Source organism: Mycobacteroides immunogenum (genome assembly GCF_001605725.1).
GTDB lineage: Bacteria > Actinomycetota > Actinomycetes > Mycobacteriales > Mycobacteriaceae > Mycobacterium > Mycobacterium immunogenum.
Genome location: NZ_CP011530.1, coordinates 3,977,390 through 4,034,149, shown reverse-complemented (window position 1 = coordinate 4,034,149; position 56,760 = coordinate 3,977,390). Strand labels below are relative to the sequence as shown.

Genomic DNA, 56,760 nt, shown 5'->3' with positions numbered 1-56,760 from the left:
AAGGCAGCCCTGCTGGACGACGCCAAGAAAGCTTATAAGACAAGGGAAGCCGAGATCGACGGGTTGGCGGGCGAGGGCTCGATGCGTCAGCTGGAACGCAACATCTTGCTCAGTGTGATCGACCGCAAGTGGCGCGAGCACCTTTACGAGATGGACTACCTCAAGGAAGGCATCGGCCTGCGCGCCATGGCGCAGCGTGATCCGCTGGTCGAGTACCAGCGCGAGGGCTTCGACATGTTCACCGCGATGCTTGACGGCCTCAAGGAGGAGTCGGTCGGCTTCCTGTTCAACATCAACGTCGAGGTCCAGCAGCCGGAGGGCAGCGCAGTCGCCCCGCAGGCAGCGCCGGAGGGTCTAGCCGAGTTCGCTTCTGCCGCAGCGCAGGCCGCTCACGGAGAGTTGAAGGCCAAGGGACTTGACGAGTCGACCCCGGAACTGACCTACTCGGGTCCGGCCGAGGACGGATCGGCACAGTCCCGTCATGAGGGCGGCGCGTCCTCGGCATCGGGTGGTGGCACCCGGCGTGAGCGTCGCGAAGCGGCGCGCAACGCGGGCCGTACCCCCAAGCCGACCAAGTCCCGCCGCAAGCGCTAGGCGTCAGCCGAGCTGCAACGCGACCACAAGCCAGTCGCCGCGCACGGAGTGGATGCGTCCGGCGAACGCCTTGACGCGGCCGCCGCGCTCGAATGTCCCGAAGATCTCCGCGGTGTCGTCCGTGCAACGGCGCACCCGTATCTTGCTGAGCCGTGCCGCGGTGGTGGCGGGGGCGCGGGACGATCGCGCCATCACCGCACTGAGCGGTCCATCGGCGAGTAGTGGCCGCAGTTGCGCTATGGGCCGGCGCCGGTCCATGACTTCCAAGACTCGGCGCATTGCGGCGTCGGCGAACGCAACCGCCAGAGGAGACGGCGACTGTTCGCGCGGATGTGTTTGGCGTTCGATGCCCGTCGGCCGGGCCCGGGATTGGTGCAACCTCGCGGGCCGCGGTGTGTGACAGGCCGCAGGCAGGCTGGCCAGCACGGGCGCCGGTTCGTAGTCGGCAACCCGGGTGATGTAGCGATGAGACATGTTCCCCTCCAGTGAATGAGCCCCCTCATTTGCTCTGCTGGAGAGTCGCAGATCATTGCGGATCATGATCGCACAACAGATGTCCAGGACGCCAGGGTACGGTTGGCAGGACAATCGACACGGCGGTGCCGCTGGGTGCAAGTGGCGAGATTTTTAGGGGAAGGCGGCGCGGATTGTGGTGAGCAGATTGTCCGCGCTCGACGCATCGTTCTACTCCAGCGAGGACAGCTCGACGCCGATGCACGTCGGCTGGCTGGCGATCATTCGCCGGCCGCGCGGTGGCTTTACCTACGAGGAGTTGCTGGCCCTGGTGGAGAGCCGCCTACCGCAAGTTCCCCGCTACCGGCAGAAGGTCAAGGAGATCGGATTCGGCCTGGCCCGCCCGGTCTGGCTCGATGACGTCGACTTCGATATCACTTATCACATCCGGCGCTCGGCGCTGCCGTCGCCGGGCTCCGAAGGGCAACTGCAAGATCTGGTGGCCCGCTTGACATCTCGTCCACTGGATAGGTCGCGCCCGCTGTGGGAGATGTATCTGGTGGAGGGGCTGTCCAAGAATCGGCTGGCTATTTACACCAAGACTCATCAGGCGCTGGTAGACGGAAATTCCGCGCTCAGCCTGGGGCAGGTCATCTTCGACAGGACCGCGCGCACACCGGATTTCGGGGAAGACATCTGGGTGCCCGAGCATGAGCCGAGCACCAGCGAGCTCGTGGCCGGGGCCGTCGCGGAATGGCTGGCGCGTCCCGGCGCCCGCCTGGAAGCGGTGCGCAACACGGTGGCCGACGCCGCGTCGCTGACCGGCGAGATCGGTGAATTGGGTGAGCGCATGGTCAAGGTGGTGCGCACGGCGGCTCGCGGCGCCGCCCCACGAGGTCCGCTCAACCAACGGGTGTCACGCAGCCGCCGGTTCGGTGTGGTGAGCACGAAGCTGGCCGACTACCGCCGCGTGCGCGCCAAGTACGACTGCGATGTCAACGACGTGGTTCTGGCAACAATCGCTGGGGCACTGCGGAACTGGTTGATGAGTAGGGGGGAGCCGGTGACCACCGCTTCGACCATTCGGGCGATGGTGCCCATGTCGGTGTACCGGGACGGTGACCTGGATGTGGGCGGCGAGGGTGCCGCGACCACCGAGGTATCGCCGTTCTTGGTCGATCTTCCGGTAGGCGAGGGCAACACCGTGGTGCGGCTGTCCCAGATTGCTCATGCCACTGAATCACATTCCGCGGCATTCAGTTTGGTGGATGTGCCGAACATGGCGGCGCTCTCCGGTTTCGTGCCGCCTACCATGCACGCGTTGGCAGCCCGCGTCGCGAGCACACTGCCGAACCGCTTGTTCAACCTCCTGGTTACGAATGTGCCTGGGCCGCAGGCCCCGATGTATTTGGGTGGCGCACGGCTGGCGGAGATCTATCCCGTGCCTCCGCTCCTGCGTAATCAGGTGCTGTCGATTGGGCTGACTTCGTACAACGGAGCCGTGTACTACGGGATCAACGCCGACCGTGAGGCGATGCCCGATGCCGACATGCTCCCGGTGCTGATCACCGAGGCGCTCGATGAATTGTTGGAGGCCGCGCAGTAATGCCCATGCAGGTGTATATCCCGGTGACGCTGTCGATGCTGCGCGGTCTGGTGGCCGACGGAGAATTGTGGCCGGTGAACGGTACCGCGTTCGCCGTGACGCCGGCGCTGCGCGAGGCCTACTCCGCCGGCGATGAGGATGAGCTGTCCGAGGTGGCGATGCGCGAGGCCGCGCTGGCCTCGCTGCGGCTGCTGGCCAACGAGGACGGTGACGACGGGTTGCCCGCCCGGCGGGCAGTGCTGGTTGCCGACGCCGAGGAGGCGAAGCTGCGCCCCGATCTGGACGACGCGGTGGTGCGCCTGGCGGGTGCGGTGCCGATATCCGCGGTGGTGGCTGCACACATCGACCTGGCGCAGGCCGAGTCGGATGTAGTGCGGGCGGCCGAGGTGATCGACGCCGCGGACCTGGGGGACGAGGACGCCGAGCTGGTGGTCGGCGACGCACAAGACCATGATCTGGCCTGGTACGCGACGCAAGAACTGCCGTTCCTGCTCGATCTGCTGTAGGCGGGGACGTGGCCGATTGGCCTGTTCCTGACCAGTAACCTACGGTAGCGTAGGTTGCGCCACCGTGAGCGTCTCCTTCATCAATGGAAGGTCATCGGCTGTGAAACTGGCTTCTTGGCTCGACGCGTCCGCCTCGGGCGCACCCAAGTCACGTCATGCGGCGGTAAACATCTTGCGCGGCTTGGCTTCCCGCATCACCACGCCGCTACTGCCGGACGATTACCTGAGCCTGGCCAACCCGCTGTGGTCGGCACGTGAGCTGCGTGGCCGGGTGGTCAGCGTGCGCAAGGAAACGAGCGATTCCGCAACCCTGGAGATCAAGCCGGGCTGGGGCTTCCACTTCGACTACCACCCCGGTCAGTACGTCGGCATCGGCGTGCTCATCGATGGCCGGTGGCGCTGGCGTTCGTACTCACTGACCTCGGCGCCGGTGCATGCCGGCGGTTCGGGGCGCACCATCACCATCACCGTCAAGGCCATGCCCGAGGGATTTCTCTCGACGCACCTGGTCAACGGCCTGGAGCCGGGCACGATCGTGCGGCTGGCCGCTCCGCAGGGCAACTTCGTGCTCGACGATCCCGCGCCCCCCGCGATCCTGTTCCTCACCGCGGGCAGTGGCATCACCCCGATCATGTCGATGCTGCGCACCCTGGTGCGGCGGTCGGCGGCGGCAGGCCTGCCGCTGCCCGATGTGGTGCATCTGCACTCGGCGCCCACCGAGCGCGACGTCATGTTCGCCGCCGAGTTGGCGGAGTTCTCCGCGGCGCACCCGTCGTATCACTACCGCCTGCGCACCACGAAAACGCAAGGACGACTGGATCTCTCGTCGCTGGTATCTGAGGTTCCGGACTGGGCGCAACGCCAAACCTGGGCCTGTGGGCCAGAAGGCATGCTCGACGACGCGCAGCGGACGTGGGCCGACGCCGGTCTTTCCGAGCTGCTGCACCTGGAGCGATTCGCGGTCTCGCGCGCCGCGCCGCATGGGCAGGGTGGCCTGGTCACGTTCGCGCGCAGCGACAAGCAGCGTGCCGCGGACGCGGCGACCTCGCTGATGGAGGCGGGGGAGGAGGCCGGGGTGCAGATGCCCTTCGGCTGCCGGATGGGGATCTGTCAGACCTGCGTGGTGTCGCTGGTGGAGGGGCACGCCCGTGACCTGCGCACCGGGGCCGAGTACGAGCCGGGAACGCGCATCCAAACCTGTGTTTCCGCGGCATCGGGCGATTGCGTTCTCGACGTGTGAGGTTAACGGCCTAGTAACCTACGGTGCCGTAGGTTACGCTATCGTAGGCACGAACCGGCGAAGGGAGCTCACGGATGGCGATTTCGGATATCCAGGAATTCGCACACCTCACCGAGGCTGATGTCGAGGCACTCGGACATGAGTTGGATGCGATCCGCCGGGATGTCGAGGAATCGCTCGGCGCAGCCGACGCTCGCTATATCCGCCGCACCATCGCCGCGCAACGCACCCTCGAGCTCAGTGGTCGCGTCCTGCTGGCGGCGAGCAAGAAGCGGTCGGCGTGGTGGGCCGGAGCGCTGACGCTCGGGGTGGCCAAGATCGTCGAGAACATGGAGATCGGCCACAACGTCATGCACGGTCAGTGGGATTGGATGAACGATCCCGAGATCCACTCCTCCAGCTGGGAGTGGGACATGGTCGACCCAGCAGAGCACTGGAAGCAGACCCACAACTACATCCACCACAAGTACACAAACGTGCTGGGCATGGACGACGATGTGGGCTACGGGCTATTGCGCGTCACTCGCGACAAGAAGTGGAAGCCGTTTAACCTGGGCAACCTGGCCTACAACACGCTGCTGATGCTGCTTTTCGAATGGGGCGTTGGCACACAGCATTTGGAGCTGGGCAAGGTCGCACAGGGGCGGGCCGACAAGGAAGAATTCCGTGTCAAGCGCCAGGCGGCGTTGACCAAGATGGGTAAGCAGGTCGCCAAGGATTACGTGGCGTTCCCGGCGTTGAGCGCGCTCTCGCCCGCGGGCAGCTACCGCAAGACGGTCACTGCCAACCTGCTGGCCAATGTGATTCGCAACATCTGGTCCAACGCGGTCATCTTCTGCGGACACTTCCCGGATGGCGCCGAGAAGTTCACCAAACAAGACCTCGAGAATGAGACGCAAGGACAGTGGTACTTGCGGCAGATGTTGGGCAGCGCCAACTTCAACGCCGGCCCGGCGATGCGGTTCATGAGCGGCAACCTGTGCCACCAGATCGAGCACCACCTGTATCCGGACATCCCGAGCAACCGGCTGGCGGCCGTATCGGTGCGGGTGCGCGAGCTGTGCGACAAGTACGACCTGCCGTACACCTCGGGACCCTTCCTGGTGCAGTACGCGAAGACATGGCGGACCATCGCCAAGCTGTCCTTGCCGGACAAGTACCTGACGTACACCGCGGACAACGCGCCGGAGACGCGCAGCGTCAAGATGTTTGACGAGCTGGAGCCGCGTGAGCGGCGTGGGCTGAAGTCCGCGTTCGCCGCCGTCCGTGCGCGGCGCAAGGCCCGCCACAAGGTCTGAGTCATCTCGACGTAAAGGGTGCCCCCGCCGAAACCGGCGGGGGCACCCTTTACGTTCGGTGGCGGCTGGGAACTATCCCAGGCCGGATACGGAGATCCACATGGTGGCCCAGGCGGCGACACCGCAGGCGAAAACGGCTGCCACACTGGCGATTCTACGAACGTAGCTCGTCATCTGTTAACCCCTGACCCTCGTTGGCTGCCTCCGTCGCAGCCACTGATGAAGACGGTAATCGGGGTGTGCTGATATCGCGATTCGAGAAGGCCCCCGCAACCAAGAGTTAGGGCGTTGTTAACACAGAAAGCAACTGGCGAACGGCGGTTACCCGTTTGGCCGATGCGCCCGCCAGCTCGTCGAGGGCACATTCGGGGTCGGCGGGCGGTCCAAGATGCTGACAGCCGCGCGGGCAGTCCTCGATGGCTTCGGACAGGTCGCTGAACGCGGCCAGGACATCGGCGGGCTCGATATGGGCCAGGCCGAATGATCTGATGCCCGGGGTGTCGATGACCCAGCCCGCCGGGTGCAGCGGCAGCGCCACCGACTGGGTGGAGGTGTGCCGGCCCTTGCCGACGCCCGTCACCTCTCCCGTGGCGCGATCGGCCTCCGGCACAAGGCGATTCACCAACGTCGATTTGCCCACCCCGGAGTGCCCCAGCAGGGCGGTGAGACGTCCTGACAGCACTTCCATGATGGGTTCGAGCGGCTCATCGCGTCCCGCCCCGATGACTTGTATATCGAGATCTGCGAATTGCGCCGCGAATGAATCAGGATCTGCCAGATCGGTTTTGGTGAGCGCCAGGATGGGGGTGAGTCCACCGGCATAGGCGGCGATCAGCGCGCGCTCCACCAGGCCGGTGCGCGGCGGGGGATCGGCGACCGCCACCACGATGAGCAGTTGATCGGCGTTGGCCACGAAGACCCGCTCGAACGGATCGGTGTCATCGGCTGTGCGGCGCAACACAGTTCGGCGCTCTTCCAGCCGCACGATGCGCGCCAGGGTGTCGGGGCGGCCGGATAGATCGCCCACCAGGCTGACGGTATCGCCCACCACGATCGGGGTGCGGCCGAGCTCGCGTGCCCGCATCGCGGTCACCCGCTCGGCAGGGTCGTCGTTGAGTACACATCCCCAGCGGCCGCGGTCCACGGTGACCACCATCGCGGGCACCGCATCGGCATGATCGGGGCGGTTTTTGGTGCGAGGCCGCGAGCGTCGGCCCGGACGGATGCGGGCGTCGGACTCGTCGTACTCGCGTGGGCTCAAGAGGCGTGACCGCCCGGTTCCGATGAGCCAATGACGTGATGAGCCCCGGATTGGGCGAGCATGTCCGCCCACATGCCGGGGAAGTCCGGCAGCGTCTTGCTGGTGGTGGCGATGTCGTCGACGGAGACCCCAGGCACTTTCAGGCCGACAAGTGCTCCGGCCGTGGCCATCCGGTGATCCGCGTACGAGCCCCACACGCCTCCGTGTAGACCGGTCGCGACAATCCGTAGTCCGTCCTCGGTCTCCTCGCACTGCCCGCCGAGAGCATTGATCTCGTGGGCCAGTGCCTTGAGCCGATCGGTTTCGTGTCCACGTAGATGGGCGATCCCGCGCAGCGTCGAGACGCTGCCCGGCTCGGCCAGGGCGGCCAGCGCCGCGACGGTGGGGGTGAGTTCTCCGACCTCGCCGAGTTCCAGATCGACACCGCCATAACCGGTCTGACCTGTCACCTCCAGGTGCGTGCCGGTCAACGAGACGGCTTGTGCGAATTGGCGCACCACATCCTCGATCTGGCGAGCGGGCTGGGTGGATTGCTTCGGCCACCCGGTGATGCGCACGGTGCCGCCGGTAGCCAATGCCGGCGCGATGAAGGCCAGCGCATTGGACAGGTCCGGCTCAATCACCCAGTGATGGGCGGGAATTGGCTGCGGATCGATACGCCAGCGCCCGGGAGTGGAGTCGTCGACCGCGATACCTGCCTCACGCAGCATGGTCACCGTCATCACCACATGTGGACCGGAAGGCAGCACGTCCGCGGTGTTTATCGCCGTCAGGCCATGGGTGAACGCGGCACCGGAAAGCAGCAGCCCAGAGACGAACTGTGAGGACCCCGACGCGTCGACACCGACCTCGCCGCCGCGAACCTGGCTGGCGCCGGTGACCGTGAAGGGCAAATGCTGTCCGTCGATATCCACTCCGGTAGACCGCAGCGCGTCCAACAGGGGCGCGATGGGCCGGGCTCGTGCCTGCTCGTCGCCGTCAAAGACGGTGGGTGCGTGGCGAAGTGCCGCCACGGGCGGCAGAAATCGCAGCACCGTTCCGGCAAGTCCGCAGTCCACGGTGGACGGAGCGCCGTCACCGGCCCCGGGTGAGACCGTCAGATCGGTACCGTCACCGTCCAGGGCGTATCCCAGTGCGTGCAGTGCGCCGATCATGAGATCGGTATCGCGGCTGCGCAGTGCGCCGGAGACCGTCGACGTGCCGCCCTCACGCGCCGCCAGCCCCGCGAGCACCAACGCCCGATTGGTTTGGGATTTTGAGCCGGGCATGGTGATGGTCGCGCTGATGGAACCGTCGATCGTCGGTGCCTGCCAGAGTCCGCTCGTCACCGCCCCATTGTCCCGGACGGGCGGTCGCGGTGTCGGCCCCGGGTGGCACCATGGCGATATGTGCGGACGGTACGCGGTGACGATCGACCCGGCGCTGCTGGCCGCGCAGATCGACGCGGTGGACGAGGTGAGCGTGGTGAGTCCGGCGCCGCGGTCGCCTCAACAGCTCCCCACCATCCCGAACTACAACGTCGCACCCACGGATCCGGTGCTCACGGTGGTGGCGCGGCATCATGAGCCCGGCGACACCCCAACCCGCAGAATTCGGGCCATGCGCTGGGGACTGGTGCCCAACTGGGCCAAGGCGCGTGCGGATGGCCGTCCGGAGTCCAAGGGCGCACCGCTGATCAACGCCCGCGCGGAAACGCTCACTACCGCGGCGACGTTTCGCGCAGCGGCCCAGTCCAAGCGGTGTCTGGTGCCGATGGACGGCTGGTACGAGTGGCGCAAGCATGACGGCACCAAGACCGCGTTCTACATGCATGCGGACGATGGGGTGCGGTTGTTCGCGGCGGGTCTGTGGTCGGTGTGGAAACCCGCCGGTCAGCAAGGTCTGAACGCGGCCCCGCTGCTGAGCTGCACGATCGTCACCACCGACGCGGTCGGCCCGCTGCAAGACATCCACGATCGGATGCCGTTGCTGCTCGGCCCCGATTCGTGGGACCGCTGGTTAGACCCCGACCGCGATCTGGATCAAAGCCTGCTGCGCGCCCCGGACAGCACAGCAGGCATCGAAACACGTCACGTGTCCGCGTTGGTCAACAGCGTCGCGAACAATGGGCCAGAGCTGCTGGTGCCCGATGACGGATCTGCCGCTGTGGGGGAGCAGATCACCCTGCTGTGATGGGTGCCGTCACAGCCCGGGTGAGCCGGACCAGGTCTGCCGGAGCGAGCGCCATCTGTAGTCCGCGCTTGCCCGCACTGCACAAGATGCGATCCCAAGTCAGGGCCGACGCGTCGATGACGGTGGGCAGCTGCTTGCGCTGGCCGAGCGGAGAGATGCCACCGACTACATAACCCGAGCTGCGCTCGGCTGCCGCGGGATCGGCCATCGTCGCCTTGGCGCGGCCGAGTGCGGCGGCCGCGGCCTTGAGCGAAAGCGTCGCGGGTACCGGGATGACCGCGACGGCCAGTTCGGATCCGCGATCCAGCGAGATCAACAGTGTTTTGAAGATCTGGTGTGGAACCAGCCCGGAGCCCGTCAGCGCGCGGACTGCCTCATCGCCGAACGCGTGCTCGCCCGCGTGGTGCTCATACGGCAACAGTTCGTATTCGGCCCCGTCGGCAATCAGTGCGGCGACGGCTGGAGTTGCAGCTTTGGCGGCCTTGGAACCCACGACTGGGACAGTAGCGTGCCGGGTCCAGTGAATTTCCAGTTGACAGTCGGGATAGTTTGGGAAATACCCCGGCATGCGTCGGTGTTGAGATGTCTGTCCGCAACGAGCGGACTATGGTCCTCAACACGGAAGGGGTATTGCAGGTGACAATGGCGTGCCTCGAACGTCCGATGTCGGTGCCGATCCGTATGGTCGGTGTCGCTACCGAAAGGACCGCCGTGACAGAGATTGCAGATCCCGCCAATCAGCCGGTTCACGTCGAGAGCGAGGCCGAACGGGTCGCGCGGTTCGAACGCGATGCGCTGCCCCTGCTGGATCAGCTTTATGGTGCTGCCTTGCGGATGACGAGAAACCCCGCGGACGCCGAGGACCTGGTGCAGGAGACCATGGTGAAGGCATACGCCGGGTTCGGGACCTTCAAGGAAGGCACCAATCTCAAGGCATGGCTGTACCGGATTCTCACCAACACGTACATCAATATCTATCGCAAGAAGCAGCGCCAGCCCGCGGAGTATCCGACCGAGGAGATCACCGACTGGCAGCTGGCCGCGAATGCCGAACACACCTCAACGGGGCTGCGGTCGGCAGAGATCGAAGCGCTCGACGGACTGCCTGACGATGAAATCAAAGAAGCGTTGAATAAGCTGCCGGAAGAATTCCGGATGGCCGTGTACTACGCGGACGTCGAAGGCTTCCCCTACAAGGAGATCGCCGAGATCATGGACACCCCGATCGGCACGGTTATGTCGCGGTTGCACCGCGGCCGTCGTCAGCTGCGCGAATTGCTGGCTGAAGTGGCGAAGGATCGCGGCTTCTTGCGCAACAATGAGTTGGCGGAGGGCCGGGCATGACCGACGGTGAACTCAAGAAGAGTCTTGATAAGAGCGGCAACTGCGAGGTATCGGGCTGCGCTGAGGTGATCGCCGAGGTGTGGACCCTGCTGGACGGTGAATGCAGCGCGGAGAGCAGCGCACGACTGCGGCACCATCTCGAAGAGTGCCCCGGGTGCCTGCAGCACTATGGCATCGAAGAGCAGATCAAAACACTCGTAGCCCGCAAGTGCGGTGGAGAAAAGGCACCTGACGGGCTACGTGAGCGTCTTAAGTTGAAGATCAGCCAGACCACCGTCATCGAGCGGCGGGCCGAAAACTCCTAGCTAGCTGTTGGGACGCTTGCCGTGGTTGGCGGCGTTGTGCTTGCGGCTGCGCTTCTTACGACCACGCTTGGCCATGGGAATCTCCTTAGTGATCAAATGGGTTCCGGGTCTGAACCCGGCTGACAAGCCAGCTTCGCAAAATGCGTGCTGGTGTGTGCATCCAGTCTCTCATGCCGGTAAGGGTGGTTGAAAGCGCGGATGCCAAACGTGTGGTTCGATACTGAGGACCGGTAACCGGATGTTGACGAGAGCGAGGTGGCGCGCAGGTGGCCGAGGAAGTACACGCCGAGATCGTGGCCAGCGTGCTGGAAGTGCTCGTCAAGAAGGGTGACGCGATCACTGAAGGCGACACCATCGTCCTGCTAGAGTCCATGAAGATGGAAATCCCGGTGCTGGCCGAGGTGGCGGGAACCGTCGGTGACGTCAGCGTATCCGTCGGTGATGTGATCCAGGCCGGCGACTTGATCGCCGTCATCGACAACTAGAACGCTGCCGCATGTCGACTCTCGGTGATCTGCTTGCCGAGCACACCATGCTTCCGGGTGATGCTGTCGATCACCTGCACGCCGTGGTCGCGGAATGGCAGCTGCTGGCCGACCTCTCCTTCGCGGACTACCTGATGTGGGTGCGCCGCGACGACGACGCCTTCGTCTGCGTCGCCCAGTGCCGGCCCAATACCGCCCCAACCATCATCGATAACGACGCCGTCGGCACCATCGCCAAGATCGCGGATGTCCCGCTGGTGGAAGCGGCCTTCGCCTCGGGTGCCATTGAGCGTGAGAGCGATTCGGAGCTGACCGAACAGGCTTCCGAGCTGAACGTGGAGGCGGTCCCGGTGCGCTGCGGGGATCGGACGGTCGCGGTGCTGACCCACCAGACCGCGTTGGCCTCCCGGCTCAAGAAGGGCACGCTGGAGCGGGCCTATCTGGAGTGTGCGGGCGATCTGCTGCTGATGCTCACCGAGGGCACCTTCCCGAATGTGGCGGACCAGGCGATGTCCCGGTCCAGCCCGCGGGTAGGGGACGGATTCATCCGCCTGGATGTCGCCGGCGGGGTCCGATATGCCAGTCCCAACGCCTTGTCGGCGTATCACCGCATGGGTTTGGCCAGCGATCTGCAAGGCCACAACCTGATGGACGTCACCAAACCGCTGATTTCCGACCCGTTTGAGGGCCAGGAGCTGGCGGCGCACATCCGGGATGTGCTCGCCGGTGGCCCCAGCATGCGGATGGAAGTCGATGCTGGCGGCGCCGCGGTGCTGATCCGCACCTTGCCGCTCATCGCCCGTGGCGCGTCGGAAGGTGCACTGCTGCTGACTCGCGATGTGACCGAGGTCAAGCGCCGCGACCGGGCCCTGCTGTCCAAGGACGCCACCATCCGCGAGATCCACCACCGGGTGAAGAACAACCTGCAGACCGTGGCCGCGCTGCTGCGCCTACAGGCCCGCCGTACCCCCAATGACGAAGCCCGCGAAGCGCTTTTCGAATCGGTGCGCCGGGTGTCATCCATCGCGCTGGTTCACGACGCGCTGTCGATGTCGGTGGACGAAGAGGTCAACCTCGATGAGGTGATCGACCGGATCATGCCGATCATGACCGATGTCGCCACCGTGGACACCAAGGTGCGCGTCTCACGCGAGGGCGCACTCGGGGTACTCGACTCCGATCGGGCGACACCGCTGATCATGGTCATCACCGAGTTGGTGCAAAACGCCATCGAGCATGCCTTCGACGAGGGCGCGCAGGGACAGGTGATCATCAGGGCGGAGCGGTCGGCTCGCTGGCTGGATGTCGTGGTGCATGACGATGGACGGGGATTACCCGAGGGATTCAGCGTGGAGACGTCCGATCGGCTGGGATTGCAGATCGTCAGGACGCTGGTATCGGCGGAGATCGACGGATCGCTGGATATGCGCAGTGACCCCGAGGGTGGAACGAACGCGGTACTGCGGGTGCCGCTGGGCCGACGCGCCCGGTTGATGGCTTAAGTTCGACGACTGGCGAAAGTCCTTGCGCAGCAAAGAACCCGGCACCAATATTGTGCCGGGTTCTCAGGTGCTGCGGCGTTAGACGGCGCTGCGAGCGCGAGCGCGGGCGTTGCGACGCTTGAGGGCGCGGCGCTCATCCTCGCTGAGGCCACCCCACACTCCGGCGTCCTGGCCCGACTCAAGCGCCCAGGTAAGGCACTCGGTGGTCACCGGACAGCGGTTACAGACGAGCTTTGCGTCAGCGATCTGGGCAAGGGCCGGTCCGCTGTTCCCTACGGGGAAGAACAGTTCGGGATCCTCGTCGCGACAGACCGCCTTATGGCGCCAATCCATAGTTGTGCACTCCTTTTTCATCGTGCGCGCCACAAGCGCACGAGATTAATGTTTTTCGGCTGTTAACGCGTGCGTACCAAATGTTTCTGCACTGTTGCTTCCGATCGTTTCACAAGCTCAGCAGAAGTCAATAGCGTGAGTTAACACGTGGTCAATCTCACTCGGGGGTGGCGTGTTCAACCGCCACATTCGTTTGTACTACACTAAGACGATCTACGCCTTGAATCTGGCGAGATTCCCTCATTTTCCCAGGTGGAATGCCGCTACTCGTGAGTAACATCACGGGCTTGGTGAGACTCGACTACGTGAAGTAGTACATCCGATCCGCCCGAAATGTGATGTAGGCCGCGCGCGGCTTGTCAGCCGGCTGGATCTGGAACGGACTGGCGCCCAACACTATTGCGCTGTGAGCAAGACTCAGGGCAACGCGCTGGCGGGTTTTGCCGGCGCCACGACGTCGAGAACGTCGGGTACGGCGGTGAACGTCAGGTCGCTTCGCATGCCGAGAAAATCGCCGTCTACCTGCGTGGCAATGGGTGCCGATGCCCGCACACGCACCCATGCGACATCGTCTTCGCGCAGCAGATGCTTGGCCGCCGGACGATCGGGGCGTGGTGCGCCGACCATGTGACGCACCAGCCGCAGATTCGCCATCACGTTCATGCTCTTGGACGCGAAGACGCCCAAGCCGCTCTCGAATCCGGTACCCGGGTTCGTCCAGATGGCGCGCTCATCGGCGTACGTCCAGGGGTTCGAATTGCTGATGAAGGCGAAATGGATCCCGGACTGCGGCTCGTGGCCGGGCAGCTCGACAGTGAGGGTCGGCTGGCGCCGGGCGGCACGGAAGAAGGCGAGCACCGACCGCGCCACATAGCGCCCCGGGGTGACCTGCTTGCCCTTGTTGCGGTGGGCCTCCATCGCCGCGACGACCTCGCCGTCCAGACCCATGCCCGCGTTGAAGATGAACCAACGCTCACCGCAGTGTCCGAGGGCGATCCGGCGCCATCGCCGCTGTTCACGACGATGTGCGTCCAACAAGTCGACAACCTGGTTGGTGGCCTGCGCGGGATCGGCGGAGATGCCCAGTGTCCGGGCGAACACATTGGCAGAGCCTCCCGGCACAACCGCCACGGCGGGCAGTGGGCCGGGCGCCGGATGACCCGGCTGGCCAAGCAGCCCGTTCACCACTTCGCTGACCGTGCCGTCACCACCGTGCACCACGATGACCGCAGCCCCCTCGTCGGCCGCACGGCGGGCCAACTCGCTGGCGTGCCCGCGATGGTCGGTATGCAGAACTTGCAGGTGCACACGACTTTCCAGCGCATGGGCCAGCAGGTCACGCCCGGCAGCCGTGGTCGAGGTGGCATTGGGATTCACAATGAGGACCGCACGCACGGGGCATGAGCCTAGTCGGATGTTCGTGGTGCAAGCTGCTCATCACTGCCGCGACGAGGCCACCTAGGCTTGCCGGGTGACCGCAGCCGTTCCCAACACCGTTCGCCGCGCCGGAATGATCGTTGCCGGCGAAGGTGCCGTGGGGCTGGTGATCGCGCTGGTTCTGGTGGTGCGCGCCGCCAGCGGCGCCGACCAGCATGTGGTCAACGGATACGGCACCGCCGCGTGGTTCGGGATATTCGGAACCGCGGTGCTGGCCGCCGGTCTCGCGCTCATCACAGGGAAGCGTTGGGGACGGGGGATCGCGGTAATGATGCAGCTACTACTGCTGCCCGTGGCGTGGTACGCGGCGGTGGGATCACATCAGTTCGCGTTGGGTGTGCCCATTGCGATTGTCGCGGTCGCGGCGCTGGTGTTGTTGTTCAGCCCCACCGCGCAACTGTGGGCCGGCGGTGACCAGGCAGGCGCTGACGAACCGGACTAGCGGTCCGAGGCCAGCTCCGCCAATGCCGGCCCCTGCAGCCGGTAGGTGATCCAATCCGACTGCGGTCTGGCACCGAGCGAGTCGTAAAACTTGATGGACGGTGTATTCCAGTCCAGCACAGCCCAATCCAGCCGGGTATAGCCGTTGGCCACGCATTCGGCGGCCAGTGCCGACAACAACGCCTTTCCGAGTCCGCTGCCACGTTGCTCGGGCTTGACGTACAGGTCCTCGAGGTAGATACCGTGGTGGCCGGTCCAGGTCGAGAAGTTCAGGAACCACACCGCGGTGCCGCAGACCACGCCGTCGGCCTCCGCGACGTGGGCGAAAAGGGCTGGGTTCGAACCGAATAGCGCCGTGTGGAGCTGCTCCGTGGTGATCAGGCACTCATCGCGCGCGTTCTCGTAGTCGGCGAGATCCTCGATCAGTCCGACAATGGCCGGGACGTCCGCCGCGGTGGCGCGGCGAATCTGGGTGTTACTCAATCTGGGCTCCTAGTCCTGCCAGTACGGTCCGGAATTTGACCGTGGTCTCAGATAACTCGTCCTGGGGATCGGACTCGGCGACGAGGCCGCCACCGGCGTAGGCGCGGATCGCGGTGCCGCCGGCCGACAACTCGGCGCAGCGGATCGTCACCGCCCAGCGGCCGTCCCCGTTCTCGTCACACCAGCCGACCGCGCCGGCATAGAATCCGCGATTGCCCTCGATACGTGCGATCAGGTCGGCCGCGGCCTCGGTAGGGGTGCCGCACACCGCCGGAGTCGGGTGCAGTGCCAAGGCCAAATCGAGTGCCGTGGTGGAGCTTTGGCGCAGACGGGCGCTGATGGGTGTGCTCAGGTGCCACAGCGCGGCGGTGCGGCTCAATGTCGGTTCCGGAGGAACCTGAACGTCGACGCACAGGGCCGCGAGATCCTCGCGCAGCTGATCGATCACCACGGAGTGCTCGTGACGGTTCTTGTGCGAACCTGCCAGGTCCTCGCCGGTCCGTCGGTCCAGCGATGGGTCGCTGGACCGCGGTGCGGAACCGGCGAAGGGATGGCAGATCACCATGTCGCCGCGGCGCTCCACCAGTAATTCCGGGCTGCATCCCACCATGGTGTGTCCATGGAATTCTTGGCCGGCGGGGGTGAGGTCTACACAGAAACTGTTGGCATCGGGGTCGTTTCGGATCAACCGATGCGTCAGCACCAGCGGGTCTACGGGTGCGTCGGCCCGCAGCTCCAGCACCCGGGCCAGCACGACCTTGGACAGCTCTGCGCCGCCGCGGAGCACCTCGAGGGCCTCACCGACGCGCCGCACGTGCTCGGCAGGCTCCGGTATCTGTTGCGTCACAGTGATGTTTGGCATGGTTCCGTAGAACTCTTGGGGCCCTCCGCGCTGAACCGTGACCGGAACCGTCAGTGCGGCAGGTTCAGCGGTGTCGAAGGGCAGGGCGCCCACCAGCATGTGATGGCGGCCGCGGCCCAGTGCCTCTGCCGCGGCGGAGACATCGTCGTAGACGGCGTCCCGGCCGTATGCGTACAGGGCCTCGGCCGCCCGCGACATCACGAAATGTGGGTGCGCGGGGGAGTCTGTGGCCGTCATGTCAGCTTGACGGTACCGGGTGCTGGTACCCGGTCAGGCCAAGTGCGGCCACCTGACGCTGGCCATGCTCATGGCCACCGATAGCAACCGAGGCCGTGGCCATGCCCAGCCGAGTGCCCTCTTCGAGCGGCAGATCGATCCAGCGGGTCATCAGCGCCCGCGAGAAATGACCGTGACCCACCAGCAGCACATCGCGTTGAGCCAGGTCGGGGGCGATTCTGGCGATCACCCGGTCGGCGCGGATCTGGACCTGGGCCACAGACTCGCCGCCGGGGCAGCCGTGCGTCCACACCAGCCAGCCGGGGTCGCTCTCGCGGATCTGGGGCGTGGTGAGGCCCTCGTAATCGCCGTAGTCCCATTCGGCCAGGTCGTCCCAGACCTCGGCGACGTTCAATCCAGCCAGCTCAGCGGTCTGTATCGCGCGGTGCCGTGGGCTGCTCAGCACCAATGGATCGTTCAGGTCCAGGTCCTTCAGCACCTCCCGGGCCGCCACGGCTTGGGCACGGCCGATTTCCGTGAGATCAAGATCGGTGCGGCCGGTATGTCTGCCGATCTTTGACCACTCGGTTTCGCCATGGCGCAGCAACAACATTCGGTGCAGGGGTGCAGACACAGGTTGATTGTGCCGTACCGACTTCCGTCGTGATCGTGTTCGGCATGCCAGTATGTGGACGTGACTCGGGTGCTGGCGGTAGCCAATCAAAAGGGTGGGGTGGCCAAAACCACGACGGTCGCGTCCCTTGGCGCGGCGCTGGCGCAGGCCGGTAAGAAGGTGCTGCTGGTCGACCTGGATCCGCAGGGGTGCCTGACGTTCTCACTGGGGCAGGATCCGGACCGGTTGGGCATCTCGGTGCACGAGGTGCTGCTGGGGCAGGCAGATATCAAGGAAGCGCTGCTGACCACCACCGAGGATCTGGCGCTGCTGCCCGCGAATATCGACCTGGCCGGCGCCGAGGCGATGCTGTTGATGCGCGCCGGGCGTGAGTATGCGCTGAAGCGCGCGCTCGAATCGCTGGGGGACCAGTTCGACGTGGTGATCATCGACTGCCCACCCTCGCTGGGGGTGCTGACGCTGAACGGGCTGACCGCGGCGGACTCGGTGATGGTCCCGCTGCAATGTGAGACGTTGGCGCATCGCGGTGTGGGCCAGTTCCTGCGGACTGTCACCGATGTGCAGCAGATCACCAATCCGGGGCTGACGTTGCTCGGTGCGCTGCCCACGCTGTACGACTCGCGGACCACACACAGTCGCGACGTACTGCTGGACGTGGCGGATCGCTATGAGCTGCCGGTGCTGGCACCGCCGATCCCGCGGACCGTCCGGTTCGCGGAGGCGAGCGCTTCGGGGGCCTCGGTGCTGGCCGGCCGCAAGAACAAGGGAGCACTGGCCTACCGCGAGCTGGCCCAGAGTCTGGTGAAGCACTGGAAGAGTGGCAAGGCGATGCCGACCTTCACCCCGCCTGTCGACTGAATGCGCCCTGCGTTCGGTTCAGATTGACGCTAACCGTGGATCTGATCCGTGACTGTCCGCGAAACTTGCTCACGCGGAGAGTCACGAGGAGCGCAGATGTATCAAGGCCGGAGTACTGCGGCATCGAGGGCGGTCCTGATGGTCGAGATCCCCGAATTCCCCACGGATATGCGTGATCGTGTCTTGGCACTGATGGATGAGTTCGGTGAGTATCTGCGCTACCGGATGCCCGAGGTGACGGTTGCGAAGACCGCCCTGGCCCGGCCAGATGCCGGGCCGGCCCCGCTGCCCCGCGTCGGCCTGAGCATCGACAGGCCTACCCGGCAGGTGATGGCCGACGGTGAGCTGATCGGCCTGGCGTACAAGGAGTTTGAACTTCTTGCCTATCTCGCTCAGCATCCGCGGCGGATCGTCTCGCGTGCCGAGCTCATCGCGAACGTGTGGGACAGCGAGTTCGCCTCCCCGCGCACGATCGACACGCACGTGCGCCGCATCCGGGTGAAGTTGGGGCAGCACGCGATGACGTTGACGACGGTGCGTGGTAAGGGTTATCGATTCGATCCGCACCCGTCGACACGGTTTCGCGGTCAGCGGCCCATCCGGTCGGCCTAGCGCTCAGAACGCGGCGGCCACCCGGTCGCCATAGGCGCGCGCCAGGAACTCGCGTACGGCCCCCGAGTTGAGGGCGCAGGCCAGCGCCCGAATGGGGTGGCTGTCGGCGTTATCGGGCCGCGCGACAAGGTACTCGGCAAATTCTGGATTCGCCGTGTCGCAGTGCAGAGCAGAGGTGAGGTCGATCTGCCGGTCCATCGCGTAGTTGCCGAACAGGAACACCAGATCAAAGTCATTGAGCACGTCGGTGAGGTGTGCGCTGGCAATCTCCTTGAACAGCAACTGCTTCGGGTTCTCGGTGATCGATTCGACGGTCGGCGTGTGTATCTGAGAGTGCCGCAGTGTGATGAGATTCCACTCATGCAGAATGCGCAGCGCCCGCGCCGCGTTGACCGGGTCGCCCGGTAGGGCCACCTCGGCGTAGTCCGGGATGGTCTCGATGGTCTCGATGGAATCCGAGTAAAGCGCGAACGGTTCGATATGCACCGGGGTCACCGCGACCAATTGGTTACCGGTAGATCGATTGAACTCCTCCAGGAACGGTAGATATTGAAAGAAGTTGGCGTCGAGATGCTTTTGCGCCAGCGCCCGATTAGGTTCGTCGAAGGTATCGAACACCTCGATACGCAGGTCAACTCCCGCGACCGCCAGATCGTCGCGTACGTGGTCGAGGATCTCCGCGTGTGGAACGGGAGTCGCTCCCACGCGAAGCACCGATCCCGTGCCGCGAAGTGACCGGACTGTCGCCATGGGTCTCACCCTACCGACCCGCGGCGTGTCCCGACGCCGGTTGTGTTACCGAATGTTACCTCCGGTGAGCGCATGCGTACTGGCCGCTGGGTCCCTGAGATCGCTGCCAATATCGTTCCTCTTCAAGGTAATTAAGTCGACGTTGGGATCTGTCAGTGACGGCACAACACGAACTGTCGGTGGGCGCGGCCGGCGCGCGCGGGGAACCGAACCGGCGCCTGCGCGGCAATCTCGGGGTCCTCGCGGTGGTCTTCATGGTGCTTGCCGCCGCCGCGCCCCTGGGTGTCATCGGTGGTCCGGTGCCGCTGGGCATCGCCACCGGCAATGGTGCGGGTTTTCCCGCCACATTCGTCATCGCGACGGTGGTGCTGCTCCTCTTCGCGATCGGATTCACCGCCATGACACCGTATGTGCGTGAGGCGGGCGCGTTCTTCTCCTATGTCCAGCTAGGGATCGGGACGCCGGTGGCGATCGGCGCGGCATTCGTGGCGGTCGCCACCTACGCCTCGATGGAGGCAGCCGTCTACGGGTTGTTGGGTCCGCAGCTGGGCAGCTTGGTCGGCCTCGTCGGCGGACCGCACCTTTCGTGGTGGGTGTGGGCCCTCGCCGGGCTCGCCGTCATCACCTTTCTCGGCTATCGCAATATCGAACTGTCGAGTCGTGTGCTCGGTGTCCTGCTGGTCGCCGAGATCGTGATCGTGGCAGTTCTCGATGCCGTCATCGTGTGGCGCGGTGGCGATCACGGATTGTCGACGGGTGTGTTCGATCCAGCCGAGATCTTCTCGGGGGCACCGGGTATCGGGCTTCTCTTCGCCATCATCTCGTTCCTCGGATTTGAGGCGACGGCCATCTTCCGCGACGAGGCCAGAGACCCGGACCGGACCATTCCGTACGCGACGTACATCGCGCTCGCGGTTATCGGGGTGTTCTACGCGGTGTCGAGCTGGGCGCTGATATCGGCGTGGGGTGACGAGGAGGCGGTGGCGCGTGCGGCCGGTTCCGGCGACACCATGTTGGTGGATACCGCACATCGGTATCTGGGAGTGTTGGGCGCCGATGCCATCCAGGTGTTGTTTGTGACAAGCCTGTTCGCGTGCATTCTGTCGTTCCACAACGTGGTATCGCGCTATCTCTTCGCGTTATCGGTACGTGGCTTGTTGCCCACGCGATTCGGTCATCCGCATCAGCGGTTCGGTTCGCCGCACATCGCGTCGCTGTGGCTTTCCGCGGCGATCCTGGTGGTGGTGCTGGCGGCCGCGCTGATCGGCCTTGATCCCGGTGCGCAGTACTACACCTGGCTTTCCGGTATCACCACCGTCGGGGTGCTCGCGCTGTTGGTGCTCACCAGTGCCGCCGTGCTGACCTACTTCGCGCGGGACCGGCACGGCTATTCGTTGTGGCGCATCAGAATTGCACCGGCATTGGGACTTCTGGGACTGGTCGCGTTCCTGGCGCTCATCATCACGAATCTGCCTGATCTGGTGGGCGGATCTTCGGCGCTGGCGATCGCGGTGGTCGCGGTCCTTGTCGTGAGCTTTGCGGCGGGCGCGCTACTCGGTCACACACGTGCGCGCCGCGCGCGTCCGCGCGGTACTCGATCGGAGGAAACCGATGTCACTAACCACTGAGCTCGCAGCGGCCACCACTCATGACGAGCTGGCCCGGCGTATCGCGGCGGGTGAGATCACCGAGATCGAGGTGGCCTGGAGCGATCAGTTTGGCCATGCCCTGGGCAAGCGCATCCCCGCAGATCTGTTTCTGCAGCGGGCACTGACAACCGGATTCGGTTTCTGTGATGGTGTCCTTGCCTGGAACACGGAGGCACGTGTCATCGAGAGTCTGCGCCTCACCAACTGGGACAGCGGCTATCCGGATGTCTTCGCGCTGCCGGATCTGTCGACCTTCAAGGACATACCCTGGCGCCGCGGGGTGGGGCACGTGATCTCCGATATCGTCACCCATGACGGGTCACCGTCGCGACTGGACCCGCGTGCTGTCCTGCGGCGCGTGATCGGCAAGCTCGGCGAGCTGGGATACACGGCGAAGGTCGGTGTGGAGCTGGAGTTCTACCTACTGAACCCGGACGGCTCCATTTTTCAGGATGCTATTCAGACCTATTCCCTGGAGAACGCCAACACTCTGGAACCTGTTCTCAGCGACCTGTATTCGACCTTGCGGGCGTTCACCCGGCTGGAGGGCATTCAGACCGAATACGGTCCCGGTCAGGTGGAGGCCAATCTGATCTACACCGATGCGTTGTCTGCTGCCGACGACAGTGCGCGCCTGAAGTACGCGGCCAAGGAGGTGGCACGGCGTCACGGCAAGATCGCGAGCTTCATGCCCAAGCCGTTCTCGGAACACTCCGGCAGTTCGGCCCACCTGCACATCTCCCTGTGGAAGGACGGCGAACCTGCCTTCGCGACGCAGACCGGGCGCGAAAGTGAGACCGGCCGGTACGCCATCGCCGGTCTGTTGGGGCATCTCCCGTCCATCACGCTGTTCGGCGCGCACTCGGTCAACGCCTACCGGCGTTACGCCCCAGGCTCGTTCGCGCCCGCGACATTGACCTGGAGCCGCGACAACCGCACGTCCGCGGTGCGCTCGCTGGTGGAACCCGTCCCGGACGCGACGCGTATCGAGCTGCGCACCGGCGCTTCGGATGCCAATCCCTACTGGCTCGTCGCGTCTGCGCTGGCCGCCGTCGCCGCCGGTCTGCTGGCTCGGCATGAGCCACCGGAACCGCGCACCGGAAATCTCTACGAGGTGGGGGTACGGCTGCCGCAGTCGCTGCACGTGGCCATCGCCCTGGCCAAGAGCGACGACACGATCCTTGAGATCCTGGGTGCCGAATCGGTGCACGACTTCGCCGAGATCGCACAGAGTGAATGGGATGAATACTCGGGCACGGTCAGTGACTGGGAGTTTCGACGTTATCTCACCAACTCATGACCGCCAGTACACGCGCGCGGTTTGGCATCTGGGCTCCTGTATACGGAACCTGGGGTGCCAGAACGCATCCCGACGAGATACCGGACGCGAGCTATCGCCGCACCCGGGATCTGGTGGTGCGCGCCGAAGAGCTGGGTTTTGATTCGACCCTTGTCGCGCAGCATGTGCTGCACCCCGGCGACCTGGAACACGATGTGCTGGAGACGTGGTCCACGCTGGCAGGGGTGGCCGAGGCGACTAGCCACATTGAACTGATCGGCGCCATCAAACCCTTGCTGTTCAATCCGTTGGTATTCGCGAAGGTGGCGGCCAACATTCACGACATGGCCGCGCAGCGGTTGGCGATCAATCTCGTCAGCGGCTGGTTCCTTCCGGAGTTGGCGGCCATCGGTGCCGAGGCCGATCACGATGAACGCTACGCGTATTCGAAGGAATGGCTCGACGCGGTCGGCGCACTGTGGGACGGCATACCGGCCGCCGCCGGGGCCGAGCTGGTCGGCGCGGGCGCCCGGCTGCGGCCCGTCCCGAAGCGCCGCCCACGGGTGTATCTGGGTGGGGAGTCGGAGCCTGCCCGACAGCTCGCCGCCTCCCATTCTGACGTCTTCTTTCTCAATGGGCGACCGCTGGCCGACGCCGAGGAGATCATCGCCGACATGCGCGCACGCGACCGGAATGGCAGGGCCCCATTGGAGTTCGGCCTTTCTGCCTTCGTCATCGCACGGCCGACAGCACGCGAGGCGCAACAGCAGCTCGATTTCCTACAGGGTCTTGTCTCCGGCTCGGGTCAGCGAGATCGCACCACGGGTGCCGATCCCGCGACGGCGATGCTGAAAGTACGTGAGGGTCAGTCGCGCGTCGGGACCAATGGGGGCACCCTGGCGGGCCTGGTCGGCAGCTACGACGAGGTGGCGCACAGGATCGATCAGTTCGCGCGGGCGGGCATCGATTTGTTCATGCTGCAATTCCAGCCGCTGGAGGCGGAGATGGAGCGGTTCGCCGCACACGTCTTGCCGCGGCTCAAGTAACGCCAGAAAGAGGAAGGCTATGACTGCAACGGAATTGGCTGAGGACTCGGTGGTGGGCAGGCGCGTCGTGCTGCGGCCGGTGCTCGCGAAGCTCGGCGAACAGGACGCGTCCTACGAGCTGGATCGGACGCTGCACCACGAGTCGGTCCGCGCGATCGCCGATACAGGTGTACTCGCGCTGCGGGTACCGCGCGGCTACGGCGGGCCTGGCGGTTCTCTCGTTGATGTCGTCGAGACGGTGATCGATATCGCCTCATCGAGTTCCAATGTGGCCCAGGCATTGCGGGCGCATTTCGGTTTTGTGGAGCGGCTGCTGGGTAACCGGGGTGATGACGTGCTCCGGACCCGTTGGTTCCCCGAGATTCTCGCGGGGAAGATTGTGGGAAATGCGATCACCGAGACGGCCGGGCCGAGCCCGGCCGCGTTGGGAACCGTCCTGCGGTCAGCGGGTGATGACCGGTACCGCCTGGACGGCAAGAAGTTCTACTCGACCGGGACGCTGTACGCGGACTTGATCGCAGTGTCGGCGAAACGTGAGGATGGCCGCGAGGTGCACGTGATCATCCCATCGGACCGCGAAGGTGTTGGTCTGCACGACGACTGGGATGGATTCGGCCAGCGCCTGACGGCCAGCGGTGCGACGACGTTCGACTCCGTGGTGGTCCACGCGGACGAGATCTCGCTGGTACCCGAGGATCATCGCTTGGCGCACAGCCAGACCTTTCTGCAGTTGTATCTGACCGCCGTCGCGGTCGGCATCGCCGAGGGCGTACTTCGCGACACGGCCTGGTACGTGCGTAACAAAGCGCGTCCTGCCGCGCACTCGCTGGGACGGGTGGCCACCGAAGATCCGTTCGTGCTGCAGGCAGTGGGGGAGATCGCGGCATGGACCGCCGCGGCCAGTGCGGTGACCCTGGATGCCGCGGCCACGCTCGACGGAGTGGTAGAGGCGGGCCTGATCGATGATCAGGCAGCGATCGGTGCGGCCGCGATAGAGGTGGCCAAGGCACAGCTGGTGGCCGAACGTCTCACCTTGGATGCCGCGCAACGCCTTTTCGACACCGGCGGCGCTTCTGCCACATCTCGCGCGCTGAATCTGGACCGGCACTGGCGCAATGTACGGACCATCGCCAGCCACAATCCCCTTGCCTACAAGGCATGGGCCACGGGCGATTACATCGTGAACGGCACGTTGCCGCCCAACAGTGGATACTTCTGACGATGACTGGTCCCTTGGCTGTTGTGGTACCCCAGAGACTGTCCACCGGTGCGGACCCGCGGATCGTGGCGGCGAACCGGCTGTTCGACCTCATCGTGGGATTGGTGGAAGAGGCCGGTCTCGTCCCCATCGTCACCGATGATCCGGACTACCCGTTGGATGATGTGGGCGGTGTGGTGTTGCCGGGTGGGGGAGACGTCAATCCGCGGCGCTACGGCTGCACCTCGTCGGCGGCTGTTTACGACGTCAATGATGACCAGGACCATCTGGACTTCACGCTGACCGCCAGGGCCCGCGACGCACGGCTGCCGATACTTGGTATCTGCCGTGGTGCTCAGGTGCTGAACGTGGCCTACGGCGGCGACCTACATGTCGACCTGCCGCCGGGATCCGTGGACCACGGCGGTGCGGTGTTCTCTTGGCATCCGGTACATCTCGTGCCCGATACGCGTGTGGGTGCCGCGCACGGAATGGATCAACTCGTGGTGGCGTCCGCGCATCACCAGGCGGTGGCTGTCCTGGGGGCCGGTCTGATACCGACGGCATCGGCGCAGGACGGTCTGATCGAGGCCTTCGAAGCGGAAACCGGTTGGATTGTGGCGATCCAATGGCATCCGGAGGCACCGGGGGTGGCGCGGCATCTGCAGCAGGCGCCCTTCCGCGCGTTCGCCGACGCGGTGGCGCAAACAAGCCTTGGCAAGGTGTCAGCCCAGGGCGAAGATTCGTGAACCGCGCTGCTCCACCACTGTGTTACCGACGACCGCGCTGCTGACGGGGCTCTTCTCGTCGGCAGGGTCTCGTTGCACCGCAATGTTTTTGCGGAACTCTCCGGTGGTCATGTTGAACACGTCGATACCGCCCTCGACGGGGATGAGCAGCTCACCGGCCATGTTGGTGCCTGGTCCCAGCGGCTTTTTGGTAGTGGGTAGCACGAATCTGTAGGACAGATCGGAGGCGCTGAGTACCAGCACCTGACTACCGGTCCACCAGGTGACGACATCGCCGGCCTGCGCGGCGGCATTGGTCTGGGCGATCTCGCCCGGCAGCACCGTCGCGCCGACACGCATGCCGCGGTCGTCGAAGACCACGAGTTCGTTCCGGGTTCCCGGCAGGTAGACGGCCGACCGGGTATCGGCGACCGCGAGCACCTTGGCCGCGGATCCGCGTTCCACCCCGGGCAGCACTGCCGAGTAGAGCTCTTCGGGCTTGTCGTTGTCCTTGGGGGTCGGCTTCTGCAGCGTGAGGCGCAAGGTGGGGTCCTGCGGGCAGGTTTCCAGCACCGCGAGCACGCTGGCCCCGACAGCACCGGATTTCAGCGTGCAGTCCACGCGCGGCTGGCTGTTGGGATTCAGCGGAGCCACCACCCGGCCGTACTCAAGGGTGCGCACCATGTCCGAACGCCACAGTTCGAGGCGGGTGCCGCCGAGCGCCAACACATAGGTGCCGTCGGTCGACAGTGACACCTTCGGGTCATTGGGACTGCTACGCAACGGACCTCGCCGGCCGGTTTGTCCGTCGATCATGGTGACCTGACCGCATCCGCGTGCGTCGCGATAGACCGCCACCGCGTCGTCGATGAAGCCGATGGCGCCGCACAGATCGAGGTTGCGGCGCGCGTAGGACCACAGTTGGGCGCCGGTCACCGGGTCATGGGCCACCACGTCATGCCCATCGGCGCTGACCACCGCACCGCTTGCGATGACGGGGCCCTTGGTGGCCGCACTCGCGGTGGACCACAGCTCACGCACCGAGTCGGGGACCCGGGTGGCGCTCATTGGCCGTTTGACGTCCCCCGCGGCGGGGTGGCTCACGGTGGCACGGGCGTCGCTGGTCCACCAGATCGTGGTGCCGGTGACGACGACCACGACGGCAATCACCGCCGCGGCAATGATGTCGGCCCGGGTGCGCCGCTCCGGTGCGATCACGCCGAGGCGGTGGTCGCGGCGGTTGCGTTGGGGCGGCGACGACGCCGACGACGGCGGGCGGGGGCCTGCTGATCTCCATCCGCAGTGGCCGCCTCTGGTGCGGGCGCCTCGGTCGCCGACTCGTCGGTGGGCTGACCCGCGCGGGTGCGGCGGCGGGTCCGGGTGCGCTTGGGCTTGTCGCCCTCGGCCCGCTCGGCCCGCTCGCCGCGTGGTTCGCGACGCTTCGGGCCGCCGGAGAACTTCTCACCGATCGCGCCGGTGACGTCGGCGGGGATGTTCAGTTCGGTGAACAAATGCGGTGAGGTGGAATAGGTTTCGTCGGGCTCGGGCACGCCGAGGCCGAGTGCCTTGTCGATCAGCTGCCAGCGTGCGATGTCGTCCCAGTCCACCAGCGTGACGGCGATACCGGTACGTCCGGCGCGTCCGGTGCGGCCGATGCGGTGCACGTAGGTCTTGTCGTCTTCGGGGCACTGGTAGTTGATGACGTGCGTGACGTCGTCGATGTCGATACCGCGGGCGGCCACGTCGGTAGCGACCAACACGTTGATCTGACCGGACCGGAAGGATGCCAGCGCCTTTTCCCGGGCGATCTGCCCGAGGTCGCCGTGCACGGCGCCGACCGCGAAGCCGCGCTCGGCCAGCTCATCGGACACCTTCTGGGCGGTGCGCTTGGTGCGGGTGAAGATCATGGTGGCGCCGCGGCCCTCGGCCTGCAGGATCCGGCTCACCAGTTCGATCTTGTCCAGGGCGTGCGCGCGGTACACGAACTGCTCGGTGGAGTCGTGCACCGACGAGGCCTGTGGGTCCTCGGCGCGGATATGCGTCGGGCGATTCATGAAGGTGCGGGCCAAGGTGATGATCGGGTCCGGCATGGTCGCCGAGAACAGCATCGATTGGCGGCCCGCGTCGGCGGACGGTGCCAGGGCCAGGATGCGCTCGATATCGGGCAGAAAGCCCAGGTCCAGCATCTCATCGGCCTCGTCGAGCACCAGCATGGCCAAACCGCCGAGCTGCAGATGGCCCTGCTGGGCGAGGTCCAGCAGGCGGCCCGGTGTCCCCACGACGACGTCAGCTCCCGCGCGCAGCGCCTCGATCTGCGGCTCGTAGGGCCGTCCGCCGTAGATGGACACCACGGTGAACTCGCGGTCACCGGCCGACAAGTACTTGGACGCCTTGGTGAGGTCTTCGTAGACCTGGATGCACAGCTCGCGGGTGGGTACCACCACCAGAGCTCGCGGGGTGCCGTTGAGCGGGCGGTCTTCGACTCCGGTGGCTATGCGGTGCAGCAGCGGCACGCCGAAGGCGTAGGTCTTGCCCATGCCGGTGCGGGCCTGGCCGATGAGATCGGAGCCGGCCAGGGCCAGGGGGAGGGTCAGTTCCTGAATGGCGAACGGATGCTCGATCCCGACCTCACGCAGGGCCCGGGCGATCTCTTCGCGTACGCCCAGCTGGGCAAAGGTGTGTTCGATATGACTCATGGTTTGGGTACGTGCCTTTCGTGTTTCGCTCAGCGCGCACGATCGGGAGGTCGGATTCCTAGGATTCCAAGGGGCCGGGCCCGGGCCCGCTTCGAGCGGCGAGGGCGGCACGTGCACGCACATTTCCTGTGGGAGAACCCCTGGCTTCTTCGTGGTCAGGGTGCTCGTCCCGCGTCCATGGTAGCGGGTGAGCTGCGTTTTTCCGATTCGCAGTGGTTTGCCGCCTGGATCGGTGTTGTCCGGCGGGCGCCCGACTAGAGTTCCAGACATGACCGAGCCCGATTTTCTTCGCGCAGGCGGCTCATCGACGGACCTCGATCCTCCCGGTGTCAATCAGCTGTTCGCGGTGATCGCTTACGGCGAGGTTGCTGCCTTCTACCGGTTGACCGACGAGTCCAGGATGGCGCCCGATTTGGCGAGCAAGATCGCCATCGCCAGTATGGCCGCCTCCCAGATGCGCCACTATGAGGTGCTTCGGGATGCGATGGAGGCCAAGGGGATCGATGTTCTGGCGGCCATGGAGCCGTACGTCAAAACCCTCGAGAACTACCACACGCTGACCTTGCCGCGCACCTGGCTGGAGGCGATGGTCAAGGCGTACATCGGTGACTCGCTGGCCGCTGATTTCTATGGTGAGGTGGTCGACTCACTGCCGGGTGAATCGGCGGCGGTGCTCAAGTCGGTGTTGGGCACCACGGGGCATTCGGAGTTCGTCATCGCCCAGGTGCGCGATGCGGTTAAGGACAACTCGCAGCAGCGCAACCGGCTCACGTTGTGGGGGCGGCGGCTGCTTGGTGAGGCCGTCACCCAGGCGCAGCATGTGCTGGCCCGTCACGACGATCTCGCGGAACTCGTGATGTCCGGCGGTGCCGGTCTGGGGAACCTCAACGAGTTCTTCGAGCGGCTGCAGAGCGCTCATGCCGAGCGAATGGCTGTGCTCGGTCTCGGTTAAGGGGCGCTGATGGGCGAGGTCCCGGTTCCGCCGTTCGCGGATGGCGCCTCGGCGCGGCGGTTCTGGCGGCTGCTGTTGCTGTTCCTGCATCAGGCGAAGCGTCCCGGTGAGCCGGTCTCGTTTCACCATTTTTTGTTGGCGATGACGATCGATGAACATGCGCCCGACCGCACCGGTGCCCGATGCTCGTCATGCGCTCAGCAGTACCCGTGCCGCACTCTGCTGCGTGTTGCGCTTTTCGCCGGATTTCCCGTCGACTGGACTCCGCACGGTCTGTCGGCGCTGCTTGTCGAGGTGGGGTTGCTCGGTCGATCCGCGTCATTCACGCCCGCGAGCTGGGACTGGTATGACAGTGACTACTCCGAGCATGTCAGTCGCGATGCCGAGACCGGTACCTGGAGTCGTCGTCGGCACGGCAAGGGCGAGAACTATGACAAGGTGCTGCCGGTCGGTGATGACGCGGCGATGTGCCGGTACATCGCGGGCTACACCTTTGGCAGCCACCCATTCCCCTTCGGATGGGCGGTCGACCCGCAGGAAGTCTCCGACGCTGCTCGTGGGACATCCGTCGCACTCCAACACTGGGGCGAGCATTCCCAGTACCCCTACATTGCGAGCCACATCGATTGTGGGACAACCGAATCAGATTCGTGAACTACGAGTACTGGCCGATGGCTACTGCCACTTGACGTTCCAGCCCATCGACTTGTAGCGCTTGATTTCGGCTTCCTCGCGGCGCTTCTCGACCTCATCGTGTTCGGACCAGTCGCCAATGACGCCAGGTGAGGCCTTGGGTAGGTCCCCGAACAGATCGCTGCCGTTGTCGATATTGATGAGGTAGCCGGGGGTTTCGTGTTCGTCGTCGCCCTCGCCCTTGCCGGCTTTGCCATGGGCACCGGCCATGGGTGCCATGCCCATTCCGCCCATGCCCATTCCGCCGCCACGCATACCCGCGCCGCCAGCGCCGGAGCCCGCGCCGCCGGTTCCCAAGCTGGCGCCCGGTGGGAGCCCACCACCGCGGAGTGCCCCTGCCCCCATGCCGGTTGCGGTTCCGGCCGCGGAGGTTGGGCTGTATCCGGCTGCGGTCGTATTACCCAGCGGTGAGTAGCCGGAGCCGCCGCCCTTGGGGTCGCTGCCCAGTCCGGAGCCCAGGCCTGAGCCGCTACCCGCGCCGCCTCCAGCGGGGCTGCCGCCACCCGAGCCGGAACCCTGGCCGCCTCCTTGACCGCCGCCCTGGCCTTGTCCCGCGTCGAATGCTGGTTTGGTCTTGCCGTCGGTATCGGGGTTGAGCTTGTCGTTGGTCCCGGTGCCGGGCTGGTTCCCGCCACCCTGACCTCCACCACCACCACCGCCGCCCGTGCCGGGCTGGATCGGTCCGCCGCCACCGGGTGGATACTTCGGCTGCTCGTCGTTGAGTTGATCAGTCATGCTTGTCCGGCGCCTTCCGAGGGCGTCGGTGTATTGGGCCTGCGCCTCGTCTCGAATCTTCGTAAGGGCCTGTTGTCGGGCAATCTCTTCTTGGAAGCGAATAACCTGTTGTGTCGCAATCGGTAGGGTCGCCGGTATTGGCGAAAACTTGGGTTCGGGATTAGTTTCGGCCACTCTTTTCGCGCTGGCGAGGGTGCCCGCGTCGTCGTAGAGATTGCCGCTAACCTTCTCGGCGAGTTCTGGCGGTTCGATAGTCTTCTTGTAGACGCTATCGAGATTCTCGTACGCGGCGTGGGGGCCTTCACCGGTCCAGAAATCGTTACCGTCGGTGATCTTGTCCCTAGCGTTGGACAGATACCTGTTTGCCTCCTTGGCAAATTGGCTGACGGCATGCCAAGCCTCCCCAGCCTTGCGCGCATCTTCCGGGACAAGTTTTTCAAGATCACCGACGATCGTCGCGTGTTCCTTGCCTTTCCATCCGTCGTCTCCCATGGCCCCTCCTCGTCACCTGGGTAATCGTGGCGCGGTCTGCGTCGCGATGTCGATGGCTTTCTTACATGGATCTGGGACAACGTCCTTGGCGCCGAGCACTAGAACGCCGGTGATCACTATTGCTTGTTGAGACGGTAGGGCGACGTTACAGCTGACGTCCCCCGCAATGTCGCCGAAGACGGCTCCGTGCAGTCCGTCAATCTCGACCGCATGCGCTCCGGGGTACCGCTGCGCATTGAGATAGTCACTGATGGGCCGGTTGATGACCGTCTGGGAAGCACTCCAGCCGTCCGCATTCCAGCGGCATCCGCGGGCGATTTCGTCGGGCCCCCCTTGGTCCTCGACGTATTCAGGATCAAGTCCCCACGATTTGATTTGCTCCGCCGAGTAGGCCAGGCATGGGTCGAATGATGTTCCATCGTTGCGGCTGTTTGGGGGTGCATGCGGGCCGCGCAGAGTGTTGGTAACAGTAGGGCTGGTGGTCGTCGCTGAGCTAGACCCGCCTGTAGATGTCGCGTGCATTCCGCCCAGGGTGGGCTGGCCGTCGACTGTCGTGCCGCACCCCGCAACGATCATTACGGCAGCCAGCCCAGTTACTGCGCTGTTGCCGCGGTGCCGGAGATGGAACATCAGACCTCGATCCAGGTGGTGTCCTTGCCGTCCGGACCTTGCCACTTGCCGAACTTGGTTGTGTTGTTGGCTTCACTGTTCAGATACGCGTACTCCATGGCAAGAAACTGGTCTGCCATGTGCTTGCAGCCTTCGCTTGCAGCTATCAGTTCAGCCAGCACGAGTTTCGATTCACGGCCGTAATGCTGTGTCACATCGCTTCCGGTACTGAGCTTTGGATTGAAGCCCTCATGTACGTCGCAGCTCGTTGCTTTCTGGATTGCTTGGTCGATTTGGTGCTTGGCATCGAGCATGAGCTTGGCCATAGTTTGCCCCGCCTCGGGTTCCATATGCAGGGTGGTGCGCGCCTGGGCCTCTAGACGTTTTCTATCGGCTTCGGGCAGCGAGTTGTAGTCGAATTTGTGTGGTTCCCGCGGCTGTTCCGGCGGCGCCATCTCGTCGTCCCTCCCAGGTAGAACTCTGCTCTCACTGGGGTACGACGTCGCCTACCCCAATTTTGGTTCCATCTTTCTAGCAAGACCCTGAAACCGCAGACAGATGTCCGCCGCCTACTGGTGGAAACGAGTGTCGGCGAGCGCCCGGGATGCGAAGAGCGGACAGCCGGGCTGCGCGGGTCGGTCGGCGGCAGGGGATTCAGGATGGTGATCGTGAGTTTGGTGTATTGACTCCCGCTGGCGACTTTTTGTTTCGGGGCTATTTGGGCCCAAACCCGAGGCCGAACACGTCATCGCGTGGCGTGGGTGTTGGGCTACGTTGTGGTAGGCGCTGGCGGCGTGACCCCGCGCGCGGATCACGGTCGCTGAACTCCGATCCGCCACAACACTTCTCAATATCTTCGCGGCGGTGGGCGGCTGCACAGTGTGTGCGGCGACCGTAGGGCGGCCTATCGTGGTGTCGTTTCCGGGCAACGGGTGCTCCCGGTCCCGGCGACATGTGGAAAACAGCAGCCAGAGGTCCTACTTGGCGCAGCGGGCGATGATGCTGTTGCTGTTCTGCACGGCCAGCATCTGGCTTTCGCTGTTGGTGATCGAGCAGTTGACCTGGCTCGCGAAGCTTGTCGCGGTGATCGAGCCGCCGGTGATCCCGGGACTTGGTGTCACGATCATGGTCCACGGGAGCGAGGCGCCGAGCACGGTGCGTGTCACGCCGTTGCCGTCGGTGTAGGTGATGGTCAGCAGATCGCCAGGAGTCTGGTTACCGGTCACGTAGTAGGCGAATGCCGCGGGTGTGATCGGCCGCTGGCCCTCGGGCGGCAGCATCGGGTTTGACGGCGGCGGCTCAGGCGGTGGTGCCTCGGTGGTCGGCTCCACGGTCGGCGTCTCCTGCACGGGTGTGCTGGTCACGGTGGTCGTCGAGGGTGCGGCGGACGTCGCGGCCGGGGGCGGCGCCGGGGCGGCAGTGGTGGTCGCCGGGGTCAGCGAGGGCACGGGCGTGGTGACCGCGGCAGCCGGCGGCTTTTCGTTGCCGCCGCTGAGCACCACCGCTGTCGCGATCACGGCGATGGCGAACACGGCCCCGGCGATCGACGCGACCCATTTCCAGTTCTCGTTCGAGCCGGGTGGCCGGTACTCGAAGTCCTCGTCCAGACCCGAGTACTCGGTGGACTGCGGGGTGGTCTCCGAGTTGTACGGGTCGTCGTACGGCTCGTAGTCGCTCGAGTACCGAGAATCTCCGCGATAACCGACCATGATCAGCGCTTCCTCTCAGCCCCACATCAAATGTTAAACCTGATACTGATGTTACTGCTGTGACTAATGAGCGGCCGCGATCATGCGAGGTGTGTCGGCCGAAACCGCGTCGGCTAACCTCGTCGATACGAGCTCGACGAACTTGGAAAGGTGCCCTGGTGGAGATCAAGATCGGTGTCACAGATAGCCCGCGCGAGCTGGTCATTTCTAGCGATCAGACCCCGGCTGACGTCGAAAAGGTCGTATCGGCGGCGCTGGCCAAGGAATCGGATGTGCTGAACCTCACCGACGAGAAGGGGCGCAAGTACCTGATCGCCGCGGCCCGGATCGCCTACGTGGAGATCGGCGCAGCCGACACGCGCCGCGTCGGCTTCAGCGGCTGAGCCCTGCCGCGCTCGGCTCGCTCCGGCCTTCCGGACGCTAGCCGAGCGGCTGCAGCGGCACGTGTGAGAGCCCGCCCCAAGCGAACCCGACGGTGGCATTGACAGCGTCGTCCTTGGAGATGGGCTTTTCGTTGTCCAGCCAGTAGCGCGCGCTGACCTGGCTGATTCCCACCAGACCGACGGCCACCATCCGCGCATGGTGGGGATCAAGCCCGGAATCGTGGCTGACCAGGTCAAACACTGCGTCGGTGCAGGCGCTGATGGCACCCTCGACGCGTTCGGTGACCTGCGGGACGCCCACCAGGTCGTTTTCGAAGATCAGCCGGTAGCCCTGGCTGTCGTGCTCGACGAAGTCGAAGAAAGCCATCACGGCGGCGCGCAGCCGCTGACGGTTGTCGGTGGTGGTGCGCAGCGCCTGGCGCACGCTGGACACCAGGTTGTCCGCGTGCTTGTGCAGCACCGCCAGATAGAGCTCAAGCTTGCTCGGAAAGTGTTGGTAAAGAACGGGTTTACTTACACCCGCGCGGTCGGCGATTTCGTCCATGCCGGCGGCGTGGTAGCCGCGGTCGACGAATATCTCGCTGGCCGATCCAACCAGCTGGCCGCGCCGCTCATCGCGGGGCAGCCGCCCGCCACGGCGTGTGTTTCCTTGAGTCGAGTCCTGCGTTGCCACCGTCGAGTTCACCCTGCCCCGACGCCCAGCCAGATTCGCAAGATCACGCATGTCCTTATCCTCTGCGCGCGGACGCCTACATCGCCGCCCACGCCATCTCACTCAAGCGGTCATTCAATCCGCTTGGACCCGAACTACAGACAGTACTCCTGGGCCCCGGCGGCGTGCCCGAGGCGGGATGGCTTGTCGCTATGCCATTCTTGCTCGGTGACCTACGACCGGCACCAATGGGCGCATAATCGTAGGTCCATGCCAGAAACCTTGGACGATTCTCTGCGCGCAAGCGGCTCATCCATGAGTCGGCTCCCGGTGCAGGAGTCCTCTGAACGCTACGAGCCGCTGCGCGCCCAGCGCGATCCGCTGGCCGAGGGCAGCGGCCGCATCCGCTCCGATCGGCGTGATCGTGACCGCTGGCGCAAGCAGACCTGGCTCGGGCGTTTCATCTCTACTTACGGGTGGCGCGCGTACGCCATCCCGTTGCTGGTCGCGTTGACGGTCTTCGTCGGGTACCAGACCGTCACGCAGCGCGAACATGTGCATGCGGGCGCCGATGGCCCCAATGAGCCGGTCGCGGATCCGCCCTCCATCGGGGCGCTCGGGGACGCCATCATCGGCGCGCCGCCCAAGGGGCTCACCCAGTTCGACGCGAGCCTGCCCGACGGTGTGCTGCCCGAAGGCGAGCCCTTCACCGCGCAGGGGGCCCGGACGTGGCACATCGTGCCGGGCACCACCCCTCAGATCGGGCAAGGTGCCGCGAAGGTCTTCTCGTACACCATCGAGGTCGAGGACGGCATCGACACCATGGGTTTCGATGGCGATGAGGCGTTCGCGCGGATGGCGACGCAGACCTTGGCCAGCCAGAAGAGCTGGACGCACAATCCGCAGTTCGCGTTCATCCGGGTCGATTCGGGCTCACCCGATTTCCGGATCTCGCTGACCTCGCCGGATACCGTGCGGGATGGTTGTGGGTACGAGATCCAGCTCGAATCCTCCTGCTATAACCCGCGATACGGTGAGAACGGCGAGCGGCGCGTGTTCATCAATGAGGCACGCTGGGTGCGCGGCGCGGTCCCGTTCCAGGGAGATATCACCTCCTATCGCCAGTACGTCATCAACCACGAGGTGGGGCACGCCATCGGCTACCGCAGCCATGAGCCCTGCGAGCAGGACGGACAGCTGGCGCCGGTGATGATGCAGCAGACGTTCAGCACCAGCAACGATGTCGCCGCGAAGTTCGATCCCGACTCGATCAAGCCCGACGGCAAGACGTGCCGCACCAACCCCTGGCCGTATCCGATTCCGTGATGGCACCCGGTCTGGGTCCGGGAAGGGTTGGCATCCCGATACTGTTGATGCTGCTGTAGCCCTCAATCATCAGGAGTCACGGTGCCCACATTGCCGCCGTTGGTAAGTCCCGCCGCGGAACTGACCCGCGAAGAAGTCGCCCGGTACAGCCGGCATCTGATCATTCCCGACCTGGGTGTGGACGGGCAGAAACGCCTCAAGAACGCCAAGGTCCTGGTCATCGGGGCCGGAGGCCTCGGGTCCCCGACTCTGCTGTACCTGGCCGCCGCTGGTGTCGGCACCATCGGGATCGTCGAGTTCGACGTGGTCGATGAGTCCAACCTGCAGCGCCAGATCATCCACGGCCAGTCCGATATCGGCAGGTCCAAGGCGCAGAGCGCGCGTGATTCGGTGTTGGAGATCAATCCTCTCGTCGAGGTGCGGCTGCACGAACTGCGTCTGGACCCGGAAAACGCCGTCGAGCTGTTTGGGCAGTACGACCTGATCCTGGACGGCACCGATAACTTCGCGACGCGTTACCTCGTCAACGACGCCGCCGTGCTGGCGCACAAGCCGTACGTGTGGGGTTCCATCTATCGCTTCGAGGGACAGGTGTCGGTCTTCTGGGAGGACGCGCCCGACGGGCTCGGCCTGAATTACCGCGACCTGTACCCCGAGCCGCCGCCACCGGGCATGGTGCCCTCGTGCGCCGAGGGCGGCGTGCTGGGCATCCTGTGCGCCTCCATCGCGTCGGTGATGGGAACCGAGGCCATCAAGCTCATCACCGGAATCGGTGACTCGCTGCTCGGGCGGCTCATGGTGTACGACGCGCTCGACATGACCTACCGGACCATCAAGATCCGTAAGGACCCGGCCACACCCAAGATCACCGAGCTCATCGACTACGACGCGTTCTGCGGCGTGATCAGCGACGAGGCCTCCGCGGCCGTCGCGGATTCCACCATCACCCCGCGTGAGCTGCGCGAATTGCTCGATGCCGACAAGAAGGTCGCGCTGATCGACGTGCGCGAACCGGTCGAGTGGGACATCGTGCACATCGACGGTGCAGAGCTGGTGCCCAAATCGACCCTTGAGTCCGGAGACGGCCTGGCCAAGCTGCCGCAGGACCGTCAGGCGGTGCTCTACTGCAAGACGGGTATTCGGTCGGCAGAGGCGCTCGTGGCCGTCAAAAAGGCGGGCTTCGCGGATGCGGTGCACCTGCAGGGCGGCATCGCCGCCTGGGCCAAGCAGGTGGACCCCGACATGGTCATGTACTGACCTGCCGGACACCAGCAACAGCCGGATACGGCGGACGTGCCACCTGTGACTGCCGACACGAACGGCGAGCGAACACAACCCAGTTCATTGCAGGCGGTAACGTATGCCGCGTGACTGAGGACCGCCCGCCCGAGCACGTGCTCGCGACCTACGGGCTCAGCGGCGTCAAGCCAGTCCAGCTCGGCCCGACATGGGAGGGCGGCTGGCGGTGCGGCGAAGTGGTGTTGTCCCTGGTAGCCGACCATGCGCGTGCCGCGTGGTCGGCCAAGGTGCGCGACACGTTGTTTGTCGACGGGGTGCGGCTGGCGCGGCCGGTCCGATCCACCGACGGACGCTATGTCGTATCGGGTTGGCGCGCGGACACATTCGTCGCGGGTGCTCCTGAGCCCCGACATGACGAGGTCGTATCACTCTCGGTGCGCCTGCATGAGGCCACGTCGAAGCTGGAACGTCCCCGTTTTCTCACGCAGCCTCCGGTGGCGCCGTGGGCAGACGTTGATGTCTTCATCGCCGCTGATCGCGCGGCCTGGGAGGACCGGCCGTTGCAGTCGTGGCCTTCGGCGGCGCGGGTATCGCCCGGCTCGCCCGACGGTCAGCGATCCATCGACCTGATCAACCAACTGGCCAGCCTGCGCCGGCCCACCAAGAGCCCGCCCCAGCTGGTGCACGGAGACCTCTACGGGACTGTGCTTTTCGCGGGCGCTGCCGCGCCCGGTATCACCGACATCACGCCGTACTGGCGTCCCGCCTCTTGGGCGGCCGGTGTCGCTGTGGTGGACGCGCTCTCCTGGGGCGACGCGGACGACGGCCTCATCGAGCGGTGGGCGACGCTGCCGGAATGGCCGCAGATGCTGTTGCGTGCGTTGATCTTCCGGCTGGCGGTGCATGCCTTGCATCCGCGTTCCTCGTCGCAGTCCTTCCCGGGACTGGCGCGGACCGCGGCGCTGGTGCGGTTGACGCTCTAGCCGTCGTCGGGGAGCATGCCGAATTCGCCCGGATAACGCCGGAAAAGCGCGTATTTGAGCATGCTCGCGCAGTGATCCGGATCACTGCTCACCGTCACATGACAGACTCATGTGAGCGAGATGTGATGGCTCGGTCATCGCCAGCAGCGCCCACGCAACAAGGTTTTCCTACCGTGCTTGCATGGCGAACAACACGGCAGCAGCCCCAATTGCACGGCGCGGACGCTGGATTGAGAACTGGGATCCCGAGGACGTCGTCGCCTGGGATAACGGTGGCGCGAAAGTCGCACGCCGCAACCTGATCTGGTCGGTGGTGGCCGAGCACGTCGGGTTCTCGGTGTGGTCCATCTGGTCGGTGATGGTCCTGTTCATGCCGCAGAACGTCTATCACATCGACGCTGCCGGAAAATTCTTCCTGGTGGCCATGCCGACGCTGGTGGGGGCGGTGCTGCGGTTGCCGTACACCTTCGCCACCGCGTGGTTCGGCGGCCGTAACTGGACGGTCTTCAGTGCGCTGGTGCTGGCCGTTCCGACCGCGCTGACGCTGTACTTCATGGCGCATCCGGAGACCTCGTACACCACGTTCATGATCGTGGCCGCGGTCGCCGGGTTCGGCGGCGGAAACTTCGCCTCCTCCATGACCAATATCAATGCCTTCTACCCGCAACGGTTCAAGGGCTGGGCGCTCGGACTGAACGCGGGCGGCGGGAACATCGGGGTGCCGGTGATTCAGGTGATCGGCCTGCTGGTCATCGCCACCCTCGGGAACCGCTCACCGCAGTGGGTCTGCGCCATCTATCTGGTGCTGATCGCGTTCGCGGCGGTGGGTGCGGCCCTGTTCATGGACAACCTGGCCGACCAGAAGACCGACGGCCGCTCGCTGATCGATGTGATGAAGTACCGGGACTCATGGATCATCGCCTTCCTCTACATCGGCACCTTTGGTTCCTTCATCGGCTTCAGCTTCGCGTTCGGCCAGGTGCTGCAGCTGAATTTCCTTGCCGGGCTGTCGCATAGCGGACTGACCCCGGCCCAAGCCGCCGCGCAGGCCTCGCTGCACGCCGCTCAGATCGCCTTCATCGGGCCGCTACTCGGCTCGCTCGCCCGTCCCTTCGGCGGCTGGTTGTCCGACCGCACCGGCGGCGGAAAGATCTCGCTGTACGCCTTCGTCTCCATGATCTTCGGCGCCGGAATTCTGGTGACCGCGGGCACCATCAGCGATCGAGGTGCCGGGGCACCCTCCGGATCGATCATGACCGCCTACGTCATCGGGTTCATCATCTTGTTTGTCGTCTCCGGAATCGGTAATGGCTCGGTGTACAAGATGATTCCCTCGGTTTTCGCGGCCAAGGCGCGCAGCGGCGGGCATGACGAGACCTGGTCGCGCACCATGTCGGGTGCGCTGATCGGAGTGGCGGGGGCGATCGGGGCCCTGGGCGGTGTCGGCATCAACCTGGTGCTCCGCGCCTCGTATCTCAGTGCCGCCAAATCGGCCACCATGGCGTTCTGGGTGTTCCTCATCTTCTATGTCGTGTGCGCCGTGGTCACCTGGTACGCGTACGTGCGACGGCCTGTGGCGGTATCCCTTCCGGTGATCTCCAGTTCCAAAAATGAAGTGGCGGTGTGAAACTCATGAACAAGAAAGTCGTCGTCATCGGCCATGGAATGGTCGGGCACCGATTCGTGCAGGTACTGCGTGAGCGCGATGCCACCGACCAATGGCAGATCACCGTCTTGGGCGAGGAAGCCGATGCCGCCTACGACCGGGTGGCGCTGTCCTCGTACATCGACAGCTGGGACCGGGACACGCTGGCGCTCACCGGAAACGATTACGCCGACGACCCGATGGTGACTGTGCACCTTGGGGACCGGGTGGTCGGCATCGACCGCACCAATCAGACAGTCACCACCGAGGCCGGCACCGTGCTGGACTATGACGCGCTGGTCATGGCGACGGGGTCATACCCCTTCGTGCCGCCGGTACCAGGCGGCGACGCCGAGGGCTGCTTCGTCTATCGGACCATGGATGATCTGGACGCCATCAAGGCCACCGCGGACAAGTCGCCCGGCTCGGCGGGTGTCGTCATCGGCGGCGGACTGCTCGGCTTGGAGGCCGCAAACGCGCTGCGCCTCATGGGATTGGCACCGCACGTTGTGGAGCTCAATCCCCGGCTGATGCACCTGCAGGTCGACGAGGGCGGTGGCGCGCTGCTCACCCGATTGGTGACCGATCTCGGGTTGACGGTGCACACCAGTGTCTCTACCAAGGCCATTGAGACGGCCGCGGATGGCAGCCTCGCGGTGCAACTGTCGGACGGCACCACGATCGATGCCTCGGTGCTGGTGTTCTCGGCCGGTATCCGGCCCCGCGACGAGCTGGCCCGCGATAGTGGCCTGGAGCTGGCCGAGCGTGGTGGCATCTTCACCGACCGCGGCTGCCTGACAAGCGATCTGCACATCTATGCGATCGGTGAGGTCGCCGCGATCGAGGGGCGCTGCTACGGGCTGGTCGCACCCGGCTACACCACGGCAGAGATCGTCGCGGACCGGCTGCTCGGCGGAACCGCCGAGTTCCCGGGGGCCGACCTGTCCACCAAGCTCAAGCTGCTCGGGGTCGATGTCGCAAGCTTCGGTGATGCTCACGCGACCGCCGACGGCGCGCTGGAGGTCGTCTTCAACGACGCCACCAAGGGCACCTACGCCAAACTCGTGGTCTCCGATGATGCGCGAACCCTGTTGGGTGGCATCCTGGTCGGCGACGCCAGTGCGTATGGCACCTTGCGGCCCATGCTGGGCCGGGAGCTGCCGGCAGACCCGGCCGCCCTGATCGCACCATCGGGTGCGGAGATCGGCGTCGGCGCGCTCCCGGACGACGCGCAGATCTGCTCGTGCAACGCCGTCACCAAGGGCGCGATCTGCGGAGCCATCTGTGACGGCGCTACCGACGTCCCTGCCCTGAAGGCGGCCACCTGTGCCGGAACGTCCTGCGGTAGCTGCATTCCCATGCTCAAGCAGATCCTTGCCGCGCAAGGTGTCGAGCAGTCCAAGGCGCTCTGTGAGCACTTCGAGCAGTCGCGTGCCGAACTGTTCCAGGTGGTACAGGTGACGGGTATCCGGACCTTCTCGGAACTGATCGCCAAGCATGGCAAGGGAACTGGTTGCGATATCTGCAAGCCCACGGTCGCATCCATCCTGGCTTCGACGTCCAGCGATCACATCCTGGAGGGCGAACAGGCCGGGCTGCAGGACACCAACGACCATTTCCTGGCCAACATGCAGAAGAACGGCACCTACTCGGTGGTGCCACGACTGCCCGGTGGTGAGGTAACCCCGGAGAAGCTCATCGTCATCGGTGAGATCGCGCGGGATTTCGGGCTGTACACCAAAATCACCGGCGGTCAGCGCATCGACCTGTTCGGTGCCCGCGTCGAGCAGCTTCCGCTTATCTGGAAGCGACTCATCGACGCGGGCATGGAATCCGGCCATGCCTACGGCAAGTCGCTGCGCACGGTGAAGAGCTGCGTCGGGTCCACCTGGTGCCGATATGGGGTTCAAGATTCGGTCGGCATGGCCGTTGAACTCGAATTGCGTTACCGCGGGCTGCGTTCCCCGCACAAGCTGAAGATGGGCGTATCCGGGTGTGCCCGGGAGTGTGCCGAGGCTCGCGGCAAGGATGTCGGTGTCATCGCCACCGAGAACGGCTGGAATCTGTACGTCGGCGGCAACGGTGGAGCGACACCTATGCATGCCAAACTGCTTGCCGGTGATCTGGATTCGGAGACGCTGATCAAGTACATCGACAGGTACTTGATGTTCTACATCCGCACCGCGGACCGGCTGCAGCGCACGGCACCCTGGCAGGAGGCCATCGAGGGTGGCTTGGATCACATCCGCGCGGTGGTCTGTGAGGACTCGCTCGGTATCGCAGACGAACTGGAAGCGGCGATGGCCAGCCATGTGGATGGCTACCAGGACGAATGGGCGGCTGTCCTCGCTGACCCGGACAAGCTGCGGCGGTTCGTGTCATTCGTGAATGCGCCCGACGAGCTTGATTCGACCATCGCGTTCGACGAGAGCGGGCCGCGGAAGGTGCCGGTGCTGCTGGGGACTCCCGGATTCCGGGCCGCAGCCGATTCCGCAACGTGACACGCAGGCACCGGTAATACCGGGGTAACACAAGGTGGGTAGACATGACATATCGCGTAGAAAACGAGAAGAAAGGCCGGAGATGACAATCCTGGAAGCTCGCCCGCGACTGAGGCGGTACCAGTACGTGTGGTCGACGGTGTGTGCGGTGGATTCGCTCACCCCTGGCCGGGGTGCTGCGGTATTACTTCCGGATGATGTGCAGGCCGCGCTGTTCTTGCTGCCCACTGGGGAGCTGTACGCGGTCGGTAACATCGATCCATACGGGCAGGCCGCCGTGATGGCGCGCGGCCTGACCGGTGACCGTGGTGGGGAGCCGACGGTGGCGTCGCCACTGCTCAAGCAGGTCTTCTCGCTTATTGACGGGCGTTGTCTCGATGATGCGTCGCGCCGGTTGCCAGTCTTCGAGGTGCGGGTGATCAATGGAAACGTCGAAATCGGAATGCTCAGAAGCCGACACCGGAACGCGGTTGCCGCGTAGCGAGCAAGAACGGCGGCTCGACGGGTTCACGATCGGTGTTACCGCTGCGCGCCGTTCCGAGGAACTGATCGCACTGTTGGAGCGCCGTGGCGCGGCGGTGGTGCATGCCGCGGCCATTCGGATCATCCCGCTGGCCGACGATGCCGAGCTACGGGACGCCACAGAACTCGTCATCGCCGATCCGCCCGATCTGACGGTGGCCACCACCGGCATCGGTTTCCGAGGCTGGATCGAGGCGGCCGATGAGTGGGGTGTGGCCGATGGGCTCAAGTCGGCGCTGGAATCCGGCCGTTTGGTCGCCCGTGGACCCAAAGCCACCGGGGCGATCCGGCAGGCCGGTCTTCGCGAGGAGTGGTCGCCTGGCTCCGAGTCGTCGGCGGAAGTGCTGGATCGTCTGCTCGAGGAGGGTGTCGAGGGGAAGCGCATCGCCGTGCAACTGCATGGTGCCGCTACCGAGTGGGAGCCCATCGCCGATCTGTGTGAGGCGCTGACCATCGCTGGTGCGCAGGTGATCCGGGTGCCGGTGTATCGCTGGGAGCCGCCGGAGGATCAGCGGCCCATGGACCGCATGATCTCCATGGCGATCAATGCTGAGCTGGACGGAATCAGTTTCACGAGTGCGCCCGCGGTGGCCTCGATGTTGGGTCGCGCCAAGGCAACCGGTCGATTGGACGAGCTGCTGTCGGCGCTGCGGGCCCGGGTGGCGCCGCTGTGCGTCGGACCGGTGACGGCCGCGCCGCTGGAAGTGCTGGGTGTGCCCACGACGCAACCCGAACGAGCCCGACTGGGCGCGTTGGCCAGGCATATCGCCGACGAACTGACAAGGCGGGCACCACGTTTCCACGCGGGAGGGCACATCGTCAGCGTGCGCAGTTGTGGAATTGCGGTCGACGGGGAGACGCGGCAGATCTCGCCGGCGGGTATGGCGTTGATGAAGCGGATGATGGTGCGCCCCGGTCAGGTGGTGTCCCGGGAGGATCTGCTGGCCGCGCTGCCTGGTGGCGGGGATGACACCCACGCCGTCGAGACGGCCATGACGCGGTTGCGCGCCGCACTCGGCGCGCCGAAAGTTATTCAGACAGTGGTCAAGCGGGGTTACCGGTTGGCGATCGATCCGACCACGATTGGGGAATGTCATGGCTGAGCTCGTATTGGTGGCCCATGGCACCCGGTCGGCGGCCGGTGTGGAGAACATCGCCGCGCTTGCCGAGGCGGTATCGCGGCGTGTCGGTTCGGTGCGCACCGCCTTTGTCGATGTTTTGGGTCCCACACCGTCGGAGGTGCTCTCGACGATTGATGGTCCCGCGGTACTGCTTCCGGCCTTTTTGGCATCGGGATACCATGTGCACCACGATATTCCGGAACACGTCGCGTTGAGTGGGCATCCCGAGGTGGCCGTGACGCAAACCTTGGGACCAGATCCGGTCTTGGCCAGGGTCATGGCGGAACGATTGCGTCAGGCCGGATGGCGCCGCGGTGACGCGGTGGTGTTCGCGGCGGCGGGTTCCTCCGATCCCCGTGCCCGCCATGAGGTTCACACCGCGGCAAGCATGCTGGCCCGGCACACCGGCCCCGTGAAAGTGGGGTACATCGCGACAGGGGAGCCGAGGGTGTCCGACGTCGTCGCGGAGGTGCGATCGGCGGGCCGCCGGGTTTTCATCGCGTCATATCTATTGGCGCATGGTCTGTTTCAGCAACGCCTCACCGAATGCGGTGCCGATGGTGTCGCGCAACCACTGGGTGTACACCCGCAGATCGTGGATCTACTGGTGCGGCGTTTCGCCTCGGCGGCCGTGGCGTCGGGAGAGCTAGAAACCGTGGCGGACGTCGCGTAGCGCGATTCGTCCGTCCACGGCAAGCACGCCCTCGGCCCTGAGTAGTTCGAGCTGACGGGTGCGGATGTGCGGTGCGGGGCGCCCGCTGGCACCGATGACGCGATGCCAGGGCAGGTCCGCGGAGTCGGTGCGCATGATCCAGCCCACGATGCGTGCGCTGGAAAGCCCTGCCGCATCGGCGATATCGCCGTAAGTAGCCACCCGCCCGGCGGGTATGGACGCGACCAATGAGCGCACCAGCTCCACTTGTTCGTCGGTGACCGCTGCCATGATTACTCCAGGTGTGACCGTATCGCGGCGGCGGTTTCGGCGGGCCGAGACTGCGACACCATGTGATCGCAGTCGATGTCGACCAGCTCGAAACGGTCACCGAGTGCGGCCCGCAATGCGTCCAATAGTTCGGGTATTACGTAGGGCGGCGAGGTGCGGGTGGCACGCAGCAGGGTGACCCGAATGATGTTGGCGGGTAGGGCAATATCGCGGGCCAGCTCGCTCCAGGCCGTCACCACGGCGGGCAGGCTCATTCGCCAGCCCCACCGGCCGTTGGGTAGTTCGATCAGATGCTCGTCGAGTTCGGTCTCGATGACATGATCCGGGACGTCCGACCATGCTCCGGCCACCTTGTCCGATTTCGCCTCGGCCCGATCGGTGTAATCCGGATAGGCCACCATCTGGTCGGCGATCTGTCGCATCCAGTCGCCGTCCAGTCCGATCGCCGGATCCAGCAGTACCAGGGACTTCACCAGATCAGGCCGGCGGGCCGCGAGGTGCAGCGCGGTGGCACCGCCAAAGGAGTGCGCCACCACCACGACGGGACCAGTCTGGGCTTCGTCGAGCACGGCGGCGACCGCGTCGGCGTGTGCCTCAAGTGACCAGGGTGCGGTGGCGGGGGAGCGCCCGTGCCCCAGCAGGTCCGGGGCCAGGACCGAGACGTCGGTGAGGTGTTCATCGAACAGCGGCGCCCAGCGTCTGCCGTGCCCGGTAAGCCCGTGCAACGCCAGCAGACGTGCGGGTTGGTCGGGGCCGTATCGATGGGTGGTCAGCGTCGGTGTCACCCGCTGAATCCTGCCACGATGGGGTCGAGAGCTGCCGGTGGGATCCCAGGTCAGGTCCACTTGTCAGACCCCCGTGCTGTGATTTGCACATGCCAACGCCGTCCTCCTCGCCCCGATCCTGGGACGGTGCCGCGGCAGATCTTCTAGACCCCGGCAGCCGGGGCCGTTTCGTGGTGGTCGGTGGCAGCGGAACCGGCAAGACAAGTCTGCTTGTCGATCTGGTGGCGGCGCACACTGCCGCTGGTGCGAGTCCGGAGTCCGTTCTCGTGCTCACGGGCTCCAACCGGGCGAGCGCCGATCTACGCGATCGGATTTCTGCCGCGGTGTTCGAGCGTTGCGCCGATGTCGCCATCCGTGAGCCCATGGTTCGCACCGTGCACTCGTATGCCTTCGCGGTGCTTGCCGCCCATGCGGCGCGCCAGGGTAACCCGCCGCCACGTTTGATCACCGCCGCCGAGCAGGACAGTATTGTGCGTGAATTGTTGTGCGGCAACGCTGAAGACAACACCGGTTCCTGGCCCGACGCGCTGCGCCCGGCGTTGACCACGGCGGGCTTTGCCACCGGTGTGCGCGATCTCATGGCCCGTTGCACCGAGCGCGGGGTCGATGCCAGGGAGCTGCGTGCGATCGGTCGGCGGCATAACCGTCCGGAGTGGATCGCGGTCGCCGGTCTCGCACGAGAGTACGAGGAAGTCATGCTGCTCCGGTCGGCGGTGGGGATGGCGGCCCCGCAGGCCACGGTGCCCGCGCTGGGCGCCGCCGAGCTGGTCGGATTGGCGCTGGATATCTTCGCCGTCGAACCGGGAATCCTTGCCGCCGAGTGTGATCGCATCGATCTTCTTCTCGTGGACGACGCCCATCATCTTGACCCACAGGCGGCGCTGCTGGTGCGGCTACTGGCTCAAAGGGCCGGCGTCTGTGTCGTCACGGGCGACCCCAACCAAACCGTGTTCGGGTTTCGCGGTGCCGACACTCAGCTGTTGCAGATCGGTGCCGACGCAGGTGCCGTCACCATCGAACTCGATACCTCGCACCGATGCGCCGCGCCGGTGGCCGAGCTCGCGAACGCGGTCGCCCGGCGGCTGCCCGGGAGCTCGCCGGCCCGGATAATCCAGGGAGCGGACAACGCCGCGGCCGCTGTTCGTCTTGCGACCGTGCCCACCGAGACCGCCGAAGCGTCTCTGGTCGTCGATCTCCTGCGGCGATCCCACTTGATCGACGGTGTCCCGTGGTCGCAGATGGCTGTCATAGTCCGGTCGGTCCCGCGCAGCGGCGCGGCACTGCGCCGGGCGCTGCAGTCGGCAGGTGTTCCGGTGCGCGCCGAGTCGCATGACGGCCCCGTCGCCGCGGTACCTGCGGTGCATGCGCTGTTGGTGGCGGTTTCTGCTGCTCAGGGTGGTGTTTCCGACGATGATGCGGTGACACTGGCGACGGGCCCGATCGGGCGGGTGGATCCGGTGGCCCTCAGGCGGTTACGGCGTCAGCTGCTGCGCGCGGAGGAGGCCGCGGGCGGCGAGCGGAGCAGTGCGGAGCTGCTGCGCGCGGTCCTAGTGGACTCCGCAGAGGCGCATCTCGCGGCGCTCACTGATATCCAGGCTGCCCCGCTGCGCCGCGTGCGTGCGGTGATCGGTGCCGCACGCGAGGCCATCGTGGCCGGTGCCAGTGTCCTCGACGTGCTGTGGGCCGCGTGGATGCGATCTGGTCTACAGCGGCGCTGGGACGGGTTGTCCCAACGCGGTGGTCCGCTGGGCACTCAGGCCGACCGGGATCTCGGCGCGGTGTCGGCGCTGTTCGATCTGGCCTCCGAGCATGTGGCGCGGACCCCCGGGATTGGCGTCGCGGGACTGATCGACCACATCCGATCACTGGCGCTGCCCGGTCAGCGCACGGCGCGGCTGGAATCCGATGCCGTCGCCATCGTCAGCGCGCACGCCGCAGTGGGGCGTCAGTGGGATGTGGTCGCGATCCCCGGTGTGCAAGAGGGGCTTTGGCCTAATACAGCGGTGCGGGGTGGGGTGCTGCGCACTCAGGAGCTGATGGATGTGCTGGCGGGTATCGACCATGCCGCTCATGCCGACGGGTCTGCGGTGGCGCTTGCCGAGGAGCGCCGGCTACTCCTTGTGGCAGTGGGCAGGGCGGCGCGGCGAGTGCTGATCACCGCCGTCGACAACGAGAACGCTGATATGGCGGGCGGACCCGCGATGGCGTCCCGTTTCCTCACCGAGTTGATGCTCGCTCATCCGGAGTGGGTGATGCCCGAATACCGGCCAGGCACATCGGAATCGCGGGCCCTGACCGCCGCGAATCTGGTGGGAGAACTGCGCGCCGTCGTCACGGCCCCGGCCGGTGCCGTGTCCGAGGCTCGTCGCCGCGCCGCCGCGACACAACTGGCCCGGCTCGCTGACGCCGGCATTCCTGGCGCCGATCCGGAATCCTGGTATGGCCTCAGCGAAGTCAGCAGTGCACAGCCGCTGTGGCTGGCTGAGGACGGTCCGGTTCGTTTGTCGCCGTCCAATGTCGAGACCTTGATGGCATGCCCATTGCGCTGGATGCTGGAACGGCATGGCGGCACCGATCTCACCGATCCGCGCCGGGCGCTGGGCACCTTGGTGCACGAGCTTGTCGGTGTGCACTCCGGGGATCCAGACGCGATGCGCCGGGAACTCGATAAAGTTTGGGACTCAATGCCGTTCGAATCGCGGTGGTATGCGCGCAATGAGCTGCGGCGGCACCAGGAACTGTTGGAGGCGTTCAGCACCTGGCGCGCGTCGACGCGTGGTGAACTGACCGAGGTCGGCCGTGAGATCGGTGTCGACGGCGTTCTTTCGCGTGCCGGGCACCCGCAGGTGCGACTGGTTGGCCGCATCGACCGGTTGGAACGCGATGCGCAGGGCCGTCCCGTCATCATCGATATCAAGACCGGGAAAAGCCCTGCCACCAAGGATGATGCGCAACAACACGCCCAGCTCGCGGCATACCAAGTCGCCGCTGCCGAGGGGCTCATCGACGGCGAACCCGCGGGTGAGCCCGGTGGCGGCCGCCTGGTGTACATCGCCAAACCCAATCTCGATGCCGGTGCCACGCAACGCCACCAGGATCCGTTGACTCCGGCGGTGCAGGACGGTTGGCGGCAGACCATCCACGATGCCGCGGCCAGCACGCAGGGGCCGGTGTTCGTCGCCCGGGTCAACGACGGTTGCGGGCACTGCCCCTTGCGGACCTGCTGTCCCGCACAGGCCGGCGGGCAGGCAGTGTGTCAGCCGTGAGCGCATATTCACCGGCCGAGCTATCCAAGGCCCTTGGGCTTTTCGAACCTACCGAGGAACAGGCGGCCGTCATCGGGGCACCCCCGGGTCCCATGGTGGTGATCGCCGGAGCGGGCGCGGGCAAGACGGAGACCATGGCGGCCCGGGTGGTGTGGCTGCTCGCCAATGGCTACGCCACCCCCGGCCAGGTGCTCGGTCTGACCTTCACCCGCAAGGCCGCGGGTCAGTTGTTGCGCCGTGTCAGATCACGCCTCGGCCGCCTGGCCGGAAGCGGGATTCTGGCCCCGGTTGCCGCCGATGAGCCTGATCCCGTCATCGCGACCTATCACGCTTATGCGGGAACGTTGTTGCGCGAGCACGGGTTGCTGCTGCCGATGGAACCCAACGCGCGCCTGCTGACGGAGACGCAGCTGTGGCAGCTGGCTTTCCGGCTGGTCTGTGATTTCGATGGCGACCTGGACACCGAGAAAACTCCTGGTGCCGTCACCGCGGCGGTGCTGGCGCTGGCCGGTCAGCTCTCGGAGCATCTGGTGGACACCACCGATCTGCTGTCCTCACACGACGAGCTGGAACAGCTGATTCTCACCCTGCCGCCCGGTCCGCGCCAGCGAGACGGCGGGCCCAGCGCCTGGTTGCTGCGGTTGATCGAAACACAGCGTGAGCGAACACAACTCGTTGTGATCGTGCAGCAGCTGATCGCGCTGATGCGCGCCCGCGGGGTGCTCGACTTCGGTGCACAGATGTCGTTGTCGGCTCGGTTGGCCGCCGGACATCCCGTTGTCGGGCAGACTCAGCGCGACCGCTACCGGGTGGTGCTGCTGGACGAGTACCAGGACACCGGGCACGCGCAACGCGTCTTGTTGTCGTCCTTGTTCGGGCGTGGTGTCGATCCCGAGTTGGCGTTGACCGCTGTGGGTGATCCGATCCAGTCCATCTACGGCTGGCGGGGCGCTTCGGCGACCAACCTGCCCCGATTCACCACCGATTTCCCGCTGCCGGATGGCACGCCCGCGCCGACCCTGGAGTTACGCACCAGCTGGCGTAACCCACCCGAGGCCTTGCATCTGGCCAACGCCGTGTCCGAGGAGGCGCGGCGGCGTTCGGTGGCGGTGCGGCCACTGCGGCCCCGGCCGGATGCGACGTCCGGCCACATCTCGTGCGCGTTGTTCAGCGACATCGCCGCCGAACGAGAGTGGGTGGCAACACAACTGGCCTCGGTCTATGAGAAAGCACATCGCGAGGGCAATCGCCCCCCGGCCGCGGCGGTATTGGTCAGGCGCAATGGTGACGCCGCACCCATGGCGGAGGCGCTTGCTGCGCAAGGTGTTCCGGTCGAGGTGGTTGGGTTGACCGGTCTACTCGGCCTGCCCGAGGTTGCCGATACCGTCGCGATGCTGCGCCTTGTTGCCGACCCGACGGCGGGTCCTGCCGCCCTGCGAGTGCTGACCGGGCCCCGGTGGCGTCTCGGGGCCCACGACCTGGTGGTGCTCTGGCGGCGGGCGATGGGCTTCGGCCGCGGCGGGTCCGGGATGATCGGCGAGGACGGGGGAGAAGAAGCTGATGTTCCGTGCCTGGCCGATGCCATCAGCGATCCCGGTACGCCCGACGAGTACTCCTCGGAGGGCTGGGCGCGGCTCACCGCACTGCGACGGGAATTGTCCGCGTTGCGCGCGCGCCTCGGTATGCCGCTCACCGATCTGATCAGCGAGGTGCAGCGCGTACTGGCATTGGACGTCGAACTGGCCGCGGGACAACGCAACGGCGGCATGGACCAATTGCGTGCTTTCACCGATGTCGCCGCCGGATTCGCCGAATCCGCCGACCAGAGCGATCCGGTGGGGGTGGTCACCGCGTTCTTGCAATACCTGGACGCCGCATGGGAGATCGAAAAGGGCCTTGCCCCCGTGGAGGTGGCGACGAGCCCGGGGCGGGTGCAGATCCTGACCGTGCATTCGGCCAAGGGGCTGGAATGGGAGGTCGTGGCCGTACCGCACCTGAGCGCCGGGGTGTTCCCGTCGGGTGTGGCCGCGCCGACATGGCTGACCAGCGCCACCGAACTACCTCCGTTGGTCCGCGGCGATCGGGCCACCCAGGGAGATCATTTCGGGGTACCGCAGCTGGATACCGAGGGCATCACCAACCGTAAACAGCTCGCCGATGCCATCACACGCCACAAGGACAGCCTGGCCACACGCCGGATCGATGAAGAGCGGCGGCTGCTGTATGTGGCGGTTACCCGCTGCGCCGAGCAGCTGTTCGTCTCGGGGCACCACTGGGGTCAGACCGGGCTCAAACCGAAGGGGCCATCAGACTTTCTGGTTGAGCTGCGCGATGTCATCGAGTCGGCGGCTGCCGAAGGCATTCCCTGCGGAACTGTCGAACAGTGGGCTCCCGAGCCCGCGGCCGGTGAGCGCAATCCCATGCTCGAGCAGACCGTCGAAGCGGCATGGCCTGCTGATCCGCTTGCGGGCAGACGCGGCGACATCGAGGCCGGCGCCCGGTTGGTACGGGAGGCACGCGCCGGTGAGGCAGCCCAGACCGCGGCGGACGATGATGACGTCGAGGGGTGGGCGGCCGACGTCGACGCCTTGTTGCGTGAACGTGAGCAGGCCCATCGTCGCCCGGAAATGTCTCTTCCTCAACATCTTTCGGTGACAAGCCTGGTGGAGCTGCGACAGGACCCTCAGGCCCTGGCACGCAAGCTGACACGTCCGCGTCCTACCCGCCCGGACCTGGAAGCGCGTCGCGGCACCGCGTTCCACGCCTGGGTGCAACGCCACTACGGGTCGGTGCGGCTCATCGATTTCGAAGATCTGCCCGGTGACGGCCACGGGAATTTCGAGGACGCCGAAGATCTGGCGGCGCTGCAGGTGGCGTTCCTCGACTCGGAGTGGGCGGATCGATCCCCCGCCGAGGTTGAGGTGCCCTTCGAGATTTCCGTTGCCGGAACCGTCGTACGTGGCCGCATCGACGCCGTATTCGGACCCGACGGCGGGACGGACGACACGTGGACGGTCGTCGATTGGAAGACCGGACATGAGCCGTCGGGCGACGAGATGGAAGCCGCCGCGCTGCAGCTGGCCGTGTATCGGCGTGCGTGGGCGTCGTTACGGGGAATCGATCCCGCACGCGTGCGCGCCGCATTCCACTATGTGCGCACGGGCCGCACCATCGCCCCGGCCGAGCTACCCGAGTTGCCGCAGGCGGAGGAGCTCGCAGAGCTGACCCGAGATTGATATCTGCCCAAACCTCGCCGGTATGTCACCAGCCAACGCGAACCACGGGCGCGCCATATGAGTAGATTGACACCCGTGCAACCGGTGAGTCGGACGCGATCGGCGTATGGCAGGTAAGTTTCGCCAGCGGTTTCGCGGCCTTGATGAGACGCTGACCGCACAGCCAGACCACGCGTTGGTCGGTGTGCTGCGTATCCCCGAGAACGCCGCCAGCCCGTGGCGAGCGATCGGTAAACGCATCCTCATCGCGATAGGAACGCTGTTCGCCGCGGTGCTCGTGGTGTACGCGGACCGCAGCGGTTACCGGGATGTCGCATCCACTCCAGAGGAAAGCGATCCGCTCAGCTTCCTCGACTGCTTCTACTACGCCACCGTCTCGCTCTCGACCACCGGATACGGCGATATCACCCCGTACACCGAGGGGGCGCGGCTGGTGAACATTCTCGTCATCACACCCTTGCGCCTGCTGTTCCTGATCGTCCTGGTCGGTACCACGGTCGAGGCGCTCACCGAACGTTCGCGTCAAGCACTGAAGATCCAGCGATGGAGGGCCCGCGTGCGCAACCACACCGTTGTCGTCGGATACGGAACCAAGGGGAAAACCGCCGTGCAGGCGATGCTCTCCGACGGCGCCGCGCCGGCCGAGATCGTGGTCGTCGACGAAGACCAGATGGCGCTGGACGCCGCGGCCGCGGCAGATCTGGTGACCGTGCGTGGCAGTGCCACCAAATCAGACGTGCTGCGGCTCGCGGGTGTGCAGAATGCCAAGTCGATCATCGTCGCGGCCAACCGCGACGACACCTCGGTGCTGGTCACGCTCACCGCCCGGGAACTGGCTCCCCACGCCAAGATCGTCGCCGCGATCCGCGAGGCAGAGAACGTGCACCTGCTGCGCCAGTCCGGCGCGGACTCGGTGGTGGTGTCCTCCGAAACCGCCGGACGTCTGCTCGGTATTGCCACCACGACACCACGGGTCGTGGAGATGATCGAGGACCTGCTGACCCCGGAGGCGGGGTTCGCGATTGCCGAACGCGAGGTGGAGCGCAGCGAGATCGGCGGCTCACCACGGCACCTGTCCGACATCGTCCTCGGTGTGGTGCGTGACGGCACCCTGCACCGAGTCGATGCGCCCGAGGTGGATTCCATCGAAGCCGCCGATCGCCTGCTGTATGTCCGCAACGCCGGAGCATGACATGACCTTCCGTCTTCGCAACATTCCTCTGCTTTCCCGCGTTGGGCTGGATCGTGCGGACGAACTGCGGTCGAACCCCGAGGAATTGGCCAAGGGCTGGGCCGAGGCGGGCCTGATCACCCTGGATGTGCGTGGCCGGGTGAACATCGTCGACGGGCGAGTGGTCCTCGAGGACGCCGCCCGTACCGGCGACGTACCGCCCGAGCACGCTGTGTTCCTGGGCCGCATCCCGGGTGGCCGTCACGTGTGGGCGGTGCGTGCCGATCTTGGCGATGACAGCGCGCCGCTGTTGGACCTGCGCCGCTCCGGCCAGCTGTTCGACGACACCAGTGCCGCGCTGCTGGCCACCGCGATGGCCATGCTGGCCTGGCATGACAGCGCCGGGTACAGCCCCGTCGACGGCTCACCCACCACGCCCGCCAAGGGCGGCTGGGTTCGGGTGAACTCAAGCACCGGCCAGGAGGAGTTCCCGCGGACTGATCCCGCCATCATCTGCTTGGTGCATGACGGCGGTGATCGCGCGGTGCTCGGCCGTCAGAAGTTCTGGCCGGAACGGATGTTCTCGCTGCTGGCCGGATTCGTGGAGGCGGGCGAATCGCTGGAAGCGTGTGTGGCCCGCGAGATCGCCGAAGAAGTGGGCCTCACGGTCACCGATGTGCAGTACCTGGGCAGCCAGCCATGGCCTTTCCCGCGGTCCATCATGTTGGGATTTCACGCGATCGGCGATCCGTCGCAACCGTTCGCCTTCAACGACGGTGAGATCGCCGAGGCCGACTGGTTCACCCGCGACGAGGTGCGCGCGGCACTTGAGCTGGGGGATTGGACCACGCCGTCGGATTCGCGGCTGATGCTCCCGGGCTCGATCTCGATAGCCCGGGAGATCGTGGAGTCCTGGGCCTACGCCAAGGACTAGTGGATCAGACGCCCAACTTCGCCTTGACCTGGGCCAGTGACGGATTGGTGAGCGCGCTGCCATCCGGGAACTTCACGGTCGGCACGGTCTGGTTGCCCCCGTTGACATTCGCGACGTAGTCGGCGGCGGCCGGGTCCTGCTCGATATCGACCTTGGTGTAGCCGATGCCGGCGGCCTTCAGCTGCGTCTCCAGCCGACGGCAGTAGCCGCACCAGGTGGTGGAGTACATGGTGAGGTCGGAATCGCTCGCTGTAGTCACATCCGCATTCAACGTCATACCCCGCCGGGGTGTTCCGCCGGGGTGTGAGATCTGTCAACAGCGGGGTGGGGGAGGTTTGTTGTCGGCGGTTGCTGAAAGGATGGTCGGGTGCCGCGCTCTCTCCTTGATGGTCTCGACGACGAGCAGCGTGCCGCCGTCACCGCACCGCGCGGCCCTGTCTGCGTGCTCGCCGGGGCCGGAACCGGTAAGACCCGCACCATCACCCATCGCATCGCCCATCTGGTCGAATCCGGCCATGTCGCCGCCGGGCAGATCCTGGCGGTCACCTTCACCCAGCGGGCAGCGGGGGAGATGCGCGGTCGATTGCGCGACTTGGGCGTCGGATCGGCGCAAGCGGTCACCTTCCACGCCGCCGGTCTACGACAGCTCCGATACTTCTGGCCGCAGTTGGTCGGCGACACCCGCTGGGAGTTGATCGATAGCAAGTTCACGCTCGTGGCGCAGGCCGCGAATCGCGCGAAACTGAGCACCACCACCGACGCGGTTCGTGACCTCGCCGGTGAAATCGAATGGGCCAAGGCATCATTGATCAGCCCGGAGGCCTATCCGGCGGCTGCTGCCAAATTCGGGCGGGATGTGCCGGTTCCCGCCGAGCAGGTCGCCAAGGTCTATGCGGGCTACGAGAAACTCAAGGCCCGGCCCGACGGTTCGACCCTTCTCGATTTCGATGACCTGTTGTTACACACGGCGGCCGCCATCGAGAACTCCGCGACCGTCGCCGACGAGTTCCGGGACCGCTACCGCTGTTTCGTCGTTGATGAATACCAGGACGTCACCCCGCTGCAGCAGCGTGTGCTCGACGCGTGGCTCGGTCCCCGCGATGACCTGACCGTCGTGGGTGATGCCAACCAGACCATCTACTCGTTCACCGGCGCCACCCCGCAGTATCTGCTCGGTTTCTCTCGCCGCTTTCCTGATGCGACGGTGGTCCGCTTGGAACGTGACTATCGCTCCACACCGCAAGTGGTTTCGCTGGCCAACCGGCTGATCTCGGCAGCGCAGGGCCGGGTGGCGGGCAGCAAGCTGCAACTTATCGGCCAGCGCGCGGAAGGCCCCACCCCGCGGTTCTCCGAGCATGACGATGAGGCCGCGGAGGCCAAGTCGGTAGCGAAATCCATTGCTGCACTGATTGAGTCCGGTACTCCTGCGTCCGAGATCGCGGTGCTGTACCGCATCAACGCACAGTCCGAGGTGTATGAGGAGGCGCTCACCGAGGCCGGCGTACCGTTTCAGGTGCGTGGCGGCGAGGGGTTCTTCACCCGTCAGGAAGTGCGCCAGGCGTTGGTGGCCCTGCAGCGTGCCGCGGATCGTGCGTCCGCTGAACTTCCCGTGCCGCAACAGGTTCAGGAGATTCTGGAACCCCTGGGACTGTCGCCGGAGGAGCCGCACGGCACGCAGGCGCGCGAGCGGTGGGGATCGCTGCGTGCTTTGGTCGAGCTCGCCGAAGAGGAGTGCACTCGTCAGCCGGAGCTGGATCTGCCCGGCCTCGTGCGTGAGCTGAGAGTACGAGCCGAGGCGCGGCACCCACCCACCGTGCAGGGGGTGACGCTGGCTTCGCTGCACGCGGCGAAGGGCCTGGAATGGGATGCGGTGTTCCTGGTGGGGCTGGCCGATGGCACCCTGCCCATCTCGCATGCGCTCTCGCGCGCCGGAGATATCGAGCCGGTAGAAGAAGAGCGCCGCCTGCTGTACGTCGGAATCACCCGCGCGCGTGTGCATTTGAACTTGAGTTGGGCGTTGGCCCGGGCGGCCGGCGGCCGCAAGTCGCGCAAGCATTCCCGATTCCTCAACGGAATCGCACCGACCGCACAACTTCCCGCGTCCGCAACACCGCGGCGCCGGGGCAGTGGCGCGCGCTGCCGCATCTGCAACGCGGCATTGAGCACACCGGCGGCGGTACTGCTGCGGCGTTGCGAGAGCTGCCCGTCCGATATCGACGAAGAACTCCTTGTCGCGCTGAAGGATTGGCGCCTGAAGACGGCGAAGGAGATGAAGGTACCGGCGTTCGTGGTCTTCACCGACAACACCTTGATCGCCATCGCCGAGCTGCTCCCCGGCGACGACGCCGCACTGGTGGCCATCCCGGGGATCGGCGCGCGCAAGCTGGAGCAGTATGGCCCGGACGTGCTGCGTCTGGTGCGCGCCAGATCCTCGTAATTCCTTGTTCAACACGTGTCTAGCGCGGAGCGTGATCTCGTCCTAGGCTCGCCCCATGGCCGACGATGACCTCCGCGATTTCGAAGCAGGCACCTTCACCCATGAGGGCGAGACCAAGATCGTGTTGCGAAAAGGCAGCGGACCAGCGGTGATCGTGATCGCGGAGATGCCGGGGATCACGCCCAAGGTCGCCAACTTCGCGCGCAAGGTGGCCGATATCGGTTGCACTGCCGTGATGCCGCATCTCTTTGGCAATCCAGGGCAGAACACCGACCCCAAGGACGGAGGCTGGCTGCGCACCGCCACGTACCTGGCGTCCTCGATGTTCCGCGGCTGTGTGAGCCGCGAATTCACGGTGCTGGCCACCGGTAAGAGCTCTCCGGTGGTCGCCTGGCTGCGGGCGCTGGCCCAGAATGAACACGAACGCAGCGGTGGCCC

57 protein-coding genes (2 of these 57 only partly in view) are annotated in these 56,760 nt (G+C 65.5%); 35 read left to right on the top strand and 22 right to left on the bottom strand.

Annotated features, from left to right (window positions below):
* Positions 1-594, top strand: the final stretch of a protein-coding gene (gene secA / locus ABG82_RS20200; protein WP_043077685.1) for a preprotein translocase subunit SecA. Its footprint begins 2,196 nt before the window's first position; 594 of the gene's 2,790 nt are visible here — the last part of the coding sequence; its start codon lies beyond the left edge, outside the window; its stop codon occupies positions 592-594.
* A gap of 3 nt (positions 595-597) precedes the next feature.
* Here secA and ABG82_RS20195 read toward each other — a convergent pair whose 3' ends face one another.
* Positions 598-1,068 (bottom strand): Rv3235 family protein, encoded by a 471-nt coding sequence (locus tag ABG82_RS20195; protein ID WP_043077684.1) that lies wholly within the window; start codon positions 1,066-1,068, stop codon positions 598-600.
* Between the two features lie 175 nt (positions 1,069-1,243).
* Here ABG82_RS20195 and ABG82_RS20190 point away from each other — a divergent pair, with 175 nt between their 5' ends.
* From ABG82_RS20190 to ABG82_RS20175, 4 genes are all read left to right on the top strand, one after another.
* Positions 1,244-2,653, top strand: coding sequence for a WS/DGAT/MGAT family O-acyltransferase (locus ABG82_RS20190; protein WP_043077683.1), 1,410 nt, complete (start codon positions 1,244-1,246; stop codon positions 2,651-2,653).
* A gap of 5 nt (positions 2,654-2,658) precedes the next feature.
* A complete protein-coding gene (locus tag ABG82_RS20185; RefSeq protein WP_043077753.1) occupies positions 2,659-3,159 on the top strand; it encodes a DUF6912 family protein in 501 nt (166 codons plus the stop codon).
* Between the two features lie 64 nt (positions 3,160-3,223).
* A complete protein-coding gene (locus tag ABG82_RS20180; protein ID WP_407661838.1) occupies positions 3,224-4,399 on the top strand; it encodes a ferredoxin reductase in 1,176 nt (391 codons plus the stop codon).
* A 74-nt stretch (positions 4,400-4,473) separates the two neighbouring features.
* Positions 4,474-5,697, top strand: a complete 1,224-nt coding sequence (locus ABG82_RS20175) for a fatty acid desaturase family protein (protein ID WP_043077681.1) — start codon at positions 4,474-4,476, stop codon at positions 5,695-5,697.
* Positions 5,698-5,977: 280 nt separating this feature from the next.
* Here the strand turns inward: ABG82_RS20175 and rsgA are convergent, their stop codons facing one another.
* Together rsgA and aroA are read right to left on the bottom strand one after the other, a co-directional pair.
* Positions 5,978-6,958: a ribosome small subunit-dependent GTPase A gene (rsgA, locus tag ABG82_RS20170; RefSeq protein ID WP_043077680.1), complete on the bottom strand. Its 981-nt coding sequence runs from the start codon at positions 6,956-6,958 to the stop codon at positions 5,978-5,980.
* Positions 6,955-8,286, bottom strand: a complete 1,332-nt coding sequence (gene aroA / locus ABG82_RS20165) for a 3-phosphoshikimate 1-carboxyvinyltransferase (RefSeq protein ID WP_043077679.1) — start codon at positions 8,284-8,286, stop codon at positions 6,955-6,957. The genes rsgA and aroA overlap by 4 nt, the downstream gene beginning before the upstream one ends.
* 58 nt (positions 8,287-8,344) lie before the next feature.
* Here aroA and ABG82_RS20160 point away from each other — a divergent pair, with 58 nt between their 5' ends.
* Positions 8,345-9,130, top strand: a complete 786-nt coding sequence (locus ABG82_RS20160; protein ID WP_043077678.1) for an SOS response-associated peptidase — start codon at positions 8,345-8,347, stop codon at positions 9,128-9,130.
* On the opposite strand, the gene ABG82_RS20155 is transcribed toward ABG82_RS20160, so the two are convergent.
* Positions 9,117-9,623 (bottom strand): aminoacyl-tRNA deacylase, encoded by a 507-nt coding sequence (locus tag ABG82_RS20155; RefSeq protein ID WP_043077677.1) that lies wholly within the window; start codon positions 9,621-9,623, stop codon positions 9,117-9,119. The genes ABG82_RS20160 and ABG82_RS20155 overlap by 14 nt on opposite strands.
* A 149-nt stretch (positions 9,624-9,772) precedes the next feature.
* Here ABG82_RS20155 and ABG82_RS20150 point away from each other — a divergent pair, with 149 nt between their 5' ends.
* Both ABG82_RS20150 and rsrA read left to right on the top strand, forming a co-directional pair.
* Positions 9,773-10,474, top strand: a complete 702-nt coding sequence (locus ABG82_RS20150) for a sigma-70 family RNA polymerase sigma factor (RefSeq protein WP_043077752.1) — start codon at positions 9,773-9,775, stop codon at positions 10,472-10,474.
* Positions 10,471-10,779 carry a mycothiol system anti-sigma-R factor gene (gene rsrA / locus ABG82_RS20145; protein WP_043077676.1) on the top strand — a complete coding sequence of 103 codons (309 nt, stop codon included), beginning with the start codon at positions 10,471-10,473 and terminating at the stop codon, positions 10,777-10,779. The genes ABG82_RS20150 and rsrA overlap by 4 nt, the downstream gene beginning before the upstream one ends.
* Here rsrA and ABG82_RS29330 read toward each other — a convergent pair whose 3' ends face one another.
* A complete protein-coding gene (locus ABG82_RS29330; RefSeq protein WP_085988129.1) occupies positions 10,780-10,854 on the bottom strand; it encodes a 50S ribosomal protein bL37 in 75 nt (24 codons plus the stop codon).
* 17 nt (positions 10,855-10,871) lie between these two features.
* Positions 10,872-11,063 (bottom strand): hypothetical protein, encoded by a 192-nt coding sequence (locus ABG82_RS29265; protein WP_078343951.1) that lies wholly within the window; start codon positions 11,061-11,063, stop codon positions 10,872-10,874.
* Between ABG82_RS29265 and ABG82_RS20140 the strand changes: the two genes are divergently transcribed.
* Together ABG82_RS20140 and ABG82_RS20135 are read left to right on the top strand one after the other, a co-directional pair.
* Positions 11,046-11,264 carry a biotin/lipoyl-binding carrier protein gene (locus ABG82_RS20140; RefSeq protein WP_043077675.1) on the top strand — a complete coding sequence of 73 codons (219 nt, stop codon included), beginning with the start codon at positions 11,046-11,048 and terminating at the stop codon, positions 11,262-11,264. The genes ABG82_RS29265 and ABG82_RS20140 overlap by 18 nt on opposite strands.
* Positions 11,265-11,275: 11 nt before the next feature.
* Positions 11,276-12,766, top strand: coding sequence for a sensor histidine kinase (locus ABG82_RS20135; RefSeq protein WP_043077674.1), 1,491 nt, complete (start codon positions 11,276-11,278; stop codon positions 12,764-12,766).
* Between the two features lie 78 nt (positions 12,767-12,844).
* Here the strand turns inward: ABG82_RS20135 and ABG82_RS20130 are convergent, their stop codons facing one another.
* Both ABG82_RS20130 and ABG82_RS20125 read right to left on the bottom strand, forming a co-directional pair.
* The gene (locus ABG82_RS20130; RefSeq protein WP_005056343.1) at positions 12,845-13,099 is read right to left on the bottom strand and encodes a WhiB family transcriptional regulator; all 255 of its coding nucleotides are present in this window, start codon (positions 13,097-13,099) and stop codon (positions 12,845-12,847) included.
* Positions 13,100-13,516: 417 nt separating this feature from the next.
* Positions 13,517-14,494 (bottom strand): diacylglycerol/lipid kinase family protein, encoded by a 978-nt coding sequence (locus ABG82_RS20125; protein WP_043077673.1) that lies wholly within the window; start codon positions 14,492-14,494, stop codon positions 13,517-13,519.
* Positions 14,495-14,570: 76 nt separating this feature from the next.
* Here ABG82_RS20125 and ABG82_RS20120 point away from each other — a divergent pair, with 76 nt between their 5' ends.
* Positions 14,571-14,978, top strand: a complete 408-nt coding sequence (locus tag ABG82_RS20120; RefSeq protein ID WP_078343950.1) for a hypothetical protein — start codon at positions 14,571-14,573, stop codon at positions 14,976-14,978.
* Here ABG82_RS20120 and ABG82_RS20115 read toward each other — a convergent pair.
* The 3 genes from ABG82_RS20115 to ABG82_RS20105 are packed head-to-tail and all read right to left on the bottom strand — an operon-like array spanning position 14,975 to position 17,172.
* Positions 14,975-15,460 (bottom strand): GNAT family N-acetyltransferase, encoded by a 486-nt coding sequence (locus ABG82_RS20115; protein WP_043077672.1) that lies wholly within the window; start codon positions 15,458-15,460, stop codon positions 14,975-14,977. The genes ABG82_RS20120 and ABG82_RS20115 overlap by 4 nt on opposite strands.
* Positions 15,453-16,559 carry an isochorismate synthase gene (locus ABG82_RS20110; RefSeq protein WP_043077671.1) on the bottom strand — a complete coding sequence of 369 codons (1,107 nt, stop codon included), beginning with the start codon at positions 16,557-16,559 and terminating at the stop codon, positions 15,453-15,455. Before ABG82_RS20110 ends, ABG82_RS20115 begins: the two co-directional genes overlap by 8 nt.
* A gap of 1 nt (position 16,560) precedes the next feature.
* Entirely contained in the window at positions 16,561-17,172 is a 612-nt protein-coding gene (locus ABG82_RS20105) for an acid phosphatase (RefSeq protein WP_043077670.1), read from the bottom strand.
* Positions 17,173-17,232: 60 nt separating this feature from the next.
* On the opposite strand from ABG82_RS20105, the gene ABG82_RS20100 reads away from it, so the two are divergent.
* On the top strand, positions 17,233-18,030 hold the full coding sequence (locus ABG82_RS20100) for a ParA family protein (protein ID WP_043077750.1): 798 nt from the start codon (positions 17,233-17,235) through the stop codon (positions 18,028-18,030).
* A gap of 138 nt (positions 18,031-18,168) precedes the next feature.
* Positions 18,169-18,642 carry a winged helix-turn-helix domain-containing protein gene (locus ABG82_RS20095; protein WP_052510992.1) on the top strand — a complete coding sequence of 158 codons (474 nt, stop codon included), beginning with the start codon at positions 18,169-18,171 and terminating at the stop codon, positions 18,640-18,642.
* A 3-nt stretch (positions 18,643-18,645) separates the two neighbouring features.
* On the opposite strand, the gene ABG82_RS20090 is transcribed toward ABG82_RS20095, so the two are convergent.
* The gene (locus tag ABG82_RS20090) at positions 18,646-19,392 is read right to left on the bottom strand and encodes a MetQ/NlpA family ABC transporter substrate-binding protein (protein ID WP_043077668.1); all 747 of its coding nucleotides are present in this window, start codon (positions 19,390-19,392) and stop codon (positions 18,646-18,648) included.
* Positions 19,393-19,547: 155 nt separating this feature from the next.
* On the opposite strand from ABG82_RS20090, the gene ABG82_RS20085 reads away from it, so the two are divergent.
* From ABG82_RS20085 to ABG82_RS20065, 5 genes are read left to right on the top strand one after another with little or no spacing between them, the layout of a single operon-like run.
* The gene (locus tag ABG82_RS20085) at positions 19,548-21,020 is read left to right on the top strand and encodes an APC family permease (protein WP_234708015.1); all 1,473 of its coding nucleotides are present in this window, start codon (positions 19,548-19,550) and stop codon (positions 21,018-21,020) included.
* Entirely contained in the window at positions 21,004-22,341 is a 1,338-nt protein-coding gene (locus tag ABG82_RS20080) for a glutamine synthetase family protein (RefSeq protein ID WP_043077667.1), read from the top strand. The genes ABG82_RS20085 and ABG82_RS20080 overlap by 17 nt, the downstream gene beginning before the upstream one ends.
* Positions 22,338-23,366 carry an LLM class flavin-dependent oxidoreductase gene (locus tag ABG82_RS20075; protein WP_043077666.1) on the top strand — a complete coding sequence of 343 codons (1,029 nt, stop codon included), beginning with the start codon at positions 22,338-22,340 and terminating at the stop codon, positions 23,364-23,366. Before ABG82_RS20080 ends, ABG82_RS20075 begins: the two co-directional genes overlap by 4 nt.
* 19 nt (positions 23,367-23,385) lie before the next feature.
* On the top strand, positions 23,386-24,585 hold the full coding sequence (locus tag ABG82_RS20070) for an acyl-CoA dehydrogenase family protein (protein WP_043077665.1): 1,200 nt from the start codon (positions 23,386-23,388) through the stop codon (positions 24,583-24,585).
* Positions 24,586-24,587: 2 nt separating this feature from the next.
* A complete protein-coding gene (locus tag ABG82_RS20065) occupies positions 24,588-25,313 on the top strand; it encodes a gamma-glutamyl-gamma-aminobutyrate hydrolase family protein (RefSeq protein ID WP_043077664.1) in 726 nt (241 codons plus the stop codon).
* On the opposite strand, the gene ABG82_RS20060 is transcribed toward ABG82_RS20065, so the two are convergent.
* On the bottom strand, positions 25,290-26,510 hold the full coding sequence (locus ABG82_RS20060) for an Rv3212 family protein (protein ID WP_043077663.1): 1,221 nt from the start codon (positions 26,508-26,510) through the stop codon (positions 25,290-25,292). The two genes, ABG82_RS20065 and ABG82_RS20060, sit on opposite strands and share 24 nt — an antisense overlap.
* Complete coding sequence (locus ABG82_RS20055) at positions 26,507-27,988, bottom strand: DEAD/DEAH box helicase (RefSeq protein WP_043077662.1); 1,482 nt, start codon at positions 27,986-27,988, stop codon at positions 26,507-26,509. The genes ABG82_RS20060 and ABG82_RS20055 overlap by 4 nt, the downstream gene beginning before the upstream one ends.
* Before the next feature lie 268 nt (positions 27,989-28,256).
* Here ABG82_RS20055 and ABG82_RS20050 point away from each other — a divergent pair, with 268 nt between their 5' ends.
* Complete coding sequence (locus ABG82_RS20050) at positions 28,257-28,940, top strand: ferritin-like fold-containing protein (protein WP_043077661.1); 684 nt, start codon at positions 28,257-28,259, stop codon at positions 28,938-28,940.
* A gap of 9 nt (positions 28,941-28,949) precedes the next feature.
* Positions 28,950-29,594, top strand: coding sequence for a hypothetical protein (locus ABG82_RS20045; protein WP_043077660.1), 645 nt, complete (start codon positions 28,950-28,952; stop codon positions 29,592-29,594).
* Positions 29,595-29,615: 21 nt separating this feature from the next.
* Here the strand turns inward: ABG82_RS20045 and ABG82_RS20040 are convergent, their stop codons facing one another.
* The 4 genes from ABG82_RS20040 to ABG82_RS20025 form a co-directional block, all read right to left on the bottom strand.
* Positions 29,616-30,860, bottom strand: a complete 1,245-nt coding sequence (locus ABG82_RS20040; RefSeq protein ID WP_043077659.1) for a hypothetical protein — start codon at positions 30,858-30,860, stop codon at positions 29,616-29,618.
* A 12-nt stretch (positions 30,861-30,872) separates the two neighbouring features.
* On the bottom strand, positions 30,873-31,436 hold the full coding sequence (locus ABG82_RS20035; RefSeq protein ID WP_043077748.1) for a DUF3558 domain-containing protein: 564 nt from the start codon (positions 31,434-31,436) through the stop codon (positions 30,873-30,875).
* Between the two features lie 53 nt (positions 31,437-31,489).
* Positions 31,490-31,924, bottom strand: a complete 435-nt coding sequence (locus tag ABG82_RS20030) for a hypothetical protein (RefSeq protein ID WP_043077658.1) — start codon at positions 31,922-31,924, stop codon at positions 31,490-31,492.
* A gap of 522 nt (positions 31,925-32,446) precedes the next feature.
* Positions 32,447-33,178 carry an MmpS family transport accessory protein gene (locus ABG82_RS20025; RefSeq protein WP_043077657.1) on the bottom strand — a complete coding sequence of 244 codons (732 nt, stop codon included), beginning with the start codon at positions 33,176-33,178 and terminating at the stop codon, positions 32,447-32,449.
* 158 nt (positions 33,179-33,336) lie between these two features.
* On the opposite strand from ABG82_RS20025, the gene ABG82_RS20020 reads away from it, so the two are divergent.
* Positions 33,337-33,561 carry a DUF3107 domain-containing protein gene (locus ABG82_RS20020; protein WP_043077656.1) on the top strand — a complete coding sequence of 75 codons (225 nt, stop codon included), beginning with the start codon at positions 33,337-33,339 and terminating at the stop codon, positions 33,559-33,561.
* 37 nt (positions 33,562-33,598) lie between these two features.
* Here ABG82_RS20020 and ABG82_RS20015 read toward each other — a convergent pair whose 3' ends face one another.
* Positions 33,599-34,285: a TetR/AcrR family transcriptional regulator gene (locus ABG82_RS20015; RefSeq protein ID WP_043077655.1), complete on the bottom strand. Its 687-nt coding sequence runs from the start codon at positions 34,283-34,285 to the stop codon at positions 33,599-33,601.
* Positions 34,286-34,495: 210 nt separating this feature from the next.
* Between ABG82_RS20015 and ABG82_RS20010 the strand changes: the two genes are divergently transcribed.
* The 8 genes from ABG82_RS20010 to ABG82_RS19975 all read left to right on the top strand — a co-directional run bounded on the left by ABG82_RS20010 (position 34,496) and on the right by ABG82_RS19975 (position 44,223).
* Positions 34,496-35,539 carry a DUF3152 domain-containing protein gene (locus ABG82_RS20010; RefSeq protein ID WP_043077747.1) on the top strand — a complete coding sequence of 348 codons (1,044 nt, stop codon included), beginning with the start codon at positions 34,496-34,498 and terminating at the stop codon, positions 35,537-35,539.
* Between the two features lie 90 nt (positions 35,540-35,629).
* Entirely contained in the window at positions 35,630-36,796 is a 1,167-nt protein-coding gene (gene moeZ / locus ABG82_RS20005) for an adenylyltransferase/sulfurtransferase MoeZ (protein ID WP_174544375.1), read from the top strand.
* Between the two features lie 110 nt (positions 36,797-36,906).
* A complete protein-coding gene (locus ABG82_RS20000; protein ID WP_043077653.1) occupies positions 36,907-37,761 on the top strand; it encodes a TIGR02569 family protein in 855 nt (284 codons plus the stop codon).
* 181 nt (positions 37,762-37,942) lie between these two features.
* Entirely contained in the window at positions 37,943-39,388 is a 1,446-nt protein-coding gene (locus ABG82_RS19995) for a nitrate/nitrite transporter (protein ID WP_043077652.1), read from the top strand.
* A gap of 5 nt (positions 39,389-39,393) precedes the next feature.
* Positions 39,394-41,907, top strand: a complete 2,514-nt coding sequence (nirB, locus tag ABG82_RS19990; RefSeq protein WP_043077746.1) for a nitrite reductase large subunit NirB — start codon at positions 39,394-39,396, stop codon at positions 41,905-41,907.
* A gap of 127 nt (positions 41,908-42,034) precedes the next feature.
* Positions 42,035-42,388 (top strand): nitrite reductase small subunit NirD, encoded by a 354-nt coding sequence (gene nirD / locus ABG82_RS19985; protein ID WP_043077651.1) that lies wholly within the window; start codon positions 42,035-42,037, stop codon positions 42,386-42,388.
* Entirely contained in the window at positions 42,378-43,532 is a 1,155-nt protein-coding gene (locus ABG82_RS19980) for a uroporphyrinogen-III synthase (protein WP_043077650.1), read from the top strand. The genes nirD and ABG82_RS19980 overlap by 11 nt, the downstream gene beginning before the upstream one ends.
* Complete coding sequence (locus ABG82_RS19975; RefSeq protein ID WP_043077649.1) at positions 43,525-44,223, top strand: sirohydrochlorin chelatase; 699 nt, start codon at positions 43,525-43,527, stop codon at positions 44,221-44,223. The genes ABG82_RS19980 and ABG82_RS19975 overlap by 8 nt, the downstream gene beginning before the upstream one ends.
* Here the strand turns inward: ABG82_RS19975 and ABG82_RS19970 are convergent.
* Positions 44,197-44,493: an MGMT family protein gene (locus ABG82_RS19970; protein WP_043077648.1), complete on the bottom strand. Its 297-nt coding sequence runs from the start codon at positions 44,491-44,493 to the stop codon at positions 44,197-44,199. The two genes, ABG82_RS19975 and ABG82_RS19970, sit on opposite strands and share 27 nt — an antisense overlap.
* 2 nt (positions 44,494-44,495) lie before the next feature.
* Entirely contained in the window at positions 44,496-45,278 is a 783-nt protein-coding gene (locus ABG82_RS19965; protein ID WP_043077745.1) for an alpha/beta fold hydrolase, read from the bottom strand.
* 89 nt (positions 45,279-45,367) lie between these two features.
* Here ABG82_RS19965 and ABG82_RS19960 point away from each other — a divergent pair, with 89 nt between their 5' ends.
* From ABG82_RS19960 to nudC, 4 genes are all read left to right on the top strand, one after another.
* Positions 45,368-48,544: an ATP-dependent helicase gene (locus ABG82_RS19960; RefSeq protein WP_043077647.1), complete on the top strand. Its 3,177-nt coding sequence runs from the start codon at positions 45,368-45,370 to the stop codon at positions 48,542-48,544.
* Positions 48,541-51,780 (top strand): ATP-dependent helicase, encoded by a 3,240-nt coding sequence (locus ABG82_RS19955; RefSeq protein ID WP_043077744.1) that lies wholly within the window; start codon positions 48,541-48,543, stop codon positions 51,778-51,780. Before ABG82_RS19960 ends, ABG82_RS19955 begins: the two co-directional genes overlap by 4 nt.
* 106 nt (positions 51,781-51,886) lie before the next feature.
* Positions 51,887-52,972: a potassium channel family protein gene (locus tag ABG82_RS19950; protein WP_043077646.1), complete on the top strand. Its 1,086-nt coding sequence runs from the start codon at positions 51,887-51,889 to the stop codon at positions 52,970-52,972.
* Position 52,973: 1 nt separating this feature from the next.
* A complete protein-coding gene (gene nudC, locus ABG82_RS19945) occupies positions 52,974-53,885 on the top strand; it encodes an NAD(+) diphosphatase (protein WP_043077645.1) in 912 nt (303 codons plus the stop codon).
* Between the two features lie 4 nt (positions 53,886-53,889).
* Here nudC and ABG82_RS19940 read toward each other — a convergent pair whose 3' ends face one another.
* On the bottom strand, positions 53,890-54,162 hold the full coding sequence (locus tag ABG82_RS19940) for a mycoredoxin (RefSeq protein ID WP_043077644.1): 273 nt from the start codon (positions 54,160-54,162) through the stop codon (positions 53,890-53,892).
* 90 nt (positions 54,163-54,252) lie between these two features.
* On the opposite strand from ABG82_RS19940, the gene ABG82_RS19935 reads away from it, so the two are divergent.
* Both ABG82_RS19935 and ABG82_RS19930 read left to right on the top strand, forming a co-directional pair.
* On the top strand, positions 54,253-56,322 hold the full coding sequence (locus tag ABG82_RS19935) for an ATP-dependent DNA helicase UvrD2 (RefSeq protein ID WP_043077643.1): 2,070 nt from the start codon (positions 54,253-54,255) through the stop codon (positions 56,320-56,322).
* A gap of 55 nt (positions 56,323-56,377) precedes the next feature.
* On the top strand, positions 56,378-56,760 hold the beginning of the coding sequence (locus tag ABG82_RS19930) for a dienelactone hydrolase family protein (protein ID WP_043077642.1). The gene runs 442 nt beyond the window's last position; the window shows 383 of its 825 coding nt (coding positions 1-383); the start codon lies at positions 56,378-56,380; its stop codon lies beyond the right edge, outside the window.

What these genes read in the sequence shown, in the direction of transcription:
- ABG82_RS20195 (WP_043077684.1), bottom strand. Translation starts at nt 1,068, where the DNA reads ATGTCTCATCGCTACATCACCCGGGTTGCCGACTACGAACCGGCGCCC.
- ABG82_RS20185 (WP_043077753.1), top strand. Translation starts at nt 2,659, where the DNA reads ATGCAGGTGTATATCCCGGTGACGCTGTCGATGCTGCGCGGTCTGGTG.
- ABG82_RS20175 (WP_043077681.1), top strand. Translation starts at nt 4,474, where the DNA reads ATGGCGATTTCGGATATCCAGGAATTCGCACACCTCACCGAGGCTGAT.
- ABG82_RS20160 (WP_043077678.1), top strand. Translation starts at nt 8,345, where the DNA reads ATGTGCGGACGGTACGCGGTGACGATCGACCCGGCGCTGCTGGCCGCG.
- ABG82_RS20150 (WP_043077752.1), top strand. Translation starts at nt 9,773, where the DNA reads ATGGCGTGCCTCGAACGTCCGATGTCGGTGCCGATCCGTATGGTCGGT.
- rsrA (WP_043077676.1), top strand. Translation starts at nt 10,471, where the DNA reads ATGACCGACGGTGAACTCAAGAAGAGTCTTGATAAGAGCGGCAACTGC.
- ABG82_RS20135 (WP_043077674.1), top strand. Translation starts at nt 11,276, where the DNA reads ATGTCGACTCTCGGTGATCTGCTTGCCGAGCACACCATGCTTCCGGGT.
- ABG82_RS20130 (WP_005056343.1), bottom strand. Translation starts at nt 13,099, where the DNA reads ATGGATTGGCGCCATAAGGCGGTCTGTCGCGACGAGGATCCCGAACTG.
- ABG82_RS20110 (WP_043077671.1), bottom strand. Translation starts at nt 16,559, where the DNA reads ATGACGGCCACAGACTCCCCCGCGCACCCACATTTCGTGATGTCGCGG.
- ABG82_RS20095 (WP_052510992.1), top strand. Translation starts at nt 18,169, where the DNA reads ATGGTCGAGATCCCCGAATTCCCCACGGATATGCGTGATCGTGTCTTG.
- ABG82_RS20090 (WP_043077668.1), bottom strand. Translation starts at nt 19,392, where the DNA reads ATGGCGACAGTCCGGTCACTTCGCGGCACGGGATCGGTGCTTCGCGTG.
- ABG82_RS20080 (WP_043077667.1), top strand. Translation starts at nt 21,004, where the DNA reads ATGTCACTAACCACTGAGCTCGCAGCGGCCACCACTCATGACGAGCTG.
- ABG82_RS20075 (WP_043077666.1), top strand. Translation starts at nt 22,338, where the DNA reads ATGACCGCCAGTACACGCGCGCGGTTTGGCATCTGGGCTCCTGTATAC.
- ABG82_RS20070 (WP_043077665.1), top strand. Translation starts at nt 23,386, where the DNA reads ATGACTGCAACGGAATTGGCTGAGGACTCGGTGGTGGGCAGGCGCGTC.
- ABG82_RS20065 (WP_043077664.1), top strand. Translation starts at nt 24,588, where the DNA reads ATGACTGGTCCCTTGGCTGTTGTGGTACCCCAGAGACTGTCCACCGGT.
- ABG82_RS20055 (WP_043077662.1), bottom strand. Translation starts at nt 27,988, where the DNA reads ATGAGTCATATCGAACACACCTTTGCCCAGCTGGGCGTACGCGAAGAG.
- ABG82_RS20050 (WP_043077661.1), top strand. Translation starts at nt 28,257, where the DNA reads ATGACCGAGCCCGATTTTCTTCGCGCAGGCGGCTCATCGACGGACCTC.
- ABG82_RS20045 (WP_043077660.1), top strand. Translation starts at nt 28,950, where the DNA reads ATGGGCGAGGTCCCGGTTCCGCCGTTCGCGGATGGCGCCTCGGCGCGG.
- ABG82_RS20040 (WP_043077659.1), bottom strand. Translation starts at nt 30,860, where the DNA reads ATGGGAGACGACGGATGGAAAGGCAAGGAACACGCGACGATCGTCGGT.
- ABG82_RS20035 (WP_043077748.1), bottom strand. Translation starts at nt 31,436, where the DNA reads ATGATCGTTGCGGGGTGCGGCACGACAGTCGACGGCCAGCCCACCCTG.
- ABG82_RS20030 (WP_043077658.1), bottom strand. Translation starts at nt 31,924, where the DNA reads ATGGCGCCGCCGGAACAGCCGCGGGAACCACACAAATTCGACTACAAC.
- ABG82_RS20025 (WP_043077657.1), bottom strand. Translation starts at nt 33,178, where the DNA reads ATGGTCGGTTATCGCGGAGATTCTCGGTACTCGAGCGACTACGAGCCG.
- ABG82_RS20015 (WP_043077655.1), bottom strand. Translation starts at nt 34,285, where the DNA reads ATGCGTGATCTTGCGAATCTGGCTGGGCGTCGGGGCAGGGTGAACTCG.
- ABG82_RS19995 (WP_043077652.1), top strand. Translation starts at nt 37,943, where the DNA reads ATGGCGAACAACACGGCAGCAGCCCCAATTGCACGGCGCGGACGCTGG.
- nirB (WP_043077746.1), top strand. Translation starts at nt 39,394, where the DNA reads ATGAACAAGAAAGTCGTCGTCATCGGCCATGGAATGGTCGGGCACCGA.
- ABG82_RS19975 (WP_043077649.1), top strand. Translation starts at nt 43,525, where the DNA reads ATGGCTGAGCTCGTATTGGTGGCCCATGGCACCCGGTCGGCGGCCGGT.
- ABG82_RS19970 (WP_043077648.1), bottom strand. Translation starts at nt 44,493, where the DNA reads ATGGCAGCGGTCACCGACGAACAAGTGGAGCTGGTGCGCTCATTGGTC.
- ABG82_RS19960 (WP_043077647.1), top strand. Translation starts at nt 45,368, where the DNA reads ATGCCAACGCCGTCCTCCTCGCCCCGATCCTGGGACGGTGCCGCGGCA.
- ABG82_RS19950 (WP_043077646.1), top strand. Translation starts at nt 51,887, where the DNA reads ATGGCAGGTAAGTTTCGCCAGCGGTTTCGCGGCCTTGATGAGACGCTG.
- nudC (WP_043077645.1), top strand. Translation starts at nt 52,974, where the DNA reads ATGACCTTCCGTCTTCGCAACATTCCTCTGCTTTCCCGCGTTGGGCTG.
- ABG82_RS19940 (WP_043077644.1), bottom strand. Translation starts at nt 54,162, where the DNA reads ATGACGTTGAATGCGGATGTGACTACAGCGAGCGATTCCGACCTCACC.